This window comes from Leptothoe kymatousa TAU-MAC 1615 (genome assembly GCF_018739865.1).
GTDB classification, from domain to species: domain Bacteria; phylum Cyanobacteriota; class Cyanobacteriia; order Phormidesmidales; family Phormidesmidaceae; genus Leptothoe; species Leptothoe kymatousa.
The window spans coordinates 1-57,671 of sequence record NZ_JADOER010000007.1 but is presented as its reverse complement, the minus strand read 5'-3'; the positions used below and the strand labels follow the sequence as shown (position 1 = coordinate 57,671).

Annotated in this window: 46 protein-coding genes, 2 tRNA genes and 1 pseudogene (1 of these 49 running past the window's edge); 31 read left to right on the top strand and 18 right to left on the bottom strand. The window is 50.2% G+C overall.

Annotated elements, in window-relative coordinates; translation table 11 throughout:
* Positions 1–474 carry the 5' portion of a 15-cis-phytoene synthase CrtB gene (gene crtB, locus IXB28_RS08785; RefSeq protein WP_215618200.1) on the bottom strand. 456 nt of this gene lie to the left of the window's left edge, so the window shows 474 of its 930 coding nt (coding positions 1–474); the start codon lies at positions 472–474; the stop codon falls past the left edge of the window.
* A 414-nt stretch (positions 475–888) separates the two neighbouring features.
* Here crtB and glyA point away from each other — a divergent pair, with 414 nt between their 5' ends.
* Both glyA and IXB28_RS08775 read left to right on the top strand, forming a co-directional pair.
* Positions 889–2,172 (top strand): serine hydroxymethyltransferase, encoded by a 1,284-nt coding sequence (glyA, locus tag IXB28_RS08780; RefSeq protein ID WP_215618199.1) that lies wholly within the window; start codon positions 889–891, stop codon positions 2,170–2,172.
* A 314-nt stretch (positions 2,173–2,486) separates the two neighbouring features.
* Positions 2,487–3,548 carry a glycosyltransferase family 4 protein gene (locus tag IXB28_RS08775; RefSeq protein ID WP_215618198.1) on the top strand — a complete coding sequence of 354 codons (1,062 nt, stop codon included), beginning with the start codon at positions 2,487–2,489 and terminating at the stop codon, positions 3,546–3,548.
* A gap of 12 nt (positions 3,549–3,560) precedes the next feature.
* On the opposite strand, the gene IXB28_RS08770 is transcribed toward IXB28_RS08775, so the two are convergent.
* Positions 3,561–5,123 (bottom strand): ArnT family glycosyltransferase, encoded by a 1,563-nt coding sequence (locus tag IXB28_RS08770; protein ID WP_215618197.1) that lies wholly within the window; start codon positions 5,121–5,123, stop codon positions 3,561–3,563.
* A gap of 224 nt (positions 5,124–5,347) precedes the next feature.
* Between IXB28_RS08770 and IXB28_RS08765 the strand changes: the two genes are divergently transcribed.
* From IXB28_RS08765 to aroQ, 3 genes are all read left to right on the top strand, one after another.
* Positions 5,348–6,604 carry a competence/damage-inducible protein A gene (locus tag IXB28_RS08765; RefSeq protein ID WP_215618196.1) on the top strand — a complete coding sequence of 419 codons (1,257 nt, stop codon included), beginning with the start codon at positions 5,348–5,350 and terminating at the stop codon, positions 6,602–6,604.
* A 144-nt stretch (positions 6,605–6,748) separates the two neighbouring features.
* Positions 6,749–6,922 (top strand): hypothetical protein, encoded by a 174-nt coding sequence (locus IXB28_RS08760; RefSeq protein WP_215618297.1) that lies wholly within the window; start codon positions 6,749–6,751, stop codon positions 6,920–6,922.
* A 99-nt stretch (positions 6,923–7,021) separates the two neighbouring features.
* Entirely contained in the window at positions 7,022–7,477 is a 456-nt protein-coding gene (gene aroQ / locus IXB28_RS08755) for a type II 3-dehydroquinate dehydratase (RefSeq protein ID WP_215618195.1), read from the top strand.
* Between the two features lie 98 nt (positions 7,478–7,575).
* On the opposite strand, the gene IXB28_RS08750 is transcribed toward aroQ, so the two are convergent.
* A complete protein-coding gene (locus IXB28_RS08750; RefSeq protein ID WP_215618194.1) occupies positions 7,576–8,946 on the bottom strand; it encodes an AAA family ATPase in 1,371 nt (456 codons plus the stop codon).
* Between the two features lie 357 nt (positions 8,947–9,303).
* On the opposite strand from IXB28_RS08750, the gene IXB28_RS16445 reads away from it, so the two are divergent.
* Positions 9,304–9,858: a hypothetical protein gene (locus IXB28_RS16445; RefSeq protein WP_216863000.1), complete on the top strand. Its 555-nt coding sequence runs from the start codon at positions 9,304–9,306 to the stop codon at positions 9,856–9,858.
* 104 nt (positions 9,859–9,962) lie between these two features.
* On the opposite strand, the gene IXB28_RS08740 is transcribed toward IXB28_RS16445, so the two are convergent.
* Entirely contained in the window at positions 9,963–10,538 is a 576-nt protein-coding gene (locus tag IXB28_RS08740; protein WP_215618193.1) for a PsbP-related protein, read from the bottom strand.
* Positions 10,539–10,682: 144 nt separating this feature from the next.
* On the opposite strand from IXB28_RS08740, the gene IXB28_RS08735 reads away from it, so the two are divergent.
* From IXB28_RS08735 to secG, 4 genes and pseudogenes are all read left to right on the top strand, one after another.
* A complete protein-coding gene (locus IXB28_RS08735) occupies positions 10,683–11,408 on the top strand; it encodes a DUF928 domain-containing protein (RefSeq protein ID WP_215618192.1) in 726 nt (241 codons plus the stop codon).
* A gap of 123 nt (positions 11,409–11,531) precedes the next feature.
* The gene (locus tag IXB28_RS08730; protein ID WP_215618191.1) at positions 11,532–13,253 is read left to right on the top strand and encodes an ABC-F family ATP-binding cassette domain-containing protein; all 1,722 of its coding nucleotides are present in this window, start codon (positions 11,532–11,534) and stop codon (positions 13,251–13,253) included.
* 563 nt (positions 13,254–13,816) lie between these two features.
* A complete protein-coding gene (gene gpmI / locus IXB28_RS08725; RefSeq protein ID WP_215618190.1) occupies positions 13,817–15,415 on the top strand; it encodes a 2,3-bisphosphoglycerate-independent phosphoglycerate mutase in 1,599 nt (532 codons plus the stop codon).
* 168 nt (positions 15,416–15,583) lie between these two features.
* A pseudogene (secG, locus tag IXB28_RS17045) lies at positions 15,584–15,805 on the top strand (preprotein translocase subunit SecG); the annotation flags it as partial.
* A gap of 285 nt (positions 15,806–16,090) precedes the next feature.
* Here secG and tkt read toward each other — a convergent pair.
* The 3 genes from tkt to acpP all read right to left on the bottom strand — a co-directional run bounded on the left by tkt (position 16,091) and on the right by acpP (position 20,110).
* Positions 16,091–18,088: a transketolase gene (gene tkt, locus IXB28_RS08715; protein WP_215618188.1), complete on the bottom strand. Its 1,998-nt coding sequence runs from the start codon at positions 18,086–18,088 to the stop codon at positions 16,091–16,093.
* Positions 18,089–18,546: 458 nt separating this feature from the next.
* Positions 18,547–19,800 carry a beta-ketoacyl-ACP synthase II gene (fabF, locus tag IXB28_RS08710; protein WP_215618293.1) on the bottom strand — a complete coding sequence of 418 codons (1,254 nt, stop codon included), beginning with the start codon at positions 19,798–19,800 and terminating at the stop codon, positions 18,547–18,549.
* Positions 19,801–19,867: 67 nt separating this feature from the next.
* On the bottom strand, positions 19,868–20,110 hold the full coding sequence (gene acpP, locus IXB28_RS08705) for an acyl carrier protein (RefSeq protein ID WP_215618187.1): 243 nt from the start codon (positions 20,108–20,110) through the stop codon (positions 19,868–19,870).
* 509 nt (positions 20,111–20,619) lie between these two features.
* Between acpP and psaC the strand changes: the two genes are divergently transcribed.
* Positions 20,620–20,865, top strand: coding sequence for a photosystem I iron-sulfur center protein PsaC (gene psaC / locus IXB28_RS08700; protein ID WP_215618186.1), 246 nt, complete (start codon positions 20,620–20,622; stop codon positions 20,863–20,865).
* Positions 20,866–21,136: 271 nt separating this feature from the next.
* Here psaC and IXB28_RS08695 read toward each other — a convergent pair whose 3' ends face one another.
* Positions 21,137–22,045: a cell division protein FtsX gene (locus IXB28_RS08695; protein WP_215618185.1), complete on the bottom strand. Its 909-nt coding sequence runs from the start codon at positions 22,043–22,045 to the stop codon at positions 21,137–21,139.
* 175 nt (positions 22,046–22,220) lie between these two features.
* Here IXB28_RS08695 and def point away from each other — a divergent pair, with 175 nt between their 5' ends.
* The 5 genes from def (at position 22,221) to IXB28_RS08670 (ending at position 26,146) form a co-directional block, all read left to right on the top strand.
* Positions 22,221–22,778, top strand: coding sequence for a peptide deformylase (gene def, locus IXB28_RS08690; protein WP_326520990.1), 558 nt, complete (start codon positions 22,221–22,223; stop codon positions 22,776–22,778).
* 106 nt (positions 22,779–22,884) lie between these two features.
* Positions 22,885–23,085 (top strand): hypothetical protein, encoded by a 201-nt coding sequence (locus tag IXB28_RS08685; RefSeq protein ID WP_215618184.1) that lies wholly within the window; start codon positions 22,885–22,887, stop codon positions 23,083–23,085.
* A 151-nt stretch (positions 23,086–23,236) separates the two neighbouring features.
* The gene (locus tag IXB28_RS08680; RefSeq protein WP_215618183.1) at positions 23,237–24,223 is read left to right on the top strand and encodes a methyltransferase domain-containing protein; all 987 of its coding nucleotides are present in this window, start codon (positions 23,237–23,239) and stop codon (positions 24,221–24,223) included.
* 30 nt (positions 24,224–24,253) lie between these two features.
* Entirely contained in the window at positions 24,254–25,462 is a 1,209-nt protein-coding gene (locus IXB28_RS08675) for an FAD-dependent oxidoreductase (protein ID WP_215618182.1), read from the top strand.
* A gap of 171 nt (positions 25,463–25,633) precedes the next feature.
* Positions 25,634–26,146 (top strand): hypothetical protein, encoded by a 513-nt coding sequence (locus tag IXB28_RS08670; RefSeq protein WP_215618181.1) that lies wholly within the window; start codon positions 25,634–25,636, stop codon positions 26,144–26,146.
* A 41-nt stretch (positions 26,147–26,187) separates the two neighbouring features.
* On the opposite strand, the gene IXB28_RS08665 is transcribed toward IXB28_RS08670, so the two are convergent.
* The 4 genes from IXB28_RS08665 to argC form a co-directional block, all read right to left on the bottom strand.
* The gene (locus tag IXB28_RS08665) at positions 26,188–27,939 is read right to left on the bottom strand and encodes a DUF3747 domain-containing protein (RefSeq protein WP_215618180.1); all 1,752 of its coding nucleotides are present in this window, start codon (positions 27,937–27,939) and stop codon (positions 26,188–26,190) included.
* Between the two features lie 442 nt (positions 27,940–28,381).
* The gene (locus tag IXB28_RS08660) at positions 28,382–32,578 is read right to left on the bottom strand and encodes a DEAD/DEAH box helicase (protein ID WP_246559708.1); all 4,197 of its coding nucleotides are present in this window, start codon (positions 32,576–32,578) and stop codon (positions 28,382–28,384) included.
* 116 nt (positions 32,579–32,694) lie between these two features.
* On the bottom strand, positions 32,695–33,714 hold the full coding sequence (locus tag IXB28_RS08655; RefSeq protein ID WP_215618178.1) for a DUF1350 family protein: 1,020 nt from the start codon (positions 33,712–33,714) through the stop codon (positions 32,695–32,697).
* Positions 33,715–34,158: 444 nt separating this feature from the next.
* Complete coding sequence (gene argC, locus IXB28_RS08650) at positions 34,159–35,121, bottom strand: N-acetyl-gamma-glutamyl-phosphate reductase (RefSeq protein ID WP_215618177.1); 963 nt, start codon at positions 35,119–35,121, stop codon at positions 34,159–34,161.
* A 175-nt stretch (positions 35,122–35,296) separates the two neighbouring features.
* On the opposite strand from argC, the gene IXB28_RS08645 reads away from it, so the two are divergent.
* Positions 35,297–36,790, top strand: a complete 1,494-nt coding sequence (locus IXB28_RS08645; protein ID WP_215618176.1) for a serine/threonine protein kinase — start codon at positions 35,297–35,299, stop codon at positions 36,788–36,790.
* Between the two features lie 74 nt (positions 36,791–36,864).
* A complete protein-coding gene (locus IXB28_RS08640; protein ID WP_215618175.1) occupies positions 36,865–37,344 on the top strand; it encodes a hypothetical protein in 480 nt (159 codons plus the stop codon).
* Here IXB28_RS08640 and IXB28_RS08635 read toward each other — a convergent pair.
* Positions 37,341–38,156, bottom strand: coding sequence for an ion transporter (locus tag IXB28_RS08635; RefSeq protein WP_215618174.1), 816 nt, complete (start codon positions 38,154–38,156; stop codon positions 37,341–37,343). The two genes, IXB28_RS08640 and IXB28_RS08635, sit on opposite strands and share 4 nt — an antisense overlap.
* 285 nt (positions 38,157–38,441) lie before the next feature.
* On the opposite strand from IXB28_RS08635, the gene sipA reads away from it, so the two are divergent.
* The 3 genes from sipA to fba all read left to right on the top strand — a co-directional run bounded on the left by sipA (position 38,442) and on the right by fba (position 40,184).
* Positions 38,442–38,666 (top strand): regulatory protein SipA, encoded by a 225-nt coding sequence (gene sipA / locus IXB28_RS08630; protein ID WP_215618173.1) that lies wholly within the window; start codon positions 38,442–38,444, stop codon positions 38,664–38,666.
* 136 nt (positions 38,667–38,802) lie between these two features.
* Positions 38,803–38,874: transfer RNA gene (locus IXB28_RS08625), tRNA-Lys, on the top strand.
* Between the two features lie 236 nt (positions 38,875–39,110).
* The gene (fba, locus tag IXB28_RS08620; RefSeq protein WP_215618172.1) at positions 39,111–40,184 is read left to right on the top strand and encodes a class II fructose-bisphosphate aldolase; all 1,074 of its coding nucleotides are present in this window, start codon (positions 39,111–39,113) and stop codon (positions 40,182–40,184) included.
* Between the two features lie 156 nt (positions 40,185–40,340).
* On the opposite strand, the gene IXB28_RS08615 is transcribed toward fba, so the two are convergent.
* The gene (locus IXB28_RS08615) at positions 40,341–41,390 is read right to left on the bottom strand and encodes a class I SAM-dependent methyltransferase (protein WP_215618171.1); all 1,050 of its coding nucleotides are present in this window, start codon (positions 41,388–41,390) and stop codon (positions 40,341–40,343) included.
* Between the two features lie 245 nt (positions 41,391–41,635).
* Between IXB28_RS08615 and IXB28_RS08610 the strand changes: the two genes are divergently transcribed.
* From IXB28_RS08610 to IXB28_RS08580, 7 genes are all read left to right on the top strand, one after another.
* Complete coding sequence (locus tag IXB28_RS08610; RefSeq protein ID WP_407659184.1) at positions 41,636–41,860, top strand: DNA-directed RNA polymerase subunit omega; 225 nt, start codon at positions 41,636–41,638, stop codon at positions 41,858–41,860.
* 304 nt (positions 41,861–42,164) lie between these two features.
* The gene (locus tag IXB28_RS08605; RefSeq protein WP_215618169.1) at positions 42,165–42,569 is read left to right on the top strand and encodes a hypothetical protein; all 405 of its coding nucleotides are present in this window, start codon (positions 42,165–42,167) and stop codon (positions 42,567–42,569) included.
* A complete protein-coding gene (locus tag IXB28_RS08600) occupies positions 42,566–42,931 on the top strand; it encodes a DUF1818 family protein (protein ID WP_215618168.1) in 366 nt (121 codons plus the stop codon). The genes IXB28_RS08605 and IXB28_RS08600 overlap by 4 nt, the downstream gene beginning before the upstream one ends.
* A 128-nt stretch (positions 42,932–43,059) precedes the next feature.
* Positions 43,060–44,235 carry a D-Ala-D-Ala carboxypeptidase family metallohydrolase gene (locus tag IXB28_RS08595; protein ID WP_215618167.1) on the top strand — a complete coding sequence of 392 codons (1,176 nt, stop codon included), beginning with the start codon at positions 43,060–43,062 and terminating at the stop codon, positions 44,233–44,235.
* 164 nt (positions 44,236–44,399) lie between these two features.
* Positions 44,400–44,473 (top strand) — tRNA-Pro (locus tag IXB28_RS08590).
* A 324-nt stretch (positions 44,474–44,797) separates the two neighbouring features.
* Positions 44,798–44,947 carry a hypothetical protein gene (locus IXB28_RS08585; RefSeq protein WP_215618166.1) on the top strand — a complete coding sequence of 50 codons (150 nt, stop codon included), beginning with the start codon at positions 44,798–44,800 and terminating at the stop codon, positions 44,945–44,947.
* Between the two features lie 424 nt (positions 44,948–45,371).
* Positions 45,372–45,833 carry a hypothetical protein gene (locus IXB28_RS08580; RefSeq protein WP_215618165.1) on the top strand — a complete coding sequence of 154 codons (462 nt, stop codon included), beginning with the start codon at positions 45,372–45,374 and terminating at the stop codon, positions 45,831–45,833.
* Between the two features lie 380 nt (positions 45,834–46,213).
* Here the strand turns inward: IXB28_RS08580 and IXB28_RS08575 are convergent, their stop codons facing one another.
* On the bottom strand, positions 46,214–49,312 hold the full coding sequence (locus tag IXB28_RS08575) for an efflux RND transporter permease subunit (protein WP_215618164.1): 3,099 nt from the start codon (positions 49,310–49,312) through the stop codon (positions 46,214–46,216).
* Complete coding sequence (locus IXB28_RS08570; RefSeq protein WP_246559707.1) at positions 49,309–50,616, bottom strand: efflux RND transporter periplasmic adaptor subunit; 1,308 nt, start codon at positions 50,614–50,616, stop codon at positions 49,309–49,311. Before IXB28_RS08570 ends, IXB28_RS08575 begins: the two co-directional genes overlap by 4 nt.
* Before the next feature lie 116 nt (positions 50,617–50,732).
* Here IXB28_RS08570 and pdxH point away from each other — a divergent pair, with 116 nt between their 5' ends.
* Complete coding sequence (gene pdxH, locus IXB28_RS08565) at positions 50,733–51,371, top strand: pyridoxamine 5'-phosphate oxidase (protein ID WP_215618163.1); 639 nt, start codon at positions 50,733–50,735, stop codon at positions 51,369–51,371.
* 642 nt (positions 51,372–52,013) lie between these two features.
* Here pdxH and IXB28_RS08560 read toward each other — a convergent pair.
* Positions 52,014–53,219 carry an HhoA/HhoB/HtrA family serine endopeptidase gene (locus tag IXB28_RS08560; RefSeq protein WP_215618162.1) on the bottom strand — a complete coding sequence of 402 codons (1,206 nt, stop codon included), beginning with the start codon at positions 53,217–53,219 and terminating at the stop codon, positions 52,014–52,016.
* Positions 53,220–53,398: 179 nt separating this feature from the next.
* Positions 53,399–54,058: a Uma2 family endonuclease gene (locus IXB28_RS08555; protein WP_215618161.1), complete on the bottom strand. Its 660-nt coding sequence runs from the start codon at positions 54,056–54,058 to the stop codon at positions 53,399–53,401.
* Positions 54,059–54,325: 267 nt separating this feature from the next.
* Between IXB28_RS08555 and IXB28_RS08550 the strand changes: the two genes are divergently transcribed.
* Entirely contained in the window at positions 54,326–56,959 is a 2,634-nt protein-coding gene (locus tag IXB28_RS08550; protein WP_215618160.1) for a leucine-rich repeat domain-containing protein, read from the top strand.
* Between the two features lie 287 nt (positions 56,960–57,246).
* A complete protein-coding gene (locus IXB28_RS08545) occupies positions 57,247–57,630 on the top strand; it encodes a hypothetical protein (RefSeq protein ID WP_215618159.1) in 384 nt (127 codons plus the stop codon).
* The last annotated feature ends 41 nt before the right edge of the window (positions 57,631–57,671 follow it).

The window sequence follows — 57,671 nt, the reverse complement described above, 5'->3', positions numbered from 1 at the left end:
AACTCCCATCACCACGGTGGACATCAGACCTACTGTGCCTGCCACACGGTAGCAATATAGTTTCAGATCCTCAAAGGTTTCGTAGCGGGAGCAGCGGAGATCCATGCGTTGCCCTTCAATCATGTCTCGAAAGGGCTGTATATCGAGGGTGAAATGCTCTAAGGCATCTACCATGGCAACGTCATAATCGTCCTGAGGACGCCCTGCAAAGACTGATTCAAGCTGGGATTCCCAATCATCTAACGTTGCTTCAGTTGTAAATTTAGCTGAAGGCCCATCCACCAATTCATCGGTGCGGCGGCACCATACATAAATAGCCCAAATCGCACGCCGTTTGGCCTCCGACATCAGCATCGTACCCATGTAAAACGTTTTTGAATACTTTGCAGTAATTTGCCGACAGCATTCGTATGACTCATCTATAGAGGCCAAGACATGTTTGGGGGAGACAGTGGTGGTGGGTTGCAACAGCATAGGTGTTTCTATTCAACGAAAAGCGTCATGGGCCAGCGGCGAGTTGAAAAGCAATGGCTGAATTTGCTACCACAATATGACAAATCAAATTCACCTTACAAACCGTTAGGTGTATACCAGTACCTCAGAGCAACAAATGCTCACGTGTCCCTTTTAATTTCATCCATTATAGATTTCCAGGCGTTACATTCTGAAACAGAAACGTAACATTTCCGTGTAAAGGTTTTGGGTTTTGGGGCAGCCCCGAGTACCTGAGAATTCAGGTACTCGGGGCTGCCCCCTAGAAACCTTTCTGGTAGGCACGGTACTATAGTTTGCTTACAAACCCTAGCTGGCAAGAATTAGGCAGCCTACCTAGCTATGTCTGGTAATACCTTTTCTGCTAGGTCCATTGAAATTAGAGCATCCATCCCCATGACCACGAATTTTGATTTTCTGAGCCAAACTGATCCAGAACTTACCGCTATTATCGGGCGCGAACGTCAACGCCAGCAGGAGCATTTGGAGCTCATTGCTAGTGAAAATTTCACGTCACCGGCTGTGATGGCGGCTCAAGGGTCTGTCTTGACCAATAAATATGCCGAGGGGCTGCCGAGCAAACGCTACTATGGCGGCTGTGAATTTGTTGATCAAGCTGAGGCGTTGGCCATTGAGCGTATTAAGCAGCTGTTTGGGGCCGCCCATGCGAATGTTCAGCCCCATTCTGGTGCCCAGGCGAATTTTGCTGTCTTTTTAGCATTGCTCCAGCCGGGGGACACTATTTTGGGGATGGATCTCTCCCACGGTGGTCATTTAACCCATGGCTCACCGGTCAACGTTTCGGGTAAATGGTTTAACGTTGTTCAGTATGGCGTCAGTAAGGATACTGAACAGCTTGACTATGATGCGATTCGGGAGTTGGCTTTAGAGCATCGACCCAAAATTATTATCTGTGGCTATTCTGCGTATCCCCGTACGATTCATTTTGATAAATTTCGTGCGATCGCAGATGAAGTCGATGCCTATCTGATGGCCGACATTGCCCACATTGCTGGTTTGGTAGCCGCAGGCAAACACCCCAATCCACTGCCCCACTGCCATGTGGTCACCACCACCACCCATAAAACCCTACGGGGCCCTCGGGGTGGGTTAATCATGACCAATGATCTAGATCTGGGGAAAAAGTTTGATAAAGCCGTTTTCCCTGGCAGCCAGGGGGGACCACTAGAGCACGTCATTGCGGCCAAGGCGGTTGCGTTTGGCGAAGCCCTGCAGCCAGACTTTAAGACCTATTGTGCCCAGGTGATTGCCAATGCCCAGGCCATGGCAGCGCAGCTGCAGGAACGAGGGATTAAGGTGGTGTCTGATGGCACTGACAATCACCTCGTTCTGGTGGATCTACGTTCCATTGGCATGACGGGTAAACAGGCTGACGCTTTGGTCAGTATGGTCAATATCACGGCTAATAAAAATACGGTGCCGTTTGACCCTGAGTCTCCCTTTGTAACCAGTGGTTTGCGTTTGGGGTCACCGGCGATGACCACCAGGGGACTGGGTGTTGAAGAGTTTAAGGAGATTGCCAACATTATTGCGGATCGTTTGCTCTCCCCTGAGGATAGTAAGGTGGAGGCAGATTGTCGCAAGCGGGTAGCGGCTTTGTGCGATCGCTTTCCCCTTTATGCACATTTGCAATCTGCAGAGCCTGTTCTAGCGAGCTAGTTGATTTCACGTAAGTCCCACGGACTATCAATAATTCAGTGGGGCTTACGTCATCAAGCAGGTCAGCTGTTCATGACACAAAAGTGACTCATAGGTAACCAATTGAGTTGTTGCTAACGCTTTCTCCGCCAACTCAATTTCGTCGCTCGACTAATAATCACTCTTATTTATCAGCCTTGCATCTAACTATATTATTGGCTTGAAAGTTTTAAAAAAACTGTTAGGGTTACGGTGATTGTTGTGTGTTGGCCACATTTGTTGTTGACTTCAACGTCATAGATCCTCGTTCGCATTGTTTTCCCTTGCTTGCACCCATGCCTTTTCAGATTTATCCTCTATTGGCGTTTGCCTTATCTGCTGCTGTGGTGCTTGTTGCCACTCCAGTAGTTAAGAGAATTGGCCTGCATAGTGGTCGTGTGGATATGCCGGGGGGGCGCAAAGTTCATAAGGTTCCAATGGTTAGGCTGGGCGGTGTTTCTATTTTTTTAGGGACCGTGGTGGCGTTGTTAGCGGTTTGGGCCATTGGTGGCTTTGTGGATGCCCAAGGGCAACAACTGGTGAATGAGCCAGAAGCAGAGATTTGGGGGGTGACCCTGGGGGGGTTGGCCTTTTTCCTGATTGGTCTTTTAGATGATCTGTTTGGTCTATCCGCCATTAGTCGCTTATTTATGCAAGCGGTTGTGGCTGCGATTACCTGGTATGTCGGCGTAGATATTGCGTTTGTTTCGGTGCCTGGTTTGGGCATTGTGCAGCTGGCAGCTTGGGTAAGTTTGCCCCTAACGGTGATTTGGCTAGTGGGCATGGCCAATGCCATTAACTGGATCGATGGTTTGGATGGTTTAGCAGCTGGCGTTTCAGGCATTGCGGCCATTGTCATGATGTTGGTGGCGCTGTTTATGGAGCAGCCCGCCGCCGCTGTGATTGCGGCAGCCCTTGCCGGTGGAGCCCTCAGCTTTTTGAAATATAATTTCAACCCTGCCCAGATTTTTATGGGAGACGGGGGAGCCTACTATATGGGCTTTACCCTTGCTGGTGTGGGGATTATCGGACTGGTGAAGGGGGTCACCACCGCTGCGGTATTTTTACCCTACCTGCTGATATTGGCGGTGCCGATTTTAGATATGTCAGCGGTTATTTTGGCGCGGTTACGCCGTGGACTTTCGCCATTTGTGGCCGATAAGCGTCATTTGCACCATCGACTTTTGAATGCGGGGCTATCCCATCGGTTTACGGTGCTATTTATCTATGCGTTGACCCTGTGGGTGGGTAGTTTGGCCTTGGCGCTTTCTGGCATGCCCAGTGGCATTGTCTATGCCCTAGGGTCCACAGCTTTATTGAGCTACACAGGCTGGCGAGCAAAGCGCCATGCCAGGTAAGCCGCCGCTCGTTTAATAGGGGTATTCATAAGCTTGAATAACGTTACCTAGGTCATATAGGTAAAACGTTTCGGTGGTGGCGTTGGCGCGCTGTGTGGTGATGCTATCTATCAGATCAAATTTTTCAAAGTACGGGGCATAGGTGGCGCGAATTTCGGCTTGGCTATAGTCGGCGATGGTAAGGAATAGGGCGGATTGACCTAGCCAATTCTGGGGTTTGAACCACACTGCATGGCCCCGTGGATCTTGGGTCAAGGCCATCACCGGGGCTGGGGTTAAGGGGCTAATGGCCATATCAACGTAGCCACTGAGCCAAAACTCGTTGGTGATGACAATGTCTGCGGCTGCGATCGCAGCCTCCAATCCGTTGCTTTGAAGTTGACGCCGTAGCTGAACCACATCGATCAGCGTCGTTGTGGGATCTGTTTCCGGAGGGAGTAGGGCCAACCATCCTCCTGGCTGCTGCAACGTTCCTAGGCTGATGTGGCCTAACGCCACCGTCAGTAACGTGGCCATGACGATGGCACTGCTCACTAGCCAGCGTTGGAGCGTACGCAGCGGCCAGTGGGCCATGGCCGCTGCCAGGAGCACACTTAAGCTCCATAAGCCTGGTGCAGGCCAGGCAGGATAGACATGGGTGATCCCACCGAGCAACGTAAACCCCAGGGCAATGGGTAACCCCATCCAGAGCAAAAACCGGTGGCGTAAATCTCCCAGATTAAATAGGCTGCGACCACTCACCCACCAAAGCGGAAAGCCCAGCGATGGAAATAAATAAGCAACCCCCACTAGCCACACGCCCACCATTGTCAGGACGTTAAAGCGGGTGGTGGCTGTGGTGCCATCGAACCGACTAGATAGATGGAAGCCAAACGATAACCATTCGTTTTGAGCATTCCAGTAGATCAACGGTGTCAGCGTCAGGCTAAATAGCCCCAGGGCAACAATGGTCCATGGAGAAATCAGCGCCCGTCGGTGCTGCTGGCTAGTGGCGCAAAACCCTACCAGGCTAAGGCCGAGAATAAATCCGTGGTATTTACTGAGACACACTAACCCCAGCAGTAAGCCTATGAGGGCGATTTTGGCTGTGGGTTGGTAGGGCTTGTGCTGCGGAAAAAATTCGATTGCGGCCACATACATCACCGCTGTCCACCAAAAAATTAGGGCGTTGTCGGGGGCCGCTAGCACTCCAAAGCTGAGGATAAACAAGGGGCATAGGGATGCGATCGCAACACTCCACATCCCCACGGTTCGATTAAACAATCGGCCACCAATCAAGTACAACAGTCCTGTACTCAGGCCATATAGCAACAGCGCCCCTAGTCGCAGCGTTAGGGGTGAAATATAGCCCGTTACCCAGGGGCCTAGGGCGGTGGTCACAGCTACCATCACAGGATGGTCAAAGTAGCTCCAATCCCAATGCTGGGTATACAGAAAGTAATAAGCCTCATCAAACCCAGGTGGCAAGAGCCACGCGATCAACAGCCGTAGACACCACGAGCCCAACAAGATAGCCAAAAGCCACTGTGGCCAGGATGCGTGTTGCCCCGGGGATGAATCTTTTGCACGTTGCATGCTCTCAACTCGTGCTCCTTTTCATAGTGGCCGTTCGTTAATTTATGAAGATGACGCGATCAGATAAGACCTGATCAGCCATCTCTGGTCGATGACATGACTACCGAAGAGCCGCAACGTCGCATATTTAAGTATCATCAAACTATCTAAAAATGCTTTACCATCAACCAAAATAGGGGCTGCGGCCTCGTTTTGCTAACGTAGCTTTCCCCCACATCTAAACCATGACCGGCAGTGCAGAAATTATATGTGTGGGCACCGAGCTTTTGCTGGGGGATATTCTCAACACCAATGCCCAGTATTTAGCTCAACAGCTAGCGAATTTGGGCATTGCCCATCATTACCAAACGGTGGTCGGTGACAATCCTCTACGCCTAGCGCGGGCCATTGCCATTGCCTGTGAGCGAGCCCGACTGATTATCTTCACCGGGGGACTGGGCCCCACACCTGATGACCTGACAACGGCAACTATCGCCGACTTTTTTGGCGTCCCCTTAGTCGAAAATGCTGACGTTTTAGCCGATATTACGGCAAAATTTGCCCAGCGGGGTCGCACGATGACTGCGAATAATCGCAAGCAAGCGCTCTTACCCGAGGGGGCAGATGTCCTACCCAACCCCCAAGGCACGGCTCCCGGATTGTTATGGCAGCCAAGATCCGGCTTACATCTGATGACGTTTCCGGGCGTGCCTCGGGAGCTTTATGCAATGTGGAACGCCACGGCCATTTCCTATGTGCAAGCCCAGGGCTGGAGTCAGGGCATCATCCACAGTCGCACTCTCAAATTTTGGGGTACGAGCGAATCGGGGCTGGCGGCGAAAGTGGATGATTTTTTGAAACTCGAAAATCCTACCGTTGCCCCCTACGCGAGTGACGGAGTCATTAAGCTACGAATTTCTGCTAAAGCAAAATCAATGGAAGCTGCCCAGCAGCTCATTGCCCCTGTAGCTCAACAGCTAAAGCAGATTGGCGGGGATGACTGCTTTGGCGAAGATAACGAGACCTTAGGACATGCTGTGGGGCAATTGCTCCGCGCCCGTCAATCCACATTAGCCGTTGCTGAATCCTGTACTGGAGGCGGATTGGGGGCAATGATAACGTCTGTCCCCGGTAGTTCTGCCTATTTTATGGGAGGGGTAATCGCCTATGACAATCGCATTAAGGCAAACCTCCTGGGTGTATCTTCCCAGACCTTAGCAGAGCAAGGGGCCGTGAGCGCCATCGTCGCTGAACAAATGGCCGTAGGGGTGCGCCAACAACTCGCGACTGACTGGGGCATCAGTATTACCGGCATAGCAGGACCAGACGGGGGAAGTGGGGATAAACCCGTAGGCTTGGTATATATTGGCATTGCGAATGCCTTAGAAACGCGTCATCTAGAATGTCGATTTGGCCGCACAAAAGATCGGGAGTGGATTCGTTTGATGAGTCGTAATACGGCCCTAGATGTTCTGCGGCGTATGCTGCTGGGGCAAAATTAATCCCGCTGCTCAGTCTATAGGGATCCCCCTACCTTGATCATTTCTTACAATTCGTTATCATAGTGAATACTCCCACAAGTAACTTAACTGAAGTTCACTTCGAGTTGATTTGCTATTAGTGAAACCTATAATGGTTTTACACAAATGCTTAACCAGATTGAATTAGGAGCATCCTGGCTCATGGATATTGGCAAAATTCTGGAAAAGTTGAAGAACTGGGTAAATCGAGTGCTTGACTCTTTACTTGGGCCTTCAGCACAGCCGGAGCCGGAAGCAATTCCTATCCCTGTTCCTGTCAATGATCGTCGCCGCCGCTAACACTCGAAGCACTACGCTTGAGCTAGTTCACTTAGCGTTAAACGCGTAGGTGTTTTTGTCCAACTGCTTTTGATATTATTCAACGCTTAGTTTCTACGTATGCAGTTGAACAGTCTTTTAGTGCTTCATGGCCCAAATTTGAATATGCTTGGTAAACGAGAGCCTGAGATCTACGGTAGAAATACCCTTGAAGATGTCAATCAGGCTCTTTTGTTATTGGCCCAAGAATTAGGTGTGAAACTTAGCTGCTATCAGTCAAATCACGAAGGTGATTTGGTTGATGCTATCCAAGATGCAGTTGATCAGCATCAGGGGATTGTGATCAATCCCGGTGCCTATACTCACACCAGTGTTGCTATTCGCGATGCCATTTCAGCCGTGTCGATTCCCACGGTAGAAGTTCATTTAAGCAATATTCATCAGCGTGAACCGTTTCGGCATCATTCTTACATTGCGCCCGTAGCTGTTGGCCAAATCTGTGGGTTCGGCGTCAATAGCTACTACCTAGGTTTACGTGCCCTAGTGCATTACTTACAGAACGTGCCATCCGACTAGATAGTTTCCGATATTGAAGGGCCGCCACAGTGGAGTGTCCCTTTCAGGAGTGCCTATTTTGAATCGGGCTTACTAAATTCGGATTGGATATGGATAGATTAATTCTTTTTGTTTTCTTCTGTTTCAGTTTGGGCTGTTGTGGCTCCATTTAGCTCCGATGGCGCTTCCTTGTCGGTTGCTTTGGCTTCAGACGATTCGCTCTCCATTTGTACCTTGAGTTTTTCTAACTGTTTATCCATGATGGATGCCATGGTACCTGGCGTGCGTTGCTGTACCCAGACCATGCTGGCCGATAGTAAAAGCTCCTTGAGATAAGCGTAGGAAAAGTTGTTTGAGTTGGCCGCGATTTTTTCAATATCTGCGATGGAGAGCTGCATTGCTGTCTTTAACTTTTGGTTCCAAAGCTTTAGATAGGCGACTCGATCTGCTTCATTGGGGGCATCGAAATGGTACTTGCGGTCAAACCGACTCGGCCTTTCTAGGATGGCAATATCCAACCGTTCTGGGTGATTGGTAGACGCAATCATCAGGACACCATCGTTTAAGGCAAAGCCATCCAGTTCATTTAAAAAGAAGGATCGGTTCTCATCGTCAACTAAAGCATCTAAATCTTCAATCACCACAATGCAAGGCGCTGCTTCTCGCACTCGATTGAAGGCTAGCCGCATATTGTCAGTGTCAGTACTCTGGCGCGTTTTAAAGCTTTTGATATATAGACAGGGGTATCCGAGGGAATTGACTAGGGATTTCACCATATGGGTCTTACCGTTTCCGGGGGGACCAATAAATAAAAGCCCTCGTTTCCAAGGCACATTGTATTCGGCGTACATGGTGCGGGATTCGAAAAAGCGTTGCGCATCTTCGTAAATATCCTCTTTTAAGGTGCCTGCCAGGACTAAATTATCGAGGGTGGCGTTTTGAATAGATGCGTAAAGATCGCGATTTTTCTGCCAAAATCCTCCTTCAAATACCAGAACTTCTTCCCTAATTTGAGAATTCCAGCGACAAACGGTGGCAAAAAAATCCTTGGCGGTGTCGAGGGTGTCTGCCAATATCCAGTAGTAGCGGCAATCATCAAAGTAACCCTGGGGCCATGAGAGTTGCAGGACGACTAATGTGTGCTCTTGCCAGGTGACTTCAAAACAAAAATTCTTTTGTTCGTACCGGAAGTCTTGTTTTTTTGCATCCCAGAGCGTCATTACATGGTTATGTACCGTTGTAGTTTGATCGCTGGCGGCATAGCCTGGCGGTAAACTGACGGTGCTGATCACTTCAGTCGTGCATAGGCCTTCTTCAGAGAATTTGCGCAGATCAAAGTAATAGCTATCTCCTTCAACAATCGCCTTGCCTGGGAAACTTTCTGTTAAAAACTGACTGACATAGTAAGGAATGGATGCGGGGGACATCCTCAGCGCTTCTAGGATTAAATAGGTGAGATTAACTGAACGCGAGCCCGATGAATAAAGCATGCTGAGGCGTCTCTTTGTAACGCAGGTGGTTAAGGGGAATGGAGTGCTGTGATGATCAACTAAGCTGCAAACCAAAACCATGGGGTGGTTCAATTGCTTTGCGCTGTAATCACATCGTTAGCTGATTTAGGGCATGAACCGCTCGCTCTAACTGGTCAGACCTCTGTATGTGACAGATTAAAGCATCCCGAAGAGCAGTAGCGCTGCAATCATAGTTTGGATCAGCAACGCTAGGTTGTTTAGTCTATGGCTTTATCATTTTGCATCGCTTTTTTGTGACTGGTGGAAAAAATTGGGTTTTTCGATGAAATTTCCTGACCTATGCTAGGTTAGCCACGAGATCTGTTAGGGGCCACCATGGCTGATTCCCAAGGTAATTCGTTTATCAGCAATCCCTTTATGCAGGGTGCCTCTAAGAAAAAGGCTCCCCCTGCGCCGGAGCCAAAGCGCCAGCCGCCGTTGCGCAAAACTCCGCCAGACCTGGTTGAGGAACCAGAGGCGTTGCCTAAAGTGTCTAAAAAAACGCCGCCTGAGGCTGGATCTAAACCAAAATCAGCTATCAAGTCAGGTAAATCAGCTAAATCGGCTTCCAAGGTATCTAAGGCTGCAGCGGTTAAATCGCGTACCAAAACTAAAAAGAAAACACCGACTAGCTCCCCTCCGCCAGTGCCGAGCTACACGGGCAATGGCTATAAGGTGCAGGTTTTGGCTAAAATCCCTATGCCTACCAATACCAATATGCCGAGTCGGGATTATTTATGGTTTGCGGTATATCCCATCATTCCTCGGGTGGGTGATTGTATTTTTCACGATGGGCGATATTTTCGTGTAGATGCTGTTTTTCTCTATGAGAGTACTAATGCGGGCTGGTGTGCTGATTTAGAAGTTTCTTACTACACACGTCGGCAGTGAGATTTTGCATAGGACGGATGTAGTGGATGAACCGTGGCGATACGGGATCGACTGGTGATTGGCCAGGGCCATATTAGGGCATTAGGGCCGCAGGTTGTGCTTCCTTAGGGGGTAATGGCTTGGGCTACTGAATGATTCGTGAAGGAATTGTGTAATGCAGTAACGATGGCTTCGGTATTAGGATCGTTGGCGTTGTAGTGGCTGGTCAAAATTGCTGTTTGCTGATCGCCGTAACCTACGAATGTCATCAGACTTTGCTGGTCAGTTTCCGCGTTGTACCAGATGCGAAAGCCGGACTGATTATCCACACTCACCAGGGAATAACGTTGTATGGAGGCTCCCTCTGCTGAAAGCTGGTCTAAGGTTTGTGGCACTACAGTGTTTGGGTCTTCCCGAAGTAATTTGATCTCAGTGCGAATAGGTTCACTGGCTCCAACGGTGGGGCTACTAATGGCGACACTGTTGGAGCCTTCGGGGGTGGCTTGCCACGTTTTGGGGTATAGGACGGTGAATTGCTCTGATTTATAGCTGTCAAAATCGTCAGTGGTTGCTTGTTCCTGTTTACTTTCAGGGGGCGTATGAGTTGGCTTAAAGCGTATATCCCTGGCTGCCTGTAGGTAGCTTGGGGCGGTGGACAACGCCGGTGATGATGCGGCGAGGACGATCCCAAAAGCGCCCATGGCCAGTAATAATTGCCTTGTATGCCGCTTAATATTGAAGTTCATTATGTTGGTTTAACCTAATAAATCCATATAGCCTTGAAATGTGTTTCTCAAGGTACCTTGCTGTTTGAATACATCAAGTCAACATCGAGCAGGTTTTTCATGAAAATTCTTAGCCTTTTGTCTACAGTACCTTTAATGGCGTTAGGACTGATGCTGACGATGGTCAGTGCTGAGGCTTTTCCTGCCTATAAACCTAAACCTCGTGGTATTCCTCAAGTGCGGGTGTCGGGGGGGACCCGCTCACCGTTAGGGACAAGTTGTATTGCTGACCCCCAAGCGCCACAGCTGATGTCGGTATTTCCCGTGGATGATCTTGGGTATACGACCAATCCTTATCCGGCTTTTCAGTGGTATATGCCCCGTAATAATGCCAGCCACGTGGAGTTTAACCTTTATGAGGTGGTAAGTGAGGAAAATGGTATATATCAGCCGGTTTATCAAACTGCGTTTGTGCCAGGTTCAGCGGCGGGAATTGCCACTCTGGAATTGGCTCAATCTACTGGGTTTTCTCCTTTAGAGCTAAATACGTATTACTACTGGAGTGTCGATGTTTATTGCCCCGATGACACGACTGCGGTGATGACGGCTGAGGGCTTTGTGGAGGTGCTAGATCCTGAGCCTGCTTTGATGATGTCCCTTGAGGATAGTGCTGGTGTGGCACAGGCTGCGATCGCAGCTGAAAATAGTATTTGGTTTGATGCCACGCGAGCCCTAACAGAACAGCTACGGACGAATCCTCAGGATCCCCAAGCCATCGAAAGCTGGCAAACACTTTTAGAATCCATTGGCTTAGACGATATTGCCACTGCCCCATTACTGCCCTAGGGGTTCATTCTGGGATGAATTGAGGGGCGAATCTGGATGGTTGACTAGCGAATGAGAACCCAACTGTACGTTGATATTTGTTACAGTTTATGAATACGTTCAACGTTGGTAATCTCACTAGCTATGCTCCGTCTCGAAAATATTAGTAAGGTTTATCCCACTGGAGAAGTATTGCGAGACGTGACCTGGGAAGTCAAACCGGGTAATCGCATTGGCTTAGTGGGAGTGAATGGCGCCGGAAAGTCTACCCAGCTGAAAATCATCATGGGTGAAATAGAGCCCAGCAGCGGTAACGTGATTCGGCCAGGGGAGCTCCATATCGGCTACCTCAACCAAGAATTTGAAGTTGATCCGCGCCGCACCGTTCGTGAAGAATTTTGGACGGTGTTTGAAGAAGCCAATGCGGTTCAGCACAAGTTAGCTGATATTCCTGTGCAAATGGAATCGGCCGATCCCGATGAGCTTGAAAAGTTGATTAAGGTCTTGGATCGGGAACAACGAAAATTTGAAGCCCTAGATGGCTATGGCTTAGAGTCCAAAATTGAGAAAATTTTGCCCGAGATGGGCTTCCAGAATGATGATGGGGAGCGTTTGGTCAGTTCCTTTAGCGGTGGTTGGCAAATGCGCATGGGGCTGGGTAAAGTCATGCTCAAAGCCCCCGATTTGCTCCTCCTAGACGAGCCGACCAACCATTTGGACTTGGAAACTATCGAGTGGCTAGAGGGCTATCTCAAAAGCTTAACCACCCCCATGGTGATCGTTTCCCACGATCGTGAATTTTTAGATCGCCTTTGTACCCAGATTGTTGAAACGGAGCGAGGCGTCTCCACCACATACCTGGGGAACTACAGTACCTACCTAGCGCAAAAAGAAGAGAGCAAGCTGTCCCAGCAGGCGACGTTCGAGCGCCAGCAAAAGGAGATCGCCAAGCAGCAAACCTTTGTCGATCGTTTCCGTGCGAGCGCCACCCGCAGCACTCAGGCGAAGAGTCGCGAAAAGCAGCTAGAAAAAATTGAACTGGTGGAAGCCCCCATCTCTGATGTCAGAACCCTGCAGTTCAAATTTAGTCCAGCTCCCCGCAGTGGGCGTGAGGTGGTTCAAATTAGCGAACTCACCCACACCTATGGCGATAATATTTTGTTTCTCGGGGCTGACTTATTGATTGAGCGGGGCGATCGCATCGCTTTTGTGGGGCCTAATGGCGCCGGAAAGTCCACATTACTGCGTCTAATTATGGGGTTAGAAGCCCCTCTAGAAGGGGACGCTAAACTCGGCGAGCACAATGTGATCCCCAGTTATTTCGAGCAAAATCAAGCAGAGGCCCTAGATCTGCATAAAACGGTCATGGCCACTATCCATGACGAAGTGCCCACTTGGAAAAACGAAGAAGTGAGAACGTTGCTGGGGCGTTTCCTGTTTAGTGGCGACATGGTTTATAAGCCCGTTGAGGCCCTAAGTGGTGGGGAAAAAGCCAGATTAGCATTGGCTAAAATGTTGCTGATGCCCGCTAACCTTCTGGTTTTAGATGAGCCTACCAATCACCTAGATATTCCAGCCAAAGAGATGTTGGAATCGGCATTAAAGGATTATGACGGTACGGTTTTAATTGTTTCCCACGACCGTTTCTTTATTTCCCAAGTTGCTAATAAAATCGTAGAAATTCGTGACGGTGAACTACGTTTATACCGTGGAGACTACCATTATTATCTTGATAAAGTAGCCGAAGAAAAAGAACGCGCGCGATTAGAAAAACTGGAAGCTGAGCGTGAGGCTAAAACCACAGCAAGACGTCAAAAGCAGAAAGCAAAGCAGAAGGCAAAAGCTGCATCTAAGAAGAAAAAATAGCTCCATAGGCCTGAAAAAAGGTGGCCATATTGTCCCAGCGTTGTTTTTCAATGCGGGTTTCAGCGCTCCCAAAGCTTTTCTGAAGTTTTGGGAGTTTTTTCAATTTAGGGCTTAATGTAGCTTGTAATTAAAGGTCTAAATATCAGAGGCTTTATCAGAGGTAGCCTAAGCAGACTAAGTACAAGCTTCATGTCAAGCTAACCAAATAATAGATAAGTAAAATGCTCATCTATTATTAGATAGATAACAAAAATTTGGTCAATGACTAAATTAGTTAATATAAACGCTAATTTTTTAGGATTAGTTTTGTTACCTTAGCCATTCAGATTGGTTGAATTAGTAAAGGTAAGAGGTGAGGGCTTGGTTAGTTGTAGCCCTCGTAAAGGTAAAGGCAGTAACTCCCAGTTTTCTGGGAAGTAAGTAAATCCAGTTTCTTAAAATACCGTCATCATAGTAGAAGTGGTATTAAGAAAACCTTAATAATCAGGAAAGCGCGGGTGATATGATCGCGCTAGGTAAAACGTTAGGCAAGTCGTTCACAATCGCAAAAAGGAATTGTAAATATGGCAGAGGAGTCTGTTTCTCCAATGGTGCTGGTCATCCTAGATGGGTGGGGGTATCGCGATGAGGACAATGGGAATGCAATCAATAATGCAAGGACCCCTGTTATCGATAGTCTTTGGACGGCCTATCCTCACACCCTAATTCAGACATCGGGACGGCATGTTGGTTTGCCTGATGGGCAAATGGGTAATTCCGAAGTTGGCCATTTGAATATTGGTGCCGGTCGCATTGTGCCTCAGGAACTCGTCCGTATTTCTGATGCAGTTGACGATGGTTCCATTCAAGAGAATCCAGCTTTATTAGATGTTTGTCAGAAGGTTCGCTACAACGGTGGCAAATTACATCTAATTGGTCTGTGTTCTGAAGGTGGGGTGCATTCACATCTCAACCATCTGCTGGGCTTACTCGATATGGCTAAGGCCCAAGACCTTCAGGATGTATGTATCCATGCGATTACCGACGGTCGAGACACTCAGCCAACAGCCGCTAAATCCGCTATTCGTAAAGTTCAAGCTCACGTAGAGCAAATTGGGCTTGGTCGTATTGTGACGTTGAGCGGTCGCTACTACGCCATGGACCGAGATCGCCGTTGGGATCGGGTTGAAAAGGTCTATCGGGTGATGACCAGTGCTGATGACGGGTCTGGCTTGACGGCGCTTGATGCTATTCAAGCCGCCTATGATGCCGGTACAACGGATGAATTTATTGATCCCGTACGTCTTGCCCCTGGGGCGGTTGAAGCAAACGATGGAGTTGTGTTTTTCAACTTCCGTCCCGATCGGGCTCGTCAACTTAGTCAAGCATTTATGGACTCAGGGTTTGATGGTTTTGAGACCACCTCTGTGGCCCCGTTGCACTTTGTGACAATGACGCAGTACGACTCATCACTACCTGTAAAGATTGCATTTGAACCCCAAAATCTCAGCAATATATTAGGGGAGGTGGTTGCGGACCATGGTCTTAAGCAGTTTCGCACTGCCGAAACTGAGAAATATGCCCATGTTACCTATTTCTTTAATGGTGGTCGTGAGAATCCCTTTGATGGGGAAGATCGTGAGCTTGTGTCTAGCCCTCAAGTTGCGACCTATGACAAGGCGCCCGCTATGTCTGCAAAGGCTGTAACCGATACAGCAATTACTGCAGTTAATAGGAAAAAGTATGGGCTTGTGGTGATTAACTACGCCAACCCAGATATGGTAGGCCATACAGGCAATATGGACGCTACGATTCAAGCCTTAGAATCTGTAGACGTGCAGATCGGTCGTCTTTTGGATGCGGTCGGTCAGGCCGGTGGTACCACAATTATCATTGCGGATCATGGTAATGCCGAGTACATGTGGGATGAAGAGGGGAATCCTTGGACAGCCCACACCACCAATCCGGTGCCCTTTATTCTGGTCGAAGGGGAGCGTTTAAAGATTCCGGGACGTGGTGGTGAGGTAGAGTTGCGTTCCGATGGCTGTTTAGCTGATATTGCGCCGACTATTTTGGATATTTTGCAGCTACCTCAACCCAGTGAAATGACGGGTAAATCGATGATCCAGCCTGCACGAGTTGATGTGAAACGCAATCGGACGCCGGTTAAGGTATCTCTATAGTGGGCGGGCAGGTCTTGCTCTTTCCTTGCCGGAAAGTGTTGGCGATGTGCTGCGCCACGACATCCTTTCCTAAGGTAGGATGGTGGGATGTCGGCGCTCACAAGTGATTTTGTTAGGCGCTCTGGCATTCATTAATGTAAAAGAAATAGTCGAGCTGAAAAAGTTGTAATGGTAGTAACGGTTTTGCAGGTGGTATGGCTAGTGTCGTCCATCGGTTTGATTATTCTTGTACTGTTCCATAGCCCCAAGGGCGATGGTCTCGGAGCTTTGGGTGGCCAAGCCCAGATGTTTACCAGTACTAAGAGTGCTGAGACAGCTTTAAATCGTGCTACTTGGCTGCTCACTATCCTGTTTATGGGTATTACGGTAATTTTGAGCGCTGGTTGGTTAGGTGATGCTACGGCAGAGCTGCCTGTTGATGCTTTTCCAGTGGAAGACGTTGCGCCTGCGCCTGCGGCGGATACAATCCCTTCTGGTTTAGAAGCCCCGACGACATCTGGCGAAACCTCTGAGTAACTCTTTTCAGCAGTACTTCAACTTATTTACGTTGAAATTACAAAAGCCCCTGGATGATGTGTTCATCCAGGGGCTTTTGCTTGGTTTGCTAATAATCCTTGGGCTTTGACGGACCACTAGTGCAGAAGGCTTTTTGAGCCTCCTGCACCTAAATTGGGCTTAGAGAGCGTTTGCTTGAGCCACTACATTCTCAACGGTGTAGCCAAACTCTTGCATGATGCGACCACCAGGGGCAGATGCACCAAAGCTATCAACGCTGATCATGCTTCCTTCGGCACCGTAGTATTTACCCCAACCCATTTCGATGCCGGCTTCTACCACCAGACGCTTGGTCACTGTCTTAGGTAGAACAGACTCCTTGTAGGCGGCATCCTGAGCTTCAAACAGTTCCCAACAGGGCATGGAAACAACGCGGACTTTCTTTCCTTCGGAGCGTAGTTGCTTAGCAGCCTCTATGCAAAGAGAAACTTCGCTACCTGTTCCGATGAGGATTAGGTCGGCGCCAGCGTCGTCGGAAATGACATAAGCACCTTTAGCCACACTGTCGATGGAGCTACCTTCTAGCTGAGGTAGGTTCTGACGGGAGAAGGCCATGAGAGTGGGTGTCTTACGGCTTGCGATCGCAACCTTATACGCACCAGATGTCTCGTTGCCATCCGCTGGGCGAATCACATAGAGGTTAGGAATTGCCCGTAAAGAAGCAATGGTTTCCACCGGCTGGTGGGTGGGGCCATCTTCACCCAAGGCAATAGAGTCATGGGTCATGACATAGATAACACCCGCTTCAGCCAGCGCTGACAAACGAATTGCCGCCCGCATATAGTCGGCGAAGACTAGGAACGTTGCACAGTAGGGGATTAATCCGGAGGTGTGCAGCGCAATTCCGTTACAGATAGCGCCCATGCCATGCTCGCGTACGCCGAAACGTAAGTTACGGTTTTCGTAAGCACCCTTTTGGAAGTCGCCGGAGATCTTCATTAAGGTGTTGTTGGACTTAGCCAAGTCCGCTGAACCACCGACAAGTTCAGGTACTGCAGGTGCTAAGGCATTGAGTGTGGCCTCAGATGTCTTACGGGTGGCAATGGCTTTATCGCCAGGGGTGTAGGTAGGCAGTGCATCTGCCCAGTTGGCCGGTAGCTTACCACTGAGCATCCGCTCGAATTCAGCCGCTTCAGCCGCGTACTTGGTGCGATATGTGGCTAGTGCCTGATTCCACTCAGCTTCAGCGCTTGCACCCTTGTCTACGGCCTGACGGAAACGACCCAATACATCGTTAGGGATTTCAAAAGGTGCGTGCTCCCAACCCAAGTTCTTACGGGTGAGGTCAATTTCGGTATCGCCTAAAGCTGCACCGTGCACACCAGAGGTGTCGGCCATGTTGGGAGAACCATAACCAATGGTGGTGGTCACCTTGATCATGGTGGGTTTGTCGGTTACCTTCTTGGCTTCTTCAATCGCTTTTGCGATCGCATCCAAATCGGTGTTGCCATCTTCCACATGGAGCACATGCCAGCCATAGGCCTCGAAGCGCTTGCTCACATCTTCAGTGAAAGAAATATCAGTGGAACCATCAATGGAAATATGGTTGTCATCGTAAAGGGCGATCAGCTTGCCTAGGCCCAAGTGACCGGCTAAGGAACAAGCTTCACCAGAAACACCTTCCATGTTGCAACCATCACCCAAAATTACATAGGTGTAATGGTCCACTAAAGTGCAGTCAGGCTTATTGAAGCGAGCTGCCATGTGGGCTTCTGCCATCGCTAGGCCCACACCGTTACAGATGCCTTGACCTAGGGGGCCAGTGGTCACCTCAACACCAGGAGTCTCAAAGTTTTCCGGGTGGCCAGGGGTTGTCGCACCCCACTGACGGAAGTTCTTAATATCTTCCAGCTTTACACTGTCGTAACCTGTTAGATGCAGCAATGCATACTGCAGCATGCAACCATGACCCGCAGACAAAACAAAGCGATCTCGGTTGAACCACTGAGGATTTTTGGGATTGAAGCGCATAAATTGATCCCAAAGCACAAACGCCATTGGCGCTGCACCCATGGGTAGGCCAGGGTGGCCAGATTTAGCTTTTTCTACAGCATCAATAGCCAAGAATCGAATGGCATTTATGCACTGGGTTTCAAGAGATTGGGTTGCGACAGCCATAGTCTTCCAAGTAGTTAACGACGGTACAGTCCGGGGATAAACAAAGCAGAGGAATGCACCTTTGCTGATGGTGGTGGCATCTTTTAAGTAGCCAAAACCAGTGTCCTTGTAACCCCCGAATGGGGGATATGTGCGGACAGACATGTGCTCTAAGCATCTATAGGGTGGCAGGAAAATCCTACGAAACCCCATAGCTCTGTGGTGAACAATGCCACAGACAACAGTTTGACCCAGGCAATAGCCACTTACCTGCCAGAATTAGCGAGGATTGATAACAGCAAAAGCATGCTGCTATCATCCAATCTGGTCAAAGGAAAGCTTTGGTCTAAGCCTATACCGTGGCCCTAAGGGTCATTTGTATTACGAACAACCCAACGATAAGCCGCCCACATTGGGGGCAAACTTTTCGTTTTACTTAATGTTTTCCGTTAGGTCATTATACCTATCAAGCTGTATCGCTAGCTACGGTACTTACGAAAAACTAGGGTGACGTTATGACCACCAAATCCAAAGGAGTTAGACATCGCAATCTCTACCGTTTGAGCACGGCTTTGATTGGGGACGTAATCTAAATCACATTCGTCATCGGGTGCTTGCAGATTGATCGTTGGAGGAATATGGTCATTGGCAACAGCCATGCAGGTGGCCACACCTTCAATGCCCCCAGAACCCCCCAAAAGGTGACCCGTCATCGATTTTGTTGAACTGATGGCAACGTTTTTCGCATGATCGCCCAGCGCTGTTTTAATGGCGGCTGTTTCGGTGGGGTCGTTGGCGGGGGTGCTGGTGCCGTGGGCATTCACATAGCTGACTTCCGATGGAGATATACCCGCATCTTTCAATGCCAACGACATTGAGCGGGCCGCACCTGCGCCACCGGGAACGGGGGCTGTCATGTGGTGAGCGTCACAGGTCATACCATAGCCAACCATTTCGCCGTAGATGCGAGCGCCGCGGCTGAGGGCATGTTCTAACTCTTCTAGAATTAGGACACCTGCCCCTTCACCCATAACAAAACCATCTCGGTCTTTGTCAAAGGGACGGCTGGCATGATCTGGGTCGTCGTTACGGGTGGATAGCGCCCTTGCTGAGGCAAACCCGGCAAAAGACAATGGCGTGATAGCGGCTTCTGTGCCACCACAGATCATGGCCTGGGCGTAGCCATTTTGGACAATGCGAAAAGCATCGCCGATGGCATTCGAGCCTGCGGCACAGGCGGTGACGGCACAAGAATTAGGCCCTTGAGCACCCGTATGAATCGCAGTTAAGCCAGCTGCCATGTTGGCAATCATCATGGGGACCATGAATGGGCTACAGCGATTGGGTCCCTTATTCAGGTAAATAGATTGTTGTTCTTCCATCACCTTGAGGCCGCCGACGCCGGTGCCGATCATGACGCCTACTTGCTCCGCATTAAGATCGGTAATAGTAAGCTGGGCATCAGCTAAAGCTTGTTTACTAGCTGAGATTGCAAATTGGGCAAACCGGTCAGTCCGTTTCGCATCTTTTGCATCCATATACTCCAGTGGGTCAAATCCTTTAACCTCACCAGCAATACGGCACTTATGCTTTGATGCATCAAAAAATGTGATCGGGCCAATGCCGCTTTTGCCAGCCAGCAACCCTTGCCAATAAGCATCCAAGGTATTGCCGATGGGAGTAATCGCTCCCATCCCAGTAACCACAACGCGTTTCTTGTCAGTACTTGTCATTGTCATCGACACAAGGGGAACGGTCCCAAGGCATTAAAAAACAGATTTTCAAACAACACAAAAAGGCTTAGGCTGCCGATTTTGCTTTGATAAAGTCAACTGCTGCTTGAACTGTCCCAATGGACTCAGCTGCCTCATCTGGAATTTCAATGTCAAACTCTTCTTCAAGAGCCATGACTAGCTCCACAGTATCTAGGGAGTCGGCACCTAGGTCATTTGCAAAACTTGCTTCGGGCTTCACTTCGGCAACATCTACACCGAGTTGCTCAGATACAATCCCTTGAACCTTTCCCAAAATGTCGTCAGCCATAATCTCCAAATTTCCTTTTCAGCGGCAGCAAAAAACACATGCTAAGTCCAGACTTGGAACATTCCAAGATGGCAAATCGTCCGGCTGGATTTAGACATTTTTTCATCTTATAGGAAAGCGTGCGCCCTACTATGGAAACCCCCCTGCTCCATTTAGTTGCTTTTAGAGTCGCTGCGGTCAAAAACCTTTCTGATTCGATCTGAATCTGCTCACCCTGAGGTTCTCCATCTGATCCTCAATAGTGTTGATAGAAATAGCTGCAGGACTAAGGGAAAAGTTTATTACAATCCATAAACTTTTTAGATGTTGCTCCGTTCCCAAAAAACGGCGCTGATAGACTAAAACTTGATTGGAGAACTCTTTTGGCTAGTTTTGACTAATGTAAATAGATTCTCAGCGACTTGTTCAAGTTAATTTTTGGGGAGTTTCTATATCAATCTATTTATCAGGTTCATAAGCCAAGCCGCTAATAGCTGAAACCGTTTAATAAGTATTGGAGCATTCCTTCGATGTCTCATAAGGTCAAGATTTACGATACCTGTATCGGTTGTACTCAGTGTGTTCGGGCTTGCCCGACAGATGTACTTGAGATGGTGCCTTGGGATGGTTGTAAGGCTGGTCAGATAGCCTCTTCCCCTCGTACTGAAGACTGTGTTGGCTGTAAGCGTTGTGAGACCGCTTGCCCAACTGACTTTTTAAGTATTCGTGTCTATCTGGGTGCTGAAACTACAAGAAGTATGGGTCTCGCCTACTAAGTGTTGATTCAATAGCAGCTTTCACTCGAAACGTTTACAAGCTCTTAGCCTTTGTGGCTAGGAGCTTTTTTTATGTGAATTTCGTTTTTATAGCCAACTGCTGGATGCATTCAGCAGTTGGCTGCGCACATAGCTGTTGTCAGCTAAAGCTTCCAGGGATCATCTATGCATTGAACTATGTGCGCCAAGCTACAAATGCGGCGGCTCGTTGCGTCTTCTCAATTCGCTGCTGCAAAAGGAGGCAATTGCTTAGTAGCCCTATTGAGATGTTTTATGGGCGCATGGCGGCAAACTTACGGACGGCTACTAAGCTGCCGAGTAGACCCACTAAGCTGCCCAGCGCAAATAATGATGTTGGTAGCAGCAGTAGTTGTTTTGGGGTGAATTCTAGGCCCACGGCTAAGAATTGTAGAAATTCGGGTTGCTGGGCCGATAGTCTTTGTAGTGATTGATGGGTGCCCACCAGTAATGCCCAGGCGATGAAGGCCCCCATCAGCCCGAAGGTAATGCCTTGGAGAATGAAGGGCATGTATATCCATATTGAGGTGGCACCGACTAGCTGCATGACTTCGATTTCTCGTCGTCGGGCCATCACAATCAGACGAATCGTGGTGGTAATTACTGCGATCGCAGTCAAACTCAAAATGGCAAGGACTCCCATGCTGACATACTGCAGCCCCTGATTTAGCTCCGTTAGCCGTTGCACGGCCTCTGTAATGTAAAGCACCTCATCGACACCGGCCAGATTTTCTAACTGAGTGGCTACGGCGGGGACCGAGTCCGAGGCTTTCACCTTGACCTTGATTTCGTCCACCAGGGGGTTGCCCTTGAGTTGTTCGGTGGCGCCCTCAATATCGGTGATGCCAAGTTCTTCACTTAGGGTGGTCCAAGCATCTTCTTTTGAGACAGTCACGACCTCTGCCACCTCGGGCAAATTACGAATGCGATCGCTTAAGCTTTCGGCCGCGACACCACTGTCTAGATAGACAGCAATTTCCAGTTGGCTACCAAACTGGTTGAGTAGGCTCTCCACTTGCCATGTGGCCTGGAGGCTAACGCCAAATAGAAACAGCAGCACCATAATGGTGCTCACCGCGGCCCAGTTCATCCAACCACCGCGCTGCAGACCCAGAAGCGTTTCCCGCAATAAATAACTAGCTTTGGTAAAAAACTTACCCATACCGGTTGTCAGGTTGAGCGAAGAACAAAAACAATGCAGAAAACACAAGCAGACTGATTAACTCATTGCCTACCGTTTGTCATGTCCACAAACGTATACCTTTATGGACATACGCGAGATGATGCCCGAATTGCTAGGATAGGCATATAGATTCATCAGCCTAATCAATTTAACCGTGGGTATTTCAGTAAGCAAAGAAAAGTTAAAAAAGCCGCCCCTAGAGCTGCACTATTTAGGAGATCGGGTGCTGCGTAAGCCTACTAAGCGTATTGCCAAGGTGGATGACGGCGTTCGCGAACTGGCCCACAAGATGCTGCAAACCATGTACAGCGAAGATGGCATTGGTTTAGCCGCGCCCCAAGTAGGCGTTCATAAGCAAATTTTAGTGGTGGATACAGATCCTGAAGAAGCTGCCAATCAGCCCTTGGTATTAATCAACCCTAAAATTATTCGCAACAGTAAGGACGTTGCCTGCGGTCAAGAAGGATGCCTGAGTATTCCAGGCGTATTTTTGGATGTGATTCGTCCGGCGGCAATTGAAGTTAGCTATAAGGACGAAAATGGTCGGCCTCAAAAATTAAAGGCCGATGATTTACTCGCCCGCGTCATTCAACACGAAATGGATCACCTCAACGGTGTGATGTTTGTCGATCGAGTAGACAATGCGATCGCCCTTGCCCAGGAACTGCAAAAAGGCGGATTTTCTGCTACTGATGTTAAGAAGGTTGCCTAGGTAATAGTCAAGGCATGGCCCTTGGTTTCCCTAGCGCAATTTAATTCCCGTACGTGCTACCGCACAGGAATATCAACCATTCATTTTTCATTATCAGGAGAATACTGTGACCCCTAAAAGCGGTTTATTTCTAGCAGTTACTTGCATTGCTGCCATCGCCGGTGTTGGTTCTGTGTTTGAACTGACATCGGGTGACCCAGATTTAGGGACGTTGCCCACGGGTATCGTTTTAGCGTTGAGCATTCCGGCCACTGTGATTTGCTTTATGGCGGCAGTCAAAGATACTCGAGAGAATCAGCAGTGGTAGTTTTTTGTGGACCTAGCTTCACCGGAACCCCGGGCAGATGTAATCACTTTGTTAGAATGTAAAGGAATGTATCGCCATTTAAGCTTTAATCCTTTGTCTTGGGGCAGGTGAGCCAATGGCGCTATAGCTATCTACATCTCCGCTTTCATTCATGAACGTTTTGTTTTTGCTCAAGCTGCTGTTGATCCTGTCAGCACTTGGAGTGGCCGCCTATTTGTTGACTGCTCGTCGTTATCAGTCCTCAGATTCAGTTGCCACTTCTTACGACCAGTGGACTGACGATGGCATCTTAGAGTTTTACTGGGGTGAGCATATTCATTTAGGGCACTATGGAACCCCTCCGCGCTCTAAGGATTTTCTCAAGGCAAAGGCAGACTTTGTCCATGAAATGGTGAAGTGGGGCGGTTTGGATCGTCTATCACCTGGCACCACCCTTTTAGATGTGGGGTGTGGCATTGGTGGTAGCAGTCGGATCTTAGCTAGGGATTACCGATTTGATGTCACCGGAGTCACCATTAGTCCTCAACAGGTGAAGCGAGCCCAACAGCTGACACCTGATGGGATAACCGCCCAATTTAAGGTGGACGATGCCATGGCTCTCTCATTTCCTGATGCCAGCTTTGATGTGGTGTGGTCAGTGGAAGCAGGGCCCCATATGCCAGACAAAGCAGTTTTTGCCCGTGAGTTAATGCGGGTTTTGAAACCTGGTGGTTTGTTGGTGTTGGCTGACTGGAACCAACGTGATGACCGTCAAGTGGCGCTCAATTTTTGGGAAAAGCCGGTGATGCGGCAGCTTCTAGACCAGTGGGCTCACCCTGCTTTTGCCAGTATTGAAGGCTTTGCAGAAAACTTAGAAGCAACTGGGTTTGTCCAGGGCGATGTGCTGACAACAGATTGGACCCAAGAAACACTGCCTTCTTGGCTAGATTCCATTTGGCAAGGTGTGGCTCGGCCTAAGGGGCTGTTTCGTTTTGGGTTTTCCGGTTTGATCAAATCCTTGCGGGAAGTGCCCACCCTGCTGCTAATGCGATTGGCTTTCGGTGCAGGTCTGTGTCGATTTGGCATGTTTCGTGCCGTAAGGGCAGACGTCCCTATCGACAGTGGCGCGCAGCTAGCAGCATCTAGTTCCAACGCATAGCGTCTTCTAGCTTCCTTTCTCAAGTTTTTTATGGGTGTGATCATTGTTGGGGCTGGTCCCGCCGGGGCTAGTATGGCCTTTCTGCTGGCGCGCGCTGGTGTGCGGGTAACTCTGGTGGAGCAGGAAACCTCCTTTGGACGAGTGTTTCGGGGGGAAGGTCTGATGCCTGCTGGGATGGACGCCCTCAACCAAATGGGCTTGTCTTCCCTGGTCACGGCCATTCCCCACCGCCGTCTAGAGTCGTGGAATATTCATCTAGGGGGCAAGGAAGTTTTTGTTATTCCCGAGCCAGATTTAGGGGATAGCTCTTTGAGCATTGTGTCGCAGCCGGCTCTCTTGCAAGGGCTGGTAGCTAAGGCTGAGACCTATGGTGGCTTTGAATTTAAACAAGGCTGCCAGGTGCAAGATTTACTTTGGCAAGACCAGCGGGTTGTGGGTGTGCAGGTCAAAAGCGGTCACCAAGTCTCGGAAATTCGGGCTGATTTGGTGATTGGCTGTGACGGTCGAGGGTCCACCGTGCGGCGGAAAGCGGGATTAGCTATTGATCTCCAGCCCGACCAGTACGATGTGCTGTGGTTTAAGCTGCCACCGCCAGAGCGTTTGCGCCATGCCTGTCAGTTTTATCTCATGGCAAAACCTGGCCAGCATCCGGCCAGTTGCTACACCTCGTGGGATGGGCAGCTACAGTATGGTTTGATTTTGCCTAAGGGGGGCTTGGGGCAATTAGGCGGTGCAGATTGGTTGGAGGTTGCGGCCCAGTCTGCCCCGGATTGGCTGGCTGACCATGTGCTGTCGCAGCGGGAAAACGTGGGTGAGCCGGTGCGGCTAAATGTGGTGGTGGGTCGCTGTGGGCAATGGTGGCTCCCAGGGCTGATATTACTGGGGGATGCCGCCCACCCGATGTCACCGGTGAGGGCGCAAGGGATTAACCTGGCCCTGCGGGATGCCATTGTGGCGACCAATCACGTGGTACCTGCTGTGCAATCCGATCCAGCGGCTCTGGATGCGGCTCTGTCAACGATTCAAGCGGAACGAATGCCGGAGGTGGTGCGCTCTCAAGCACTGCAATTACGAGAAGCCCATGGGCTGAAGGTGATTCGGTCTTCTCCTTGGAAATTAACGGTGGCCCAAAACGTTTTGCCTTGGGTGGGCCAGCTTTCGTGGGTGCAGCGGGCTTGGTTGGCGCGTCAGCATGATTTACGCTACGGTTCGCAACCTGTCCAATTAACGATTGCCTAGGGTTTACCGAATCCTGATGTTGACTTCCGTGGTTTTCAGGAGGGGATTACCTAGGAAGAATAAGTATAAATATTGGCAGAGTATATTGCTGGCTACTGAGGTGCGATGTGTGGTTATGCCATCGAACCGTCCAGCCATTTTGAGTACGCTAGCCGCCCACATTAGAGTCCTATGGTTTTATCTCGGAGTCAAAGCAAATCCTCGGGGAAGCTGCCCTATGACTTGGCCAATAAAGTACTCAATCGTCTGCCGGCAGAATATCGCAAGAGCTTTACGATAGAGCAGGTTGAAGCTTTGCATACTGCCATGGTGATGCAGAATGCGTTGGAACAGGGCGGAACTCGGCAAATACAGCTTTGGCAGACTAATCTAGGGCCTTTGGGCTTGTCGTTAAGTCTTAGAAACGAGCGACAGATTCAGGCTCAAAAAGCACGTCGTCAATCTAAGTTGGTGCCTGTTCTTTGCATGCTGGTGGCCATCCTGGGGGCGGGCTGTGTGGCCGGGTTACTCAAATTTCGTTCTGAGTATCCGTTAGATGGGTTGGTGACTTCTCTTAGTGAGCAAGATCAATCGCCTTACCCGATCACCCTACCGTCCCATAAGGATCAGGCCACCTGTGAAGAAAGTGGCTCCGTGTGGGTGGACCAAACGTGTGTGAATTATAACTACAGTCCCATGTTCTAAGGCGACCGTTGACATCCGTCACTGGGGCTTAGGGGGCGCGGCTATCGGAGATAGTCGATAACGCCTTGGGCAATGGCATCTGCAATTTGTTCGCGGGCTGCGTTGCTGCGAAATCTGGCGGAGTCTTCGCGACCTGTGATAAAGCCGGTTTCTACTAAGACCGCGGGCATCGATGTATTGCGCAACACATAGAAGCGGGCCTGACGCACACCGCGATCGCGCAAATCGGAGCTGCGCAATACGCTGTTGTGGATAGACCTAGCCAAACTTCGTCCAGAGGAGAAATAGTAGGTTTCGAGCCCATTGACTTCGGGACGGCTGAGGCTGATGGCATTGGAGTGGATGCTGACAAATACAGTGGCATTGGCCCGCTCAGCGATGTTGACACGGGGCTGTAAATCGATTTCCACATCGCTGTTCCGGGTCATGGCGACGCGGTAGCCACGCTGTTCTAAGGTGCGCTTAACCCGGCGAGAAATAAACAGGTTAATTTCTTTCTCTTGGAGGCCATTGCCGACCGCCCCTGGATCGCGTCCGCCGTGGCCCGGATCAATCATGACTAGGACTTCGCCGCGTTGGGCGGGGCGGGGTAAGGTACCGGGGGATGGCGTTGCAGGGGGCTGAGCTGCGGCCGTGGTTTGTAAAATTTGTGCGTCGAGACCATCGGCCTGCAATCGCTGGCGGAGGTTATTGGCCCGCACCTGTTCCCGAAATCGGCCCGCCTGAATCACGGTTTGACCGTTGACTGTGGTGCGAAAAGCGCCGGATTCTATTCGATTGACCCGAGCTCGCAATAAAGACGAACTGCCGGGGACGATCACCTGATAAATGATGTCGCCTGCGGGGGGCGCTGTTCGAGGTGGGGCACTGACTCGGCCTGTCTCTAAAATTTGGGCTGAAAGACCCGCTTGGACAAGTCTTTGGCGGAGTTCGTTGGCCCGGGACTGTTCCCGAAATCGACCCGCCTGAATCACGGTTTGGCCATTGGCCGTGGTGCGAAAGGCACCAGGTTCAACGGCGTTTACGCGCGATCTCAAAATGGCGGAACTACCGGGCACAACCACCTGATAGTCGATATTTCTATTGTTGCCAGGGGTGCCAATGGTGGGGGGCGGCAGCTGGGGGCGATTGCTGGGTGGCGTGGGTAGGGGAAGGGGGGACGGTCGTGTGGGTGTGGGCCTTGATGTGGGTGGGTCGGGGCGGGTGGCACCCACTGAGGCCAGCACCGCATCCAAGGATTGATTATTCGTCAGATAGGTGTGGCCTAAGGTTTGGCCATTGTAGACCCGACGGGCCATGCTCCATCCAGCGTTTAGCTCAATTTTGACAAAGTCGTTGGCAATGCCCTGGGAGCGACCTAATTCTAGTTTGGGTAGCCCTCGCTGTAGGGGGCTAGGTGCTGCGACCAGGACTAAACTATCGCCCCGGTTTTCGATTTGAAGACGATACCGCGAGCCCAAGTCTTCGCCACCAATGCGCACAGAGTAGCCATTGCTATCAGAACTGCGGCCGCAAATGCCGGTGAAATCAAAGTTCAGCAGCAGGGGATTAATGGTTGTGGGGGTGCCGGGTTGCTCTTGCCAACAGCGTCTGGCTGAACTGACCTGTTCAATAATTAGCAGTTTGAAAAACCGACCATTGTTGATGGGCTCTGCCACCGCTACGACCCGGTTGCTGTCAATGGATTGTTGATTGAACTGAGCTGCTGACGCGCTCGATGGTAACGTAATAGCCGCTCCGAAGGTGGCAGCCACAGCCGACAGTGTGGTGAGTTGACGAAGGAGTGATTTCATGTTCCTTGGAATCGCGGGTAGGAAACAGGCTGTCTGGACGTGATGTTAGCAGGAAACACAAGGGTAGTGTCTAACGGCTGTTTATGTAGTTTTCCGACAAAGGTAACTATTCGGTAAGAAACTATATCAGTTCATTAGCTGTCCGCATTGATATTTACCTATAAGTCTTCAAAGACCGCTGCAGGATGATTGAGAACGCTGTTACCGTGTGGAGCTTTTTCGGGTGTCACAGTTTACCGAATGGCTATCCGTACATGGGGCTTGGCCGATCTAGAGCCAGGAGAGTGTAACAATGCCACTGGCTGAACGATTCGCAGCGCAATAATTTGAGACAGAGGGGCGCCTTCACAATTTGCTGAAAGCGATGAACCCATGCAATTTGAACTTACGCTGGGAATCTATGTGCTTTCGGGCGTTAGATAGTAATGTTGACGAAGCGTTATTAAGCTTCACTCATGAGGTTCAGTAATTCGTCGGTTGAGAGTTTGCCGCTGATGTCAGACCCTTCCAGTAGGCTGTCTGCCAGGTCTCGCTTTTTGTTGTGAAGCTCAACAATTTTTTCTTCAATGGTGCCTTTGGTGACCAGGCGATAGATGGTCACTGGACGGGTTTGGCCGATGCGATGGGCTCGATCAGAGGCCTGATCTTCAACGGCTGGGTTCCACCAAGGGTCCATGTGCATGACATAGTCGGCGGCGGTTAGGTTCAGGCCCGTGCCGCCTGCTTTTAGACTAATGAGAAATACATTGCCCTCTCCGGCTTGGAATGCGTCTACCCGTTTTTTCCGTTGTTTGGCGGGGGTGCTGCCATCTAAATATTGATAGTGGATGTTTCTATCCTCTAGGTACTTGCGCAAAATGCTGAGATGATCGACAAATTGGCTGAAGACTAAAGCCTTGTGGTGGTTGCTGAGTAGCTCTTCTAGGACATCGCCAAATAGCTGTAGCTTGGCGCTGCTGGGGGGCATTTCTGGTACCACTAGCTGCGGGTTGCAGCACATCCGCCGCAGACGAGTGATTTCGGCCAGCACTTGTAAATGTTTCGTGCCTGGTTTGGCCTTGGTGTTGGTCAGTTTTGCGATCGCATCCCTTCTCAGGGCCTCGTACAGCGCCTTTTCCTCCCCACTGAGTTCCACATGTAGCGTAATTTCGGTTCGTGAAGGCAACTCATCCAACACCTGGGTTTTAGTCCGCCGCAGCATAAACGGCTGAATCAATTTCTTCAGATGGAGTCGCGCCTGTTTGTCTTGATGGCGCTCAATGGGGATAGCAAAGCGCTGGTTAAATTTATCTAGGGACCCAAGCAATCCAGGATTGATAAACCTAAATAAATTCCATAGTTCTCCCAAATGATTTTCGATGGGGGTGCCGGTGGTAATGATTTTGAACCCGGCGTTGAGCTGCATGGCCGCTTGGGATCGTTTCGTTGCACTATTTTTAATCGCTTGGGCCTCATCCAAGACAATGGTTTCCCAGTCTACTTCGGCCAACAGGTCTGCCACCTCTGGCTGCTGTAACAGGCCATAGCTGCAAACCAGCAGGTCGAACCCGCTTAGCTGATCGACAATTGCCTGGCGATCGCCAGTGCCAAACTGCATCACATTGAGGGTGGGCGCAAACCGCTGCGCTTCACTAATCCAGTTGGCACCTACACTGGTGGGGGCAACGACAAGGGTTGGGCCGTTGGGAGCGCGCATCAAAATTATGGCTAGGGCCTGGAGGGTTTTACCCAAACCCATATCATCGGCAAGACACGCCCCAACGCCCCAATGGGCTAACTGGGCTAACCAGCGAAATCCGTCTTGCTGATAGTCCCGCAGTTCCGCTTGCAGGGTGGAGGGGACTTCGGGGGCAACATGCTTGGACTCTTTGAGCCTTTTAACATGCGCCTTCCAGGTTTTGTCAGCTTTCAGCTGGCCTACTTCGTCCAGGGTTTCTTCTAGGGCTAAGGCTGCCAGGGGATGAAACCTAGCCCCTTTGCCATGGCGTTCTGAGTATGTGCGAAATTCATCGAGACGTTGACGAAAAGCCTGGGTCAGGGCTAAAAACTGACCGTCGCCAATGGGGACAAATCGACTAGACGTTTGGTCTAGCAGCGACAGTAGTGCCTGCATGTCCATCACGCTACCGTCGTCGAGTTCTAACTCGCCGCTGACAGAGAACCAGTCTTGTTCCTGTTTAATTTGCAGTCGCCAGCCGTCAATGCCTGCTTTGTTGCGTATTTTGAGTTTTTCCCCTTCGGGCCACTCTAAAATGATGTCTTCTTCAACGGCTTCCAGCTGCAATAGGAGTTCGAGACAGCTTTCAGGTTCGTCTAAAATCCACTCACCACCTGCTTCTTCTCCATGTCCCAGGGCAGAACAGGCCTGTTGTACATCCTGGGCTAACCGTTTTTCTAGGGCTAAATCACGGGTTGCCTGGGAACGTTGGCCATTAATTTCTGCAATCACTGTTTTCCGACCAGTTCCCGGTGGATAGTAGGCTCCAGATTCAGGGAATGGACGGGTGAGCATCGAGATCTTGAGTCCATCTCCCGCTGGCAAAAGGTGAATATGGGGCTTTGCATCGGCTTCTAAGGTTTCCACATCTTCGAGCTCACCGCCGCCAATGTCGGAGTGAATGGTCACTAAGCTTGCCACTGATTGAATCGCGGCTAAAACCTTTTCTTGGCCTGCTGCCGGTACGGTGAGCTGATTGTGCCGGCCTAGAATCTCCGCTATTCGTTGGTGCTCCGTGTTGACTTCTAAGACCTTGATCCGGGTGGGCGTTTCCTTGACCAAAGAGATCTCATCCCCTGGGTTAACGGCCGGTTCTAGCCGTAGGGTAAGACTGTCGTCAGTATTTTGTTCTACGACCAGTTCTGGGGTGGCAGACATAATTTCCACCCGCACGGTGGGAGACTCTTCCCAAAACACTAGGGGGTGCCCCACCAATGCCTTGATGGCATTACGACTGAGGGTGTACTGGGTGCCAGAATAGTAGTCGTATTTAATATGGTTGCAAGCTTGAATATCTTGGGCTGTTAGGTAATCAAATTCTTCTGGATTTTTAGCTAGACGACCTAAGGCAACCACCCGTCCCTTGGTCCAGGTGCCTTTGGCGCTGAGTTTTTGTTCTTTGGGTTGGAGTAACCAATGCTTGGTATACATGGTTAAAAACCAGGCTAGGCGTCGCTCGCTCTTGGTAGCTGCATTTTGGGTTGGACCCGCCACATTGGTTAAGGCTTTGAGGCTGATTTCCCAGGTGCTCTGAGGCTCTAAGGTATCGACGATGGAGGCTGGCGTCCGTTGCTCGGTCCATTGGGCATAGTCACTGTCGGGCACCAGACGACCTAAGATTTCAGCCGACTCTGTGGCAAACCAGGTAAGTCCGGCCTCCTGGGCCATTTCTGCAAATATTGCCAGGGGGCGGGGGATGGTGGCCCTGGCTTCGTCTATATCTAGCCAGTAGAGACAGAGCATGCTGAAAAACATGCCAAAGCTGTCTTCGTCATCGTCGCCGTAGCACTCAATTAGTTCCATCAGTCTTTGGCGAGCCGCTAGCTTTCCCTGATGCAGGGCCGCCATTTCATGTAATAGCTGAAACGCATTGCTCAAATACCCGGATGTTTGCATTAAGGGGGTACTGAGGTTAATGGCGTCTTTTAGGTGCTGAGGCGTTTTAGATTTCAGCAACCCTAACATGTAAAAAAGGCCAGCGATGCCGCCGATAACGGCCTTTTTATTCACTTGTTTGCGGGCAATTTTGGTGGCTGTTTTGTAATAGTCAAGGGATAGCTTTAAATCTCCTTGCAGCAGTGCAAGGGCACCTCGCAAGGCGGTTGCATATATTTGAGATTTTTCGTCGACAGCCTGATCCAGCATGGCCTCGGCTTCAGTGAGGCGGTTGCGTAGTAGGTACTGTTCGACGAGTAAGATATTGAGTTCCTTCGACTGGTTGTTTTGTTCTTCTAATAGTTCGACTAGCTCATCGGCGGGCTCGAGTAAAGCGGTGGCTTCTAGTAGTTGAATGCGTAGAACGGCGCTGTAGTTTTCGGGGGGAAGCGTGCGTAGCCAATCTATGTCGAAGGGGTTGTTGGTGATGTCGAGTAAAAAGTCTTCAAAGGTGACGGGGTTGGCGTAGTAGTTATAGTTGCTGTAATCGATGAATAGCTGGGGTAATCCGTCAAAATCTTGGCTATAGAGGGCGAAGCGGGCCTCTCGGTAAAGCTCGTCTTTAGATCGACAGATGTGGCGTATGCGATTAATGCGACCTGATGCTGTGTGGCGGGGATGAATGACGCTTTTAACTGCCTGGAGCATGGGCTCAAACAGGTCTAATGTCACGATGTTGCGCGTCACCAGTTCTACGAGCAACGGATTGCATTGGGGAAGATTGCCGGCACCGTATACCAGTAGCTGATCGTTAATTAGACCCTTGATCTGGGTTTTGATCTGGCCGGGGGTAAATTGTTGTTTGGCACCGTTGCCCAGTTGGTTCAGGGACGCAGTGATGCTGGCGATAGGTGTGGGTCCGTAGAATAGGGAGCTAAGTTGGACAATGCTTGTGCGTAGGGCGGATTGCTGCTGATAGATATCAAAGAGCTGCGATCGCAACTCGCCTAAATCGAGACTATCGCCCATGTCGATTGTGTCGTTCATCCAGCTGCTCATTTAACCCAATAAGTGCCTAGCCTAAACGGTTTATTATAAGGGCTACCGGGAAGGACCAACAGGACATGCCATGGCTTTGGGAGTTACGGTTAGGGACTGAGATATTAAGCCGCTATGGAATGGTGCCTAGGGATCTCTAGTTGGTGGTGGGCGGGGAGTCGTTTTTTTTGCAGTCGCTGTAGCAAGGCCAGGGTCTGGGATTCTAGATCCCGCTGTTTAATGGGCTGAATCAGCTTATCCATGGGGTTAAAATCCACCACCAATGGCCCCATTTGGATGCCGACGGGCTCTAGATGGTTACCTTTGAGCAGCCTGCGGCGGATGCGGGGTTGTTCCTGCATTAGCTTTTGGCAGGTGGTTGTGGCAATGCGATCTCGAGCGAATTGAATCAGACCGGTCAGCGTAAACAGCTGACTATGTTCAATCAGCTGGTGGGTTTGTTCAACCGTAGGATAGACCTGAATAAATGGACTAAATACAAAATTCAAAGACTTCAGTGGGATAGCTCCATCCAAGTCCGTAATTGACGGAGCTAACAATAAAGATATCTCATGGTTGATAGAGGGCCGACCATAGTCAATGCGTTGGCCCGTTAGTCGTTGCAGTTGGTTTTCAAACAAACGTAGCCGTTGGCTCAGATTGTCCAGGCCCTGTTCAATTTTCTGTTGCTGTTTACAAAGCGTTGGTTCATGGTGGGCCAATGCTTCAAAATAGCTGGCTAACGTATGTTTTGGCGTGCTTAATAGTTCCAGTAGCGCCACATATTTACACCCTAAACTGTGGCCAATCCAAACATAGTTTTTAGCGTCTAAGTAAATACTTGGATCGTAGCCCTGGGCAATCGCTGTTTCCACCATGGCGACACGGACTGCATAGTGCTCATCCAATAAATCGAGAGCAATGTCCCAGTGACGCAGGGTGAACCGAAATGGCAATGCTACAACCGTATACCCAGCTTCGAAAAGACTGTTGAGAAAGTGGCGATAGGCAACCGTAGGGAATGTGCCAAATAGAGCGCCGCCAATAAATTGAATAATACCTTTTGGTTCAGGATGAACGGCGACCCAGCTATGGGAGCAGGGCAGAAATTCGCAGGTCGCCACATGAGATGCAGTGCAAACCATAGATATCAAGCAGATAGAGACGCTACAGGTTTTAGACGTTGCATGCCGATTTAAAGATGATGTCTGTTAAGTTATACATTGACGACGTAGAAAAATCCGGATAGTTGCCCGCAGACCGACGCTATTCAGTGGCTCTAGCGAATGGTACCCAGGGGGGTACTACTCAAATTGTTGACTCATTAGCCATAGTGGCGATAGATGAGAGTGATAACAACAGCGCTCTTTTGAAACGAGAAGATTGTTGCAATGAGGGTATGGGGGGAGGGCATTACCTCCCTTCGGAGCCTTCGCAATTTTGCGATGTCTGCATTGCCTACAGTGGGAATAAGTCTCTTGGAGGGGATAGTTCAACGGGGACTATCCCCTTTTTTTTCGGCTTGGTTTTAGGGGTGACGAGGGTCTAGGTGATGGGCTGGTGAGGTGTGTTTTTCGATGGATGACTGCCTAAACCAGGCCGGTTTTTTCAGGGAGGCCGAGCATGATGTTCATATTTTGCACAGCAGCCCCGGATGCGCCTTTGCCGAGGTTGTCTAATCTGGCGGCTACCAGGGCTTCTTGAGTAGCGTCATTGGCGAAGACAAACAGTTCTACTTGATTGGTGCCGTTGGCGGCTTTGGTATCTAGGAACTTTAGATCGCGCAGCTGGTTCGTATCGCTGAGGTTGTGTACCTGGATAAAGGGTTCATCGGTGTAGTAGTTGGCTAGGGTCTCCCAGAGCCGTTCACCTGTGGGCGGTTGTTCTAGGGTCCATAACGGTAGGGGGATTTGGACCAGCATGCCTTTCTCAAAGGCGCCGACGGCCGGTAAAAACATGGGGGCATGGCTGAGGCCAGAGTAATGGGTCATTTCCTGGACATGCTTATGGCCAAAGGAAAGGCCATATACCCCATAGGGGTAATCGGGTTCTGTGGCGTCTTCATAGGTGGCATAGGTTTCAATCAGTTTCCGGCCACCCCCCGAATAACCAGAAATTGCATTGAGGGTGACTGGAAAGCTAGCCGGAATAATGCCAGTGCTGACCAACGGTTTCATCGCGGCTAAAAAACCAGTGGGATAACAGCCTGGGTTGCTGACCCGGTGAGCTTTGGCAATGGCCTGCCGCTGGTCGGTCTGCATTTCTGGAAAACCATAAACCCAGTCTGGATCGGTGCGGTGGGCGGTGCTAGCATCCAATATTTTGACGGTTGGGGCCGAGACTAGGGAGACCACTTCTTGGGCGGCTGCGTCGGGTAAACACAGAATAGCAATATCCACGGAATCGATCATGCGCGCCCGTTCTGCCACATCTTTGCGCTTGGTTGGATCAATGCTGACAACGGTGACATCCTGCCGTTGAGCCAGGCGTGTATAGATTTGCAGCCCGGTGGTGCCTGCTTCCCCATCAATAAAAACCCTGGGCTGATCCATGTGGTAACTCCCGTGAGTGTCGTTGAATAAACTTTGCTTGTTATTCTATATTGCCTCTTTATTTTCCTGTTTTGAATCTTCTAGGTTTGTTCTTTTAATTAGGGACTTGCTTCGCTACCTAGGCTTGGGAAGCGGGCACTCTGATGAATGACACGGATATTTCTTCAACGACTCAATGGCAACCCCTAGCGCTTTACAACAGACGCCGCTGCAGCTGTGCGATCGCTACAGTATTCAACAGACCCTGGGTATCCGCCTGGGGCGCAGAACGTTACTGGGATATGACCATAGTCAAAAGCAACAAATTGTTATCAAGTACCTGTGTTTTGATGATCCAATCCAGCCGGTAGATATTAAGCGCTTTCATCAAGAGATTTTAGTCTTAAAGCGGCTTAACCATGGGTCTATTCCCGCGTACTTAGATAGCTTTGAAATCCACGAGCATGGCTATAACGGGCTGATGTTGGTGCAAGCCTATGTCCCAGGTCAATCGTTCTACTCCCTAATCAATTCTCATCGCTCATTCACTGAGCATGAGGTGAGAGAAATTGCCCATCAAGTTCTACAAATTCTTGACTATCTCCATCAACAACAGCCCGTTGTTATTCATCGAGATATTAAGCCCAGTAGTTTAGTGCTCAGCCCTGTCCCTGGAAACCCTTTGGGTAAAGTATATCTAGTCGATTTTGGCTTAGTGCAGTCTGCTGGCGCGACGCAGACGGTGGCTGACGAACCGATTATGATTTCAGGAACGCCGGGATATCGTCCATCGGAACAATTGGGGGATAGGGCTGTTCCGGCAACTGATTTGTATAGTTTAGGGGCCACCCTAATTCATATCGCTACGGGACAACACCCGTCTTCGTTACCCCAGCGAGGGGTCCGCATTCTGTTTAGCCAAGAGCTGGGCCACATGAGTCGCCCCATCAAAGCTTGGCTACGATGGTTGACTCAGCCAAAACAGCATAAGCGTCCGCAGTCGGCCCAGTCGGCACTACATGGGTTAGAGCAGGCCGATCAGATTTTTGCTCCGTCTAACCGTCTTTTTCTGAGTAGTGTTACCCATCGTTGGCAGCGGGCACTGGTGGAGTCCATGGCTCCCACCGATACCCAGCTCAAAATCTTTGAATATAGTCAAACCTTAGAGGTGGTGTTTCCACCCTTGGGGTGGAAAAATCGTCGCTTTGGCTTGGCCTTGCTGCAAACCGTTGGGGCCTTAATCAGTCTGGTTATGGTTGGCCAAGGACTCCTATTGCTATGGCCTCATTTGCTACTTTGGCAGCGATTGATGGCCGCCGTTGTGAGCGTAGGTTGGCTGGGCTGGATGGGGTGGTGGAGCCTACGGGGCTTAGGCCGCATGGGTAATGCCTTGTTCCAGCAGATCAGCATTCAGCTATTGCCTGACATCATCCTGTTGGGTAAGCGATTTCCCCATCGTCCAGTGACGTATCAAGTGAATGCGTACAAGCGTGACATTGTCGATATTGATATGCAGCCTGGGAGCTCCACCATTACCTTCTGGTTGCGTCGTAATCGCACAGATGTGGGGCGATTAGACTACGCTCTCTGGGGGCCATCCTTGGGGGTGAAGCAGTCTGAGATGCGTTGGGTCAACGATATTTTACAGCTTTGGTTACGGCAGTCTGTCTCCAGGAGAGGGGCCGTTTAAGGATTGGGGGATCCATCCTCGGGCGCACACAGTTCCCGTAAACTGAGGAAACCTGTACCCGTATTGGCTTGACCATGCCCCAGTTTGCCACTGCCCAAGATCAGCGCTATGCCCAGGCATTGATGCAGCCTGCCCTGATTCGGATTATTGATAATATCCGCAAGCAGTTAGACGATTCGGATTGGCAGGGCCGCTATCGTGATGATATGCGTTGGCCCGCTGAGGCAACGGCTGAGCAAAAGCAGCAATATTTGGCGCTCCAAGAAATGCTGGAAACGGCTACGCCAGAAGAGCATGATCAAATTCAGCGCACCTTGGCTCAACTACCTACTCCAGAGCATATCTATGTGCTGTGTTTAACGAAGCAAGACGCCCAGCAGGAAATCAATTTGTGGCAACTGTGCTATCGGCTATGCAGTGTGGCGGAGGATAGCTCCGATCCCATGACGGTGGATACTAGTTTGCTGGATTTGCAACAGGGCGACGTGGATTGGATTGCCTTGGATAAAAAAGCTCAACGGTTGGTGGCCAATGCATTTCAGGGCTTGGCCTAGTTGTGGTTTGTGGCCGGTGGCTCTGGGGAGTCTGGCAGCTTGGTGCCACATCGCTTGCAATAGAGGGCATCGGTTTCATGGCTGGAGAGTCCACAGCTATGGCAGCGAATGGTGTTAATGGTTTGCAGGCGGTTGATATTGGTGATTAAGCTGCCCACTTGGCTAGGAATCAGGGCAATGCCGGTCAAAATCATCATCACCGTGAGGGTGCGCCCAGCTTCTGACACTGGAATAACGTCGCCATAGCCGACGGTGGTCATGGTGACGACGGCAAAGTACATGGCGTCTAGGAAACTGGTGAAGACATCGGGGGCGATGGGATGTTCGACTTGGTAAATGGCGCCTGAATAGATAAAGACAATGGCAAATAGGGTGAAAATGATGCGGGCAATGATCAGTCCTTCACGCCCCAGCCAGCGATCTTCTTCTAGAAATCGGGCGAGTTTGAGAATGCGTAGCCAGCGGATCAGGCGTAGGGCACGGGTGTCGAACAGGCCGGTCAACACCGGCAAAATGGCGACCAGGTCAACGATGGCATAGGGGCTGATCAGATAGCGTAGCGGTCGGTCAGCGGCCCACAGTCGGACGGCATATTCTAGGGCGAACGCGACCAAAATCAGGCTGTCGAATAGGGTGAGTACGGCGTGCGTCGATGGGGCTAGGGGATAGGTCTCGGCGACGAATAAGCCCGCTGAAAGTAGGATTAGGGCTGCGATCGCAATATTTATGCCCAACCCCAAAACCGTTTCCGCGTCTTCAAGTTCAGCGCGTATGCGTGCCCTCAACTCTTTATCCAGTAGCCCTCTCACCATACGCAGTCAAAATTTTTCAAAGGCCGCTTTGGGCCATTGCTGTCAAAGCTGTTGGTCATTGTCACTTAACAGATTGCACCGTCAGACCGCCAATGAACCTCAATGACTATACCTTAACCACCTAGGCAAGCCTGATTAGGCAGCAAGCCAGAATAGGGCATTCAACCGCGATCAGCATTTATGCAGGCTCTGCTGGCCGAGCAGCCAGGTTGAAGGATTGATAGATGTCTGCTTTTCACAGATGCGATGGGTTAATGTAAACAGAGTTTTGACGCTCCTAGACCTATGGCCGATAAATTATTTGCGGTGGGCGATGTCGTCACCGTTACGACCCAGCCCCCCTATCTCAAAACAGCGGATCCCATGCCGATGCTGCGGCCTCCCGATCTTGTCACCCTGGGCGAGCGGGGCACCATCTTAGAGCAAAAGCTTGGTGGTTACTGGGCCGTACGCTTTGAACGCGGAGCGTTTCTCATCGATGGGCGCTACATTGATCGGGTGCCCAGCTAAGTAAATTTCCCCAAATGCACGTCATGGGTATCTTGTGGCCATGGCCGATGGACGAAAAAGAAAAAAATATTTTCGTCGAAAATAGGGAACTATCTGTTATATTCAATAACTGTGTTTGAGAAACGTTTCTCTTCACGGGTTGCTAGCTCAGCGGTAGAGCACTCGGCTTTTAACCGATTGGTCCTGGGTTCGAATCCCAGGCGACCCATATTTATTTTTTTTGAAAATTTTAATATTCCAAACGTGGGATAGTCCTGGCTGTCAGAGATGTCATCTATTCCACAAAGCTATAGCATGGATGCTGATATCCTTAATAAAATAACCAGGTTTCAGAAACAACTCGTCATAAGTTCGGGGTTGTGACCTAAGATTGATGAGTAGGGATACCTATTCGACCCTTTAATTGAAGCTGCCAAAACGGCGAAAAGTACTAGGAGGATTTATATGGCGCTTGTACCTATGCGGCTCTTGCTGGATCATGCCGCTGAAAACGGCTACGGCATTCCCGCTTACAACGTAAATAATATGGAGCAGATCCTGTCAATCATGCAGGCTGCTGACGAAACCGATAGTCCTGTGATTTTGCAGGCTTCCCGCGGTGCCCGTAAGTACGCTGGTGAGAATTTCTTGCGCCACCTAGTCTTGGCGGCTATCGAGACTTATCCTCACATTCCTGTTGTAATGCACCAGGACCACGGTAATAGCCCTGCGACTTGCTATTCTGCAATCCGCAACGGCTTTACTAGCGTAATGATGGATGGCTCCCTCGAGGCGGATGCCAAGACTCCCGCTAGCTTTGAGTACAACGTTAACGTCACTGCTGAAGTGGTTAAGGTCGCTCACTCCATCGGTGCCAGTGTTGAAGGTGAACTAGGTTGCCTAGGTTCCTTAGAGACTGGTCAAGGTGAAGCCGAAGATGGCCACGGTTTCGAAGGTACTCTCAGCAAGGATCAGCTACTGACTGATCCTGATGAAGCTGTACAGTTCGTAGAGCAAACTCAGGTTGATGCCCTAGCGGTTGCTATTGGTACTAGCCACGGTGCTTACAAGTTCACCCGTAAGCCCACTGGTGAAATTCTAGCCATTAGCCGCATTGAAGAAATTCATAAGCGTCTGCCTAACACTCACCTGGTAATGCACGGTTCTTCTTCCGTTCCCCAGGAGTGGCTAGAGATGATCAACCAGTACGGTGGTCAGATTCCTGAGACCTACGGTGTACCCGTTGAAGAAATTCAGAAGGGTATCAAGAGTGGTGTTCGTAAGGTGAACATCGATACTGATAACCGTTTGGCGATTACGGCTGCTATCCGCGAAGCGGCTATGAAGGATCCTTCTAACTTCGATCCTCGCCACTTCCTCAAGCCTTCCATCAAGTACATGAAGCAAGTATGTTCCTCTCGCTATGAAGCGTTTGGTACTGCTGGTAACGCTTCCAAGATTAAGCAGGTTGGTGTTGATATCTTCGCTGCTAAGTACTCCAATGGTGAACTTGACGCTAAGGTTGCTGTGACTGCTTAAGTTTCAGCAATGCTTCAGACTTCTGAAGCATTATTAGTTGCATAAGTTTAAAGGGGTTTCTGACCAATCGTCAGAAACCCCTTTTTGTTTGGTTAGATAGTGCGAAAGCCAAGTCGGAAGCTAGTAAGGCGTTCTGAATTTCGACTTCATAACTCCTTAGGCTTTCTTGGCGACCCAGTATTTGCTCATAAAGTGGTTAGAAATTTCAATGTTGTGGAAGCCTGCGGTTTCTAGGCGAGCTTGCATGTCGTCGGTGCTGTAATGGCGGTAGTAGGGCTCATGGAACACCGTGGGAAAGTTTTCCATCATGGGGGTAAATTCAGGGTTATCAACCTGCTGGATTGAATCGCAGATAATGAAAATACCGCCGGGTTGGGTGACACGGTAGCATTCATCGATTACGGTTTGTCGCACTTCCCCAGGCAGTTCATGGAAGAGGAATACACTCACTGTGGCTTCAAAATAGTTATCCAGGTAGGGTAACTTTTCCGCGTTGGTCTGGATCAACTGGGGGAGGGTGCCCGGCTCCTTGGTGAGCAGTTCATTGGCTTTACGCAGGTAGGTGGGGGAGAGATCTACCCCATGGAGTGATGTCTTGGGCAGGGTGTCACGGATCATTTTTAGGGTGCGTCCCGTACCACAGGCCACGTCTAAAATCTTGGCTGTGGACACTGATAATCCATCAATGTGGTGCTTGAGGGGGGCTAAAATTCGGCGGCGCATGGCATCCGCTGATCCATTGAACAGCAGCTCCACCTGTAGGTCATAGAGATTGGCCGACATCTCGCTAAGGTAGCCGTCAGTTTGGTGGTGGAAGTTTTGGATGTAGTAACTGGGATACTCGGTGGTGTCGATCCCTTGGGAAAATTTCTGATACTCCTTGTTGGCGGAGCGCTCCCATACGCTTGGGGTATCTAACACCACCATGGGGTAGTACTTGAAAAAGTCGTCCCATGGATTGTCGAAGAGCAAACTGGTGGGGTAGGTACCTGCTTCGGCCTCTTCCCAGTCGGTTTCCACTAGGGCATCAAGGCGTTGCTTGAGCAGGGCTAGGGTTTCGGGGGGGATGGCAACTGTGTTGGTATTGGATGAGCCGGGGGCCACTACTTCCCGTAGGCGATTAATCAGGGTTTTGTGGGTATAGCCAAAGGCTTGTTTGCTTTGCTGAAAGGTTTGGTAAGCGAGTTTTGTCAATGTATCTGGCATAGTGCTGATGGATGAAAAATTGGGAGGAAAGGGCGTAGCCTTTAGCCAGCTAGGGGTTGGAAACACCACAGCCATGCATAGTGATTTGCTTTATGGGTAGAGGCTGGCTGATCGGTTTGTGAATTATTGTAAAAGTCTTGAGAGAAAAAAGGAAAGTCAGCGACGGTGACCTGGGTCCCTAATATTCGTGAAAAGCTGCGCTAGTATGGATAGGTTCTGAAGAACTACCCACAGAGGATTACTTGATGAAGCGTCTGTCCATTGATACCACTCAGATGATGCGCCGTACTGAGGATCTGATTAAGGCGGCATCTAATCGTTATCGGATCACTGTTCAGGTGGCTAACAGGGCTCAGCGTCGTCGTTTCGAAGAGTTCGACAATATTGATGAGTCGCGCATGAAGCCTGTGTTGCGGGCTATTGTGGAAATGTCAGATGAGCTTACTCAGCCTGAAATTATTGGCGAATAGGCGTTAGGTCTGTGAGCTTTGCTGGTTTTAGGGGTGATTTAGTCTGTGGAAAACTTCTGTTTAGGAAGTTTTATTGGTTTTTTCATCCTTATAAATCAGTGGTGGCTTTGGGAAGCTGGGTAATTGATCCGATTTGACCAGTGTCCCTAGGTATATAGAACTATTACATATTTAGTTTTTGCTGTTGCTGATTTAGGTTGGGCGGTAGTCTTACTATGGCTTGGCAGAATAAGGATTGATCAGGTTAGATTTTTCCGATCAGCGTCGTTTTTTTTATTAATTAATTCCATTAGTGCTCAGCGGTATGGGTAAGCAGCTCAAGTTTTTGTTTTTGGCCACGTTAACCACCCTGATGGTTTTGGCGGGTACTGTTTTACAGATGGGTGAGCCCGTGATAGCGGCCCCATCTATGCATTCAATTGCGATCGCAAACCAGCTTTATACTCGGTATCCTGATATTCCCCGGGCCCAAAAAGCGAATACTACCTTGCTGAGTCGCTTTATTGACTATCACCTAGATACTAAAGCTCGGCCTGGCCAATATCATCTCGATTGGGAACTGTCGATGGCCGACTATCTAGACGCGGCCTATGGCGATGGGACCCAGGCACAAGGTATGGCGGAAACCGATAAACGGGCCATGCAAGCATTGGAGCGTGACCAGCGCAATCAGCTTGTCAGTAAGCTAGAGGCCACCTTTGCCCAATGACCGCTCTGCTGAAAGAAGGCAGCGGTTGGCGATTGGGTTGGGATGAGGCTCGACCGACGTTTAAGGCATTGGTCGGAGGAAAAAATTGGGCCTTTGAACTCACCCAGGATGAGTTTGAAGCAATGCGTTCGTTAGCCCAGCAGCTGGCAGAGACTATGGCGGCTATGGCCACTGAGCTGATGCCGGATGAGCAAATTACCCTAGAGCAAGAAAATCAATATCTATGGATGGAGGCCGATGGCTTTCACCATTGCTATGGCCTGCGATTTATTTTGCTAACGGGTCGTGGTGGTGAAGGAACTTGGCCCGCGTCCGTAATTCCTGAGCTTTTGCATGGATTAGAACATATCAACGTATTTTAATTTGTTAGCCTGCCAGGTGTTTTACACTGGGCAGAAATGATGGGCAAAAATGGCGCTCTCTAGATGTGACGCACACCGCTCGCTGGGCTGACTAGGTATGTTATTCAACGATCAGGGTATTAAGCGGCATGAAAAAATTAAAGGTTGTTAGCGATACGCAATTTAAACGCAGCCCCAAGCTGTCGACTGAGCTATCTCGCCAGGAGAAGGCCTTTGTGCCCAATGGCACGGAGTTAAATTTAGCGGCATCCGATGCGTCGCAGAATGGTCACTATAAGGTGACGTTGGCTCAGCCTTTGAAGGGGACCAGTCAGACAACTTGGTATGTTTACAAGCCGGATGTCCGAGTTTATGACACCAAAATTAAGCTGACGGTGGCGAGCGATACGCTCTTTAAGCAGCGGCCGGTTTTGTCTAACCAACTGAGCGATCGCGAAAAAGCCTTTGTCAGCAATGGCACCCAATATTATTTACATTCTTATTTGCCGGCGGAAGGGCAACATGTAAAAGTTGCGATCGCCAACGATTTTCTAGGGCCAGATAATCGCACGGTTTGGTATGCCTATAAACCTGATATTCGCATTGTGGGCGACACCATCACCCTGAAGGTGACTAGCGATACGCTGTTTAAGACATCGCCTAAGCTCTCGTCTCAGCTCAGCGCTAGCGAAAAAGTCTTCGTCAAAAATTCGACCGAGCTAGACCTGGTGAGCCATGAACTAGCACCCGCTAACCACGTCAAAATTGAGCTGGCCGATCCTAGTTTCAACCGTTCTGAACTCATTTGGTATGCCTACAAGCCCGATATTCAGATTGAAGGCAACGAGGTGGATAACCAGCCTAAAAATGAAACCCCTCGCCCTAAGCCCAAAGGTCCGTATATTAAACTGCCGGGCTTTCGTGGCAATTTCTATCTGGCCAGCCCGATTATTCCCGGTGGCAACTTTACCTGGGGGGAAGCCACCCACGGCGGTAGCCGCATTCCGGTGAATCGCAACGTCGTTTACGGCATTATTCGCATTGCTCGGGTGATGGAAGAAGTGCGCGATCGCTTAGGGGGGCGTCCTTTGACCATCAACTCCTGGTATCGCGATCCCGTTACCAACCGGCGGGTCGGGGGCGCTAGCCGTTCGCGCCATCTAGTGGGGGATGCCGTTGATTTTGTTGCCCCTGGTATTCATCCCTACGATGTATACGATCGGCTCAACCGCTGGTGGGGGTCGCGGGGAGGCTTAGCCAGCGCTACGGTGTTTACCCACATTGACACTCGTGGCTACTATGCCCGCTGGAGCTACGGTTTTTAAGGGCATGGCAGCCTGGTGATGCCAGGTTTTGAGCAGCCTAGTGAATTTATTTCGCTGGCATCAATGGCAATATCCATTAGCAAAATTAAAGTATCTGATGGCACCAAATATGGGGGTGTAATCGTTAAGACGTATGCTATGCTAGTCAAGCGTTAAAAACGCATCGGGGCGTAGCGCAGCTTGGTAGCGCACTACTTTGGGGTAGTAGGGGTCGTGGGTTCAAATCCCGCCGCTCCGATTGACTGAAACCTCCCAGTAATGGGAGGTTTTGTTGTGTCTGGGAATAGTTTTGTATTCGTTCTGTTTGGGTATGTACTACCCGCATCTGTACGAAAACAGGTGAGAATAATGCATGTACCCACCCTAGCCATGATTGGTTGGGGCTTTTTCATGTTGTAGGGCACGCTAAAGCCTGGCTACATGGCTGGAATACCAGCTTCATAAACAAGGCAGACTGCTCATCTAAAGTTCACGCAACTCTGCGTCAGCTCTGGGCATTAGCACCGTTTCCCTACAAAGTTGGTGATGCGAAAATGATGGAAAGCATTACCCAACCAAGGACATGAAGAAAAAGACTCAGCAGCAACAGACACCCAACCGCGACTCTAAAGCCCTATGGCAGCCACTAACGGCGACACAGCAAGAATCCGTTAACGGTGGCTATCGCTGGTCTCCCTACGTTCCTGGCTTCGGACGTGGTGACATCCGCTAATGACCAGGCGCACACTGGCTGCTAGCCTGGCTAACCCTGCCGGGAACCTTCACACCAAATACCTTAAGGGCTAATCGTGAAATCTTTTCTGTGTAGGGCTTCCAGTGACTGACCTTACAATTTGGGGTAGTCGGGTCGTGGGTTAAAGTTTGCCGCCCCGATTGGTAAAAACCGCTGATATCAGCGGTTTTTGTGTTTTAAAGATTGGCTAAATCCATGGGGCTGCTGCATCAACCGCACAAAATCAGCGGCTGATGCAGCAGTTTGCTTTGTTTTATGGACTGGGGGAGGGTCCCTACGGTCAAATCATGCCGGTTAAAAGTTGGATCTTTGTAGCCTTATCCCGGATTGGAAAAAGTTTTGCACGAAGAGCTATGCAAATTCGTGTTCCTATAGGCTTAGCATGAAAAAATCTGTTATCTTCATGTCCCTTCTGTCCGTCGCGGGCACTGCTGTTGCAGCAGAGGGCGCAGCCGCCGCTACTTCTGAGACAACCCTAAAGGAAGGGCTAAGGCAAGCTATTTGTTTTCAGGATTGGAATAGCGCCATTGAACTATCTAGTACTTTGATGGCGTCAGATACCATTACGCCTGAGTATCGCCACAATTTAGTCAATTGGCGAAATCGATTTAGTCATTATTCCAGGGGAGACATTAGTTTTACTAAGATTCCTGGCTGTGAAGGGAGACAATCAAGGGGGATTGATATTCAGGTTCAACCCTATGGTGAGGCGACTCCTCGTTTTTCGGTTAGACCCTCGTATGTGGCGCATCCACCAGCTTGCTATATAGACATGCACGGACGGGTCAAAAATTTAACCTATATGTGTGGCCATGGTCCGATTAACCGTCATCTGGCGGCACAGGCCCATAACAGCTATAGATAGTTGCAAAGAGAGAGCTTGATGCAAAAAAATACCCGTCCCTAACGGTTAGAGACGGGGGCTGTATCTATATACATTTAGTGCTGATAAGGTGTTTTTGAGCTTCCGCCATTGCTCGATATATTCTCTGAGGATTGACGGATATTTGGGCTGGTGCCATGGCATCGCTTCAATTTTGATGTCTGTTTCGGCAGACGTTTGGGTATTCTGGGTGTAAGTTTCCTTGTGCATCTCAGTATTTACCTCGATGAATTCAGTCAATCAAACTCAGGAATATCGTGAAATCAACACTGCTGAGGTTAACAGCCCTCTGAATACTCATTTTTCAGGGGGGCTAGTGTTGCTGCTTATGGTGGTATTGATGATATTGATGCCACGCAGCGCTAGGGGCTAACTCTTTGGTTGGGGCTGGAGACCTTAGAGCCGTGGAGCAGTGTATAAAAGCAGGGAATTACGAACAGCGTCAGGATAGTTGCTAGGGATAGGCCCCAAAAAATGACTACCCCTAGGGGCTGTAGGAATTCGGACCCGGCTCCTAAGCCTAGGGCTAATGGCAACATGCCCAACACCGTTGTGACTGTGGTCATCAAAATTGGGCGCAACCGTTGGGGGGCCGCTTTTAGCATGGCGATGCCACGGCTGCATTGCTCCTGGGTATAAATTTGATTGGCTAGTTCCACTAGAATAATGGCGTTGTTGACCACAATGCCGACGAGTAATACGGCGCCGACTACTACGGTGGCGCCAATGGCTGTTTCGGTAACGAATAGCCCTAATATGCCGCCTGCTAGGGCTAGGGGCACCGTTAGCATAATCACTAGGGGGTCGATGAGGGAGTTGTATTGCACCGCTAGGACCGTAAAGACAAGAAATATGGCCAGACCACCGAGTAGGCCCAGACCCTCTTGAATTGAGGCATTGCTTTGGGCGCTAAAGCTGGGTAAACGAATGACACCTGGGGGCAGTTGGATGGTGGCCATGATGGTGTCTACTTCTGCTAGGGCATCGCCTAGGGTGGCTTCTTCGGCCAAGCGACCTTCAATGATGAATACCTGTCGCTGGTTGATGCGTTGGATTTCGCCGGGGGATTGGCCGTTTTCAATGGTGGTGACATCCCCTAGCCGCACTTGGGTGCTAAGTAATGGGAGCTGACTTAGTTGGGCTGTGTTTTGGATGAGACTATTGGGGGTTTGTACCCGCACATCGACTAGTCGATCGCCCCGCTGTAGCTGGGTGGAGACCGACCCTGACAGAATGGTTTCGACGGTGCGGCCAAGGGTTTCTGCGGAGACGCCGACATCGGCTGCCCGTTCCCAGTTTGGTCGAATTTGAATTTCGGGCTGAGGCGGATCGGCATCGGGTAGGTAGCGGGCTAAGGTGGCCCGTTCGCCGAGGGTGTCTAATACTTGCTGCCCTGCTTGTGCCAATAGTGGGGTGTTGCTGCTTTGGAGGACGATGTCCACATCGCTGCGGACGGGGGAGTTGCTTAAAATCAGGCCTCGCACTGAACCGGGGGAGACTCGGATGCGGGTTTTGACCAGGTTTAGTTGTTGCAATGTTTTGGTCATGCGATCGCAAAAGTCTTCCACATCGGTCCCTGGCTTTAGGGTTAGGGTGCTAGAGCCGCGCAGGGCATTGTCGATGCTAATGTTGCCAAATAGGAATCCCCCTGAGGTACTAAACACATAGTCGGTTTCTGGTTGGTTCAACAGAATGTCGTCGATGGCGGCCATCACCTGGCGATTTTCGGGCAGGGTGGTACCCGGTGGTAGCTGGACCCAGACCCTGGCCTGGTCGTTGCTGATTTTGGGCAAAATCTCCTGGGGGATTTGTTGCACCATGGCCCAACTGCCCCCACCAAAGAGAATCAGCGCTAAACAGATGGCTGGCACCCGTCGCTGTAACACCCAACCCAGACTGTTGCCATAGCTCAGGGTGACTCGTTGTAGCTGTTGTCTAAACCACCTTAAGGGCGGCCAATGGCCCACACCGCTGGAGGTTTTGACGGCGAGTAAACGGCTGGCCATCGCTGGAACAACGGTAAGTGCTACGACCAGGGATGCGGCCACGGCCAGGCTAATGGTGACGACCAGCTCACTAAATAATAGGGAGATAAATCCGCCCATTAATAGAAAGGGAAGTACGGCCACCAGGTTGGTTGAGGTGGATGCGATGAGGGCCGACTCTAGTTCTTGGCTGCTGGCTTCGGCCTGCCGCAGGATGGGTTTAGAACTGTTGCCCATGCCGTTGGCAATGTTTTCTAGCATGACAATGGCGTTGTCGACAACAATGCCTACGCCCAGGGCAAGGCCCCCCAGGCTAAATACGTTGAGCGACAACCCAAATAGGCCAGATAGCAACAGGGTGACCAGAGTGGCCAGGGGAATGGCTAAAACAATGATCAACGTTTGCCTGAGGGAGCCCAGAAAGAGAAACACGGCGATGGCGGCGAGGAGGGTGCCGGTGAGCCCGGCGGTGGCGACGTTGCGAATAGAATTTTGAATAAAAATAGATTCGTCTAAGGTAACGTTAATGAGTAAATCTTCTGGGACGATACCTGATTCTGTAATCTGGGCGAGCTGTTGTTTGACGCCCTCTACCACTGCGATGGTGTTGGCGGTGGGTTGTTTTTGAACGCTGATTTTAACGGCGGGCTGGCCGTTGAGGTTGACGAATAAGCGCTGGTCTTCGGTGCCGTCTACGACGGTGGCAAAGTCTCGTAAATAAATCTGTTGGTCGCCCACGTCAAGGAGTAGATCGCGAATCTCGGTGGCATCCTGAAATTTTCCAGTGACCCTTGTGAGTGGTTCGCTGGTGGTGCCTTGGATGCGGCCCCCGGAGGTGTCCTGATTGCGGGCGTCTAGACGATTTAAAACGTCGGTGATGCCCAGGTCTAGGGCCTGTAGCCGCACCGGGTCTAGATTTATTTGCACCTCTTCTTGCACCCCGCCGGATATATCCACGCTGGCAACGCCGGGTACGGTGGCGAGTTGTCGGGCCAGTTCTTGATCGGCGAAGATGCGCAAATCCATGCCCCCTAGGGTTTGGGAGGTGAGGGCCATTTCGTAGACGGGGAGCTGGGATGGGTCGAACTTAAACAACCTTGGCTGGGCGATGCTGTCGGGTAATCGGTTGCGGGCGCGGTTGAGGGTGGCGTTGGCATCGTTTAGGGCCTGGTCGATGTTGCCCCCCGGCTCAAAGTAAAGGTCCACGCTGACGCGGCCTTCTCGGGTTTTGGAGACTAGCTGCACCACGCCTTCTGTGGCGGCGAGGGCCTGTTCGAGGGGGCGGGTAATTTCGTTGACGGCCACATCGGGGGCGATGCCGGGGGTGTCGGCCCGCACACCAATTCTGGGATAGGTGATGGAGGGTAAGAGGTCGATGGGGAGCTGGCTGGTGAAAAATAAACCCAGGACAATGACCGTCACTGAGAGCATGAGGGTGGCGATGTGTCGCCGTATGGCTAGGGTGCTGATGCTCATTGTGGGGCGACCTCGGATAGGATGCTGAGCCGTACGGCCTGACCTGTTTCTAGGGTGCGATCGCTACTGATAACAAAAGTTTCCTTGGGGGCCAAACCCGACAGAATTTCGATATTGCCCTGGTGGGTGTTGCCGGTGGTAACCGAACGCGCGGTGACGGTGGGTGGGTCTGCGTCTGGGGCTAGCACAAAAATTGTATTCTCTTGGGAGCCGTTGTTGAGGGCATTGAGGGGGACGACAACCGTGGGATCAGCGGTTGCATTAAACCGGACTCGGGCCAAGAGACCGCTGCCGATGCGCGGGTCTGGATTGGTGAGGGTGACCTCTACGGGAATCAGGCGAGATGTGGTGTCGGCCACCGGGGAAATGCGGGTGATGCTGCCGGTGGCGGTGATGTTTGGAAAGGCATCGAGTTGGATGGTGGCCGGTTGTCCCAGGCTGAGGTTTTCAATTTCCAGTTCCGAGACCTGGACGGCGATGGTGAGGGTGTCCAGATTGCCCACTTCAAATAGAGCCGTGCCAGGCTGGACAAAGTCGCCGGGGTCTACTGCCCGAGACAAAACCGTGGCATCCATGGGGGCGGTGACGGTGACCCACTGGAGCTGTTCCTGGGCTTCGGCGAGGACGGCCTGCTGGGCGGTGACGCGGCTGGCGGCTGCTGCGATCGCTTGTTGCCGCGCCTCAATTTGGGCTTCCGTCGCTTCTACGGCCTGTTCCGCATTAATCAACGTCAGCTCTGCCGCTTCCGCCGCTTGGTGCGAAATTGCCCCCCGGTCCGCCAGCCGTCGCAGTCGGTCCGCATCCAGTTTTGCCTGGTCCCTCGTCGCCTTTGCCTGGACCGCAGCCGTTTGCGCATCGGTAATAGACACCTGGTCGGTGGCCACTTCCGACTGGCGTACCGAAAGTTCCGCCTGGGCTTCATTCACCCGGGCCGTGAGCACACCACTATCGATTTGGGCCATCACTGTCCCCGGCTGCACCCGGTCCCCCGTATCTAGCGGGGTCGCAACGACGGTGCCTGCGGTTTGCGCCCTCAGGGTAATCTGCTGTGCCGGTTGGGTGGTGCCAGTGTAGGCCAGCGCATCTTGTACATTGCCCAGGGTGGCTCGGGCCACTTCCACCGCGATGGGCTGTTTATTTTCTTGGCCACCCCCCGGACGCTGCACCTGGGCTTCACCGGCAGGAAATAACGTGCAGCCGTGGCAAACAATGCCTAACCCAGTGATTAAGGCAATGTCATATCGCCGTCGTAGATCCCAAATGCCCATCGTGTCTTTGGCCGATTTTCTGAATGTTGCTTCCATTGTAGGTAGCCACGGAAGTAGGAATGGTAGCCTACACGGCAGCATAGGTAGCCACGGAAGACAGAACGGTAGCCTACACGGCAGCGTATGATTTGATTGCTGGGCACACGATTTATATGGATATTGCAAATCTAAGACAGGAATATACCCTGGATGGCTTAACCCGAGAGCAACTTTCTACTAACCCGTTTGAGCAGTTTCAGCTGTGGTTTCAACAGGCCTGCGACCAGCAGGTGCCGGAACCCAATGCCATGGCGTTGTCTACTGTGTCCGCCTCGGGGGAACCGTTTCAGCGCACGGTGCTGCTCAAGTATTTTGATGCTCAAGGGTTTGTATTTTTTACCAACTACGAAAGTCGCAAAGCTCAGCAGATTGCCGAAAATTCCCAGGTGTCGTTACTGTTCGTTTGGCTCACCCTAGAGCGTCAGATCCATATTTCGGGTCGGGCGGCCAAGGTGCCAGAGGCAGAATCGCTCAAGTATTTTTCCAGTCGTCCCCGCAGTAGCCAAATTGGGGCCTGGTGTTCGCCCCAGAGTGCTGTGATTGAGTCGCGGCAGGTGTTGGAACAGAATTTGGCAGAGATTACGCAAAAATTTGAAGGGCAGGATATTCCGTTACCCCCCGCTTGGGGTGGGTTTCGTGTAGTGCCCCATCGGTTTGAGTTTTGGCAAGGGCGTTCGAGTCGGTTGCATGATCGTTTTTTGTATTCTGTTGGAGAGAATGGGAGGTGGGATGTTGATCGTTTGGCGCCTTAGTTGTTAGTTGCATGGGGCACCAGGAACAATGGCAAAACCGGTTGCTTGGGGTCCCTTCGAGTTCCCTTGCCGAAAATAGTCAAGATATCTTACTTCGGCACATTGGGGCTTCCCATGACTAGGGCATTCCGCCGCCCTAGAACCCCCTCGGAAGAATATCATTGTTATCCCTAGTAGCGTTGTTGGGTGGTTGGTGAGGTGGTTTAGAATTTTGTGCGCTGCGACAACATTCTAAAAAGGATGACTTAAATCTTGCACCTGGTGATGAAGCACGGCCCACCTTGGACTAAAAGTGCCAAGGCTAATCGAATGAAAACCCACTAAAAGGGGTTAGAGGATCCCTGAAAGCTCTATATTTAGAGCTTTTAATCCAATCTTGCCCCTTTAGTGGACAGCCCTCAATTAGCGTTGGATTTTGAATCCAATGTGGGTTTAAGGCTCAAAACCGACTTGGTGCAAGATCTGAGATAAGGTGTCGAATGCAGATCTCGAAATTAGTGAATGTGGTTTTGTAGGGGCACTCCCTTGTGGACGCCCTGGATATTCTATGCCGATAGCCAGTATTTTTCTTACGCATTAAAAAAAGCCGGAAGAGATCTTTCAACCTCTTTTCCGGCCCATGTCTTTTCCTGTTTGCTTGCTCTACTGGGGCAGGTTTTCTGGTTTTACCTTGAGGGTTGTGGTTTCGCCATTGCGTTGTACTTCGATGCTAATTTGTTTGCCCACTTTGCCATCGCCGACGATGCGCTGTACTTCAGCGGCTTCGGTGACGGTGGTGTCGCCAATGGCGGTGATGATATCCCCTGCCCGTAGGCCACCTTTGGCTGCGGGGGAATCTGGCAATACTCGGGCAACGAGGATGCCCTTATCTTCGCTAACGGTGAGGCCGCTGTTGGGGTTGGTGTTAATCTCTTCCTTGACGGTGGGGCTTAGTGTCACCATTTGAATGCCGACAAAAGGATGTTCCACCTGGCCATTTTCGGCGAGTTCTGTGGCGATGCGTTCCACCATGTTGATAGGGATGGCAAAGCCGAGACCCTGGGCACCGTTGATAATGGCGGTATTGACGCCGATGACTTCGCCCTGCTGGTTTAGCAGTGGCCCACCGGAATTGCCGGGGTTAATGGCGGTGTCGGTTTGGATAAACTCCACCCGTTTGTCGGGGACACCCACCTGGTTGCTAGAACGACCGACACCACTGACAATGCCCACGGTAACCGTATTATCTAGGCCGAGGGGGTTGCCAATGGCGATGGACCATTCGCCGGGTTGGAGCTGGTCGGAGTTGCCTAGGTCAACGGTGGGTAGGTTGCGCTCATCTACCTTGATGACGGCAATGTCGGTGACGGGGTCACTGCCCAGCACTCGGCCATCTAGAATGCGGCCATCTTTGAGGGTGACGGTGACGGTGTCAGCGCCATCGACTACGTGGGCGTTGGTGATAATCTGACCATTTTCGCTGATGATAAAGCCGGAACCTAGGCCGCGCTCGGTGCGTTCTTGGCCACCTTGGGGGAAACGGCCAAACTGGCGGAAATTAGGATCGTTGAATACGTCGGGCACCCGCTGGTTGACGGTGCGGGATGCGTCGATGCGGACGACGGCGGGGCCAACTTCGTTGACGACGTTGGTGATGAAGTTGGGGTTGGCAGCGGGGGAAATGGCAGGGCCAGTTTGCTCGACTGCTTGGGCATGGGCGACTTGGTTTTCGGTGCGCAACGGTGAGGAGGGTGCCCAGGCGAGGAAGCTACCGGCGGTGGCGAGGGTGGCTCCCATGAGGATGCTGCTGAGCATGGTTAGGTTGCGGGGGCGGGGTTTGGGGGAGTTGGCGTGCTGTGGGTAAGACATGGCTGGGACTTTTTTCGTTGGTTGTCCACAGTTTAGATAGGCGATGTGACATTGCTGTGACATCGGATTGTCAATGTTGTGTTGGCTTCGACTACGCTCAGCCAACTGGCAGCTCGTTTGCTGCGTGAAGCCGAAGCCAACAACTGAGTCTTAATAAAATCAATATTGCTTCTTGTAATCTACTTGTCTTGTCGGGCCATATCTAGCCGTAGCTGTTTCAGCATTTTGCGGGTACCCATTTGCTTGGCCTGTTGCAAAAGAGTAGGAATCATTTCGTCCAGGGGCAGAGATGGAAAGGTAAGGCTTTGAGCTGACAGCAAATAACCATCATCTTGAAGAAGATAGATTTTCAATGCACCACTGGTGTAAATCCAAACCTCAGGCACCCCCAGCAAGCAGTAGGTGTCTAACGTGGTCTTTGAGGTGACATCCGATTCAATGGCCAGGTCTGGCGGTGGATCCTGGTTGGAGTCAAATCTTTCACAGCCTCTCATTTGCTCGGCATTTTGAATATAGAAACAGGTATCGGGTTCTAGCCCTGCGGCTTGGGCTTTGCGAAATGTAGTGGAGCCGAAGTCTTCCCAGTCTCTATCTTGGCTGTCTAATAATGCTTTGACGATATCGGCAATGAGTCGATGGGGGCGTTCATGGATGGGTAGGGGAGCCATTAGCTCTAGGGTATTGTTGCAGTAGTTGATGCGAGGGGTTAATCGTTCTTCGCCTAGTTCGGTGAGTAGGGCATCGTATTGTTCCCAGGAGACGTTTTCGATCAGCAGGTGGCTACCGGGGGACAGTTTGAGGGCATGAATGGGAATTGTGACGGGAGCTGATGCGACCATAGTCGAGGGCTAGGAATAGCTGCTACTAGGTTACTGCATGCGTATAGACACTGTCAGAAACGTCTCTATATCAGCGAGCCGAGCGGAGTTATGGATAACCGAGGGCTGAGCGGAGTCGTATAGCCCTATGGGCATGGCCAAGCCTAACGCGAAGCGTCTCCTTTGGAGTTAGCCCGGATGCTATAAATTTTCTGATTTTATTAACCTGCCGGTAGGGGCAAAATCGAGCAATTTTTGCCAATATGGAGTCTGAGCTGGGGTTAGGCGATGGCGATAACTACGGATGAGCTGCTGGCGTTGATTGACCAGGCGGAAAAGGAAGGGTGGACGGAGTTGGACCTGGCGGGGCAGGGGCTGAGCGAGCTGCCTGAGGAGATTGGGAAGTTGACCCAGCTGGAGCGGTTGATATTGGGGAAGGGGAAAAAGGATAAGGATGGTGACCAGCAGTGGGGGCATACCCTTATCAATGGGAAACTGCAGTGGGGACCGCTTACCATTGGGAATAACTTGTCAGATCTACCTGACTGTCTGGCAAATTTGACCCATTTACGTTATTTAAACTTAAGTGGTAACTCTTTTGAAGAAATTCCTGGCTGGATAGCTAAACTATCTCGTCTAGAAACTCTAATAGCCTTTGCTAACCAAATTAACGAGATTTCAGAGCACATCGCTCAACTCACCTCCCTACAACAGCTATACCTTAGCTCTAACCAGATTAGCGAGATTCCGGATTCATTAACCGGGTTGGGTTCACTACAACAGCTATACCTTATCTCTAACCAGATTAGCGAGATTCCGGATTCATTAACCGGGTTGGGTTCACTACAACAGCTATACCTTAGCTCTAATCAGATTAGCGAGATTCCGGATTCATTAGCCGGGTTGGGTTCACTACAACAGTTATACCTTAGCTCTAACCAGATTAGCGAGATTCCGGATTCATTAGCCGGGTTGGGTTCACTACAACAGTTATACCTTAGCTCTAATCAGATTAGCGAGATTCCGGATTCATTAGCCGGGTTGGGTTCACTACAACAGCTATACCTTATCTCTAACCAGATTAGCGAGATTCCGGATTCATTAGCCGGGTTGGGGTTACTACAACAGCTAGACCTTCGCTTTAACCAGATTAGCGAGATTCCGGATTCATTAGCCGGGTTGGGGTCACTACAACAGCTATACCTTAGCTCTAACCAGATTTCTCAAATACCTGAAAGCTTAGAAAATCTTATTAAACTTAAAACTCTTGATGTTCGAAATAATCCTCTCCCTATTTCTCCTGAAATTTTAGGCTCAAAACAGAAATCGGGATCTGTCTCTGGTATTTTCAACTACTGTCGTCAGCTTCGTAGTGGTGATGTTCGTCCTTTAAACGAAGCAAAACTTATCCTGGTTGGTCAAGGCAGTGTCGGCAAAACATCTCTAATCAGCCGTCTAATCAAAGATTCCTTTAACCCCAACGAAGAACAAACCGATGGCCTCAATGTGTCAAACTGGCAAATCAACGTCAACACCAAGGACGTTCGCCTCAATGTTTGGGACTTTGGCGGTCAAGAAATCTACCATGCCACCCACCAGTTTTTCCTCACCAAGCGCAGCCTCTATCTGCTCGTCTGCAACTGCCGCACCAGCGAAGACGAAAATCGTCTCGATTACTGGCTCAAACTAATCAAAAGTTTCGGTGACGATGCCCCCGTTATCATCGTCGGCAACAAACGCGACGAACAACCCCTCGACATCAACCGCAAAGCCCTGCGGGACAAATACCCCAATATCAAATTCATTATTGAAACATCATGCTCGGACGGCACCGGCATTGATGAGCTGAACCAGGCCATCCTCAAAGAAGTCGGTCAGCTCAAAGAAGTTTATGATTTGCTGCCCCTCTCCTGGTTTGAAGTCAAAGAAAAACTTGAAAACTTAGACAAAGACTTTATCAAATACTCCAAATACGAAAGCATTTGCGGCCAGCAAGGCATCGAAGAGGAAAAAGATCAGACTCAGTTAATCAATCTACTCCACAACCTGGGCCTGGTACTCAACTACAGCGATCACCCCCTGCTAAAACACACCAACGTCCTCAACCCCGACTGGGTCACCACCGGTATCTATACCCTGCTTAGCGACGACGACCTAAAAACTGAGTCTAAAGGTCAACTCACCCTCGCCGACCTCACCCGCATCCTCCCCCCCAATCGCTATCCAGAACAGCGCCACACTTACCTGATCGAGCTGATGAAAGAGTTCCAGCTCTGTTTTCAGCTACCAGAGTGCAGCCCTGAACGCTATCTAATTCCTGGCATCCTGCCCAAAGAAGAACCCGAAGACACAGACCTAGAAGGTGACACCCTAGAGTTTCAATATCACTACACCGTCCTACCCGATAGCGTCATCTCTCGGTTTATTGTGCTGATGCACGACAAAATCCATGAGCAAACCTACTGGCGCAGCGGCGTTATGCTGGCCTATACAGAGGGCGACGAAGTTTATAATATTGCCCGCATCAAAGCCGACTCCGCCGACAACAAAATCTTTATTGCAATCAGTGGCAATCAATCTACTCGCAGACTATTTCTAGGTCTGATCCGCGATGTCTTCAAAAAAATCCATGCTAACTTTGCCAAACCCACCGAATGGGTACCAGTCCCTGAACATCCCGAACACCCACCCCTCGACTATCAAGAACTTCTGGGCCTAGAAGACATGGGCGAACAAAACGTCGTCATCGGTAAACTTAAACTCAAACTCAACCTGCGCCAGCTCCTTGATGGATATGAGTCAGCCACAAGCCGACAGCAGTTATGGCAAGCTCACAAAGATACTGATCATTCTGACTCTTTATATACAGATGACTCTGATATTGATGACGAATTTCAGATAGATATATTTTCCATCAAATAGAAGTGCATTATTTTAGATTAATTCACTTAAAAAGACCTTAAAGAGAACATTATAAAATGCATAATATATGTATTGTTTTCCCAGAAGAATATAATTCAAGATGTTCATTTATCCCCTTACATATCACAGAGATTTTCGGGCATAAAAGGGTGAAATGCTTTTTCATCAAATACAAACATCTCACAAAGAATTGTGTGCTATCAATTCGAGAGATACTTAAAAAACCATGTATACTAATAATCGGTTATACGGAAAATTTAACTATTGAAAATCTGTATAAAATCGGGATGGCAAATATGCTCGAAAGACATATTATCCTTGTAAAGATAAGGCATTTTTCTAAGAATTCATCCTTTACAGATTCCCTCTCAACAGAACTCCCTGAGTTCATTGATCATAACTTTTTAGTACCTTGCGAAAATGGTATAAATCAGAAGCTTCTAAGGGATTTAGACAGAATTCTTATCAAGATATTGTTTGGCAATGTTGAGTCAATTTTGTATGAAAAAGCCATTCAAAGATGCGAGTATTTCGAAAAAAGAGCTAAAAGAGAAATACACAAGGTGTCTGAACGAGTTTTTTTGCAAAGACTCAAAGAAGCGCTTATCCAAAATGGGAAAAATTACACTAACAAGGTTCTTGGCACTGGTGTCTTAAAAGGACTCGGCTAAAATGTTGACAGTTCCAGGGGTATAAGCCGATGAGTTGTCCC

What these genes read in the sequence shown, in the direction of transcription:
- IXB28_RS08655 (WP_215618178.1), bottom strand. Translation starts at nt 33,714, where the DNA reads ATGGTTTGCACTGCATCTCATGTGGCGACCTGCGAATTTCTGCCCTGC.
- IXB28_RS08665 (WP_215618180.1), bottom strand. Translation starts at nt 27,939, where the DNA reads ATGAAATCACTCCTTCGTCAACTCACCACACTGTCGGCTGTGGCTGCC.
- argC (WP_215618177.1), bottom strand. Translation starts at nt 35,121, where the DNA reads ATGGATCAGCCCAGGGTTTTTATTGATGGGGAAGCAGGCACCACCGGG.
- IXB28_RS08680 (WP_215618183.1), top strand. Translation starts at nt 23,237, where the DNA reads ATGAACGTTTTGTTTTTGCTCAAGCTGCTGTTGATCCTGTCAGCACTT.
- IXB28_RS08550 (WP_215618160.1), top strand. Translation starts at nt 54,326, where the DNA reads ATGGCGATAACTACGGATGAGCTGCTGGCGTTGATTGACCAGGCGGAA.
- psaC (WP_215618186.1), top strand. Translation starts at nt 20,620, where the DNA reads ATGTCTCATAAGGTCAAGATTTACGATACCTGTATCGGTTGTACTCAG.
- IXB28_RS08675 (WP_215618182.1), top strand. Translation starts at nt 24,254, where the DNA reads ATGGGTGTGATCATTGTTGGGGCTGGTCCCGCCGGGGCTAGTATGGCC.
- IXB28_RS08670 (WP_215618181.1), top strand. Translation starts at nt 25,634, where the DNA reads ATGGTTTTATCTCGGAGTCAAAGCAAATCCTCGGGGAAGCTGCCCTAT.
- IXB28_RS08740 (WP_215618193.1), bottom strand. Translation starts at nt 10,538, where the DNA reads ATGGGCGCTTTTGGGATCGTCCTCGCCGCATCATCACCGGCGTTGTCC.
- IXB28_RS08600 (WP_215618168.1), top strand. Translation starts at nt 42,566, where the DNA reads ATGACCGCTCTGCTGAAAGAAGGCAGCGGTTGGCGATTGGGTTGGGAT.
- acpP (WP_215618187.1), bottom strand. Translation starts at nt 20,110, where the DNA reads ATGGCTGACGACATTTTGGGAAAGGTTCAAGGGATTGTATCTGAGCAA.
- IXB28_RS08645 (WP_215618176.1), top strand. Translation starts at nt 35,297, where the DNA reads ATGGCAACCCCTAGCGCTTTACAACAGACGCCGCTGCAGCTGTGCGAT.
- IXB28_RS08635 (WP_215618174.1), bottom strand. Translation starts at nt 38,156, where the DNA reads ATGGTGAGAGGGCTACTGGATAAAGAGTTGAGGGCACGCATACGCGCT.
- IXB28_RS16445 (WP_216863000.1), top strand. Translation starts at nt 9,304, where the DNA reads ATGGCTGATTCCCAAGGTAATTCGTTTATCAGCAATCCCTTTATGCAG.
- IXB28_RS08695 (WP_215618185.1), bottom strand. Translation starts at nt 22,045, where the DNA reads ATGGGTAAGTTTTTTACCAAAGCTAGTTATTTATTGCGGGAAACGCTT.
- IXB28_RS08640 (WP_215618175.1), top strand. Translation starts at nt 36,865, where the DNA reads ATGCCCCAGTTTGCCACTGCCCAAGATCAGCGCTATGCCCAGGCATTG.
- IXB28_RS08660 (WP_246559708.1), bottom strand. Translation starts at nt 32,578, where the DNA reads ATGAACGACACAATCGACATGGGCGATAGTCTCGATTTAGGCGAGTTG.
- IXB28_RS08585 (WP_215618166.1), top strand. Translation starts at nt 44,798, where the DNA reads ATGAAGAAAAAGACTCAGCAGCAACAGACACCCAACCGCGACTCTAAA.
- fba (WP_215618172.1), top strand. Translation starts at nt 39,111, where the DNA reads ATGGCGCTTGTACCTATGCGGCTCTTGCTGGATCATGCCGCTGAAAAC.
- fabF (WP_215618293.1), bottom strand. Translation starts at nt 19,800, where the DNA reads ATGACAAGTACTGACAAGAAACGCGTTGTGGTTACTGGGATGGGAGCG.
- IXB28_RS08610 (WP_407659184.1), top strand. Translation starts at nt 41,636, where the DNA reads ATGAAGCGTCTGTCCATTGATACCACTCAGATGATGCGCCGTACTGAG.
- IXB28_RS08615 (WP_215618171.1), bottom strand. Translation starts at nt 41,390, where the DNA reads ATGCCAGATACATTGACAAAACTCGCTTACCAAACCTTTCAGCAAAGC.
- IXB28_RS08775 (WP_215618198.1), top strand. Translation starts at nt 2,487, where the DNA reads ATGCCTTTTCAGATTTATCCTCTATTGGCGTTTGCCTTATCTGCTGCT.
- pdxH (WP_215618163.1), top strand. Translation starts at nt 50,733, where the DNA reads ATGGATATTGCAAATCTAAGACAGGAATATACCCTGGATGGCTTAACC.
- gpmI (WP_215618190.1), top strand. Translation starts at nt 13,817, where the DNA reads ATGGCAGAGGAGTCTGTTTCTCCAATGGTGCTGGTCATCCTAGATGGG.
- IXB28_RS08760 (WP_215618297.1), top strand. Translation starts at nt 6,749, where the DNA reads ATGCTTAACCAGATTGAATTAGGAGCATCCTGGCTCATGGATATTGGC.
- IXB28_RS08545 (WP_215618159.1), top strand. Translation starts at nt 57,247, where the DNA reads ATGGCAAATATGCTCGAAAGACATATTATCCTTGTAAAGATAAGGCAT.
- IXB28_RS08560 (WP_215618162.1), bottom strand. Translation starts at nt 53,219, where the DNA reads ATGTCTTACCCACAGCACGCCAACTCCCCCAAACCCCGCCCCCGCAAC.
- IXB28_RS08730 (WP_215618191.1), top strand. Translation starts at nt 11,532, where the DNA reads ATGCTCCGTCTCGAAAATATTAGTAAGGTTTATCCCACTGGAGAAGTA.
- IXB28_RS08575 (WP_215618164.1), bottom strand. Translation starts at nt 49,312, where the DNA reads ATGAGCATCAGCACCCTAGCCATACGGCGACACATCGCCACCCTCATG.
- IXB28_RS08555 (WP_215618161.1), bottom strand. Translation starts at nt 54,058, where the DNA reads ATGGTCGCATCAGCTCCCGTCACAATTCCCATTCATGCCCTCAAACTG.
- aroQ (WP_215618195.1), top strand. Translation starts at nt 7,022, where the DNA reads ATGCAGTTGAACAGTCTTTTAGTGCTTCATGGCCCAAATTTGAATATG.
- IXB28_RS08735 (WP_215618192.1), top strand. Translation starts at nt 10,683, where the DNA reads ATGAAAATTCTTAGCCTTTTGTCTACAGTACCTTTAATGGCGTTAGGA.
- IXB28_RS08750 (WP_215618194.1), bottom strand. Translation starts at nt 8,946, where the DNA reads ATGCTTTATTCATCGGGCTCGCGTTCAGTTAATCTCACCTATTTAATC.
- IXB28_RS08580 (WP_215618165.1), top strand. Translation starts at nt 45,372, where the DNA reads ATGTCCCTTCTGTCCGTCGCGGGCACTGCTGTTGCAGCAGAGGGCGCA.
- IXB28_RS08570 (WP_246559707.1), bottom strand. Translation starts at nt 50,616, where the DNA reads ATGGAAGCAACATTCAGAAAATCGGCCAAAGACACGATGGGCATTTGG.
- IXB28_RS08765 (WP_215618196.1), top strand. Translation starts at nt 5,348, where the DNA reads ATGACCGGCAGTGCAGAAATTATATGTGTGGGCACCGAGCTTTTGCTG.
- IXB28_RS08770 (WP_215618197.1), bottom strand. Translation starts at nt 5,123, where the DNA reads ATGCAACGTGCAAAAGATTCATCCCCGGGGCAACACGCATCCTGGCCA.
- sipA (WP_215618173.1), top strand. Translation starts at nt 38,442, where the DNA reads ATGGCCGATAAATTATTTGCGGTGGGCGATGTCGTCACCGTTACGACC.
- glyA (WP_215618199.1), top strand. Translation starts at nt 889, where the DNA reads ATGACCACGAATTTTGATTTTCTGAGCCAAACTGATCCAGAACTTACC.
- IXB28_RS08605 (WP_215618169.1), top strand. Translation starts at nt 42,165, where the DNA reads ATGGGTAAGCAGCTCAAGTTTTTGTTTTTGGCCACGTTAACCACCCTG.
- tkt (WP_215618188.1), bottom strand. Translation starts at nt 18,088, where the DNA reads ATGGCTGTCGCAACCCAATCTCTTGAAACCCAGTGCATAAATGCCATT.
- IXB28_RS08595 (WP_215618167.1), top strand. Translation starts at nt 43,060, where the DNA reads ATGAAAAAATTAAAGGTTGTTAGCGATACGCAATTTAAACGCAGCCCC.